Origin of the sequence: Arthrobacter sp. C2, assembly GCA_024207135.1 — a bacterium.
GTDB lineage: Bacteria > Actinomycetota > Actinomycetes > Actinomycetales > Micrococcaceae > Paeniglutamicibacter.
Genome location: CP042428.1, coordinates 57672 through 115342, shown reverse-complemented (window position 1 = coordinate 115342; position 57671 = coordinate 57672). Strand labels below are relative to the sequence as shown.

The window sequence follows — 57671 nt, the reverse complement described above, 5'->3', positions numbered from 1 at the left end:
CAGGATCACCGGCCGGTCGAGGTCCGCCGGGAGCACCAGCTCCCCGCCGTCCCCGGCCCCGAGGTTTACAACCACGAGTGTGCGTGCGGGTATTCCCGGCCTGCCGTTGGCCTCCAGCCAGAGCAGCTTCTCGCCCAGCGTTGCGGTGAGGTCCGGGTCCCCCGGGGAAACGAGCACCAGCGCGTCGGTGTCATCGAGCATTCCGGCGAACGCTGCCCGGAGCAGGCCCGGTCCGCCCGTGCGGATCCGCCAGCCGCTTCCCTCGATCCGGGGCGCCAATGCGGCCGCCAGCGTCGTGGCGCCGGCGTGCTCCTCCAGGGAGAGGAGCGTGATGACCCGGTGGTCCCGGGCGGGCACTGCTGCATCCGGCAGGGGCGCGGGAACCGGGTCCAGGGGCCGGCCGGGATCCGGCGTGCCGCCGTGGCCCGGGCCGCCGTCGTCCTCCGGCAATTCCTCGGTTTCCGCCTCGGCATCGGATTCCGCTGCGTCCGCGGCCGTGTCTCCGGCAGCGGGAGCCCCGGCGTCCTTCCGGCCGCCGGGATCGGCGGGTGCCGGGTGCCCCTCGTCCGGGGGCCCGTCGCCGGTTGGCCCGTCGGGGCTCGATGCGGCGGGGATTGGTGGCTCGGGCGTTGGCGCCGCGGTCGACGCCGCATCCTCGGTTGCCGACCCTTCGGTGGCCTCCTGCCCCGGTGCCGGCGGCAAGGGGTCGGTGGCTCCGCCGGAGGTTGGCGCGGCGGGCCCGGACGTCCTGTCGCCGGCGCTGCCCGGGGAATCGGCCGGGGCGGCTCCCGTTTCCGGGGCAACCCGACCTGCCCGCCGCGCGAGCCATCGTGCAATGAGGCCTGTCCGCTTGCTGGCCATGGGGCCCACTCCTTACCAGCGGCTCCCCTGGCTCGGTTTGCCGCCACATGTTTCCTGCCCCTGGCGCATCCACTGGCAGTTCGCACCATAACACGCGAACGGGGATGGACCGTGCCGCGGCCCCGGTGTCGGGGTGCGGCGGGTCCATCCCCGTGCGCATCAGGTGCCCTGGTGCCGGCCCGCCGTTGCGGGCCGGCGAGGGCGGCTAGGCCGTCTCGATGACCAGCAGCAGATCCCCGCCCTGGACCTGGGAGGTGCCGGAGATCGCCAGGCGGGCCACGGTGCCGGCCACCGTGGAGGTGATTCCGGCTTCCATCTTCATGGCCTCGATGGTGGCGACCGTGCCGCCGACCTCGATCCGGTCGCCCACCGCGACCTGCGGGGTCACCGCACCGGCAAACGGCGCGGCAACGTGGTTCGGGTTCCCCGCGTCGGCCTTCTCGGCGACGACCACGGTGGACTCCACCGAGTTGTCGCGCACCAGAAGCTGGCGCGACTGCCCGTTGAGCAGCACCGTGACGGTGCGCATGCCCTTCTCGTCGGACTCGGAGATCGACTGCAGGATCACCAGCAGGCGCACGCCCTTGCCCAGCGAGACCACGTGTTCGCGGCCCTTGACCAACCCGTAGAGGTAGTCGCGGGTGTGCAGCGTGGAGACGTCGCCGTAGTTTTCGACGGTCGCCTCGTAGTCACGGGTCGGTCCGGCGAAGAGCAGGCGGTTGAGCGTGGCGCGCCGGGTGTCCGAATCCTTGTTCAGCGCGGCGGAGTCCTCGGCCGAAAGCTCCTCGACGTGCGGGCGCACGACGCGGCCCTCGAGGGCCTTGGAACGGAACGGCTCGGGCCAGCCGCCCGGCGGGTTGCCGAGCTCGCCGGAGAGGAACTGGATGACCGAGTCCGGGATGTCGAAGGACTTCGGGTCGCGCGCGAACTCGTCCGGGTCGACGCCCATGCCCACCAGCTGCAGGGCGAGGTCGCCGACCACCTTGGAGGACGGAGTGACCTTCACCAGGCGGCCCAGGATGTGGTTCGCCGCGGTGTACATGTCCTCGATGGCCTCGAAGCGCTCCCCCAGGCCCAGCGCGATGGCCTGCTGGCGCAGGTTCGACAGCTGGCCGCCGGGGATCTCGTGGCGGTAGACCCGTCCGGTCGGCGCGGCAAGCCCGGACTCGAACGGTGCGTACATGGTGCGCACCGATTCCCAGTACGGCTCCAGGGAGGCCGCGGCCTCCAGGGAGATGCCGGTGTCGCGCTCGGTGTTCTCCAGCGCGGCCACCAGTGCCGAGGCGGAGGGCTGGGAGGTGGTCCCTGCCATGGATGCGGCGGCAACGTCCACCGCGTCGACACCCGCGTTGATGGCAGCCATGAGCGTGGCCATCTGGCCGCCGGCGGTGTCGTGGGTGTGCAGGTGCACCGGAAGGTCGAAGCGTTCGCGCAGCGCGGTGACCAGCTTGGCGGCCGCTGCGGGGCGCAACAGCCCGGCCATGTCCTTGATGGCCAGGATGTGCGCGCCGGCATCGACGATTTCCTGGGCCAGGTTCAGGTAGTAGTCGAGGGTGTACAGGTCCTCGGCCGGATCCAGCAGGTTGCCGGTGTAGCACAGGGCCACCTCGGCCACCGCGGTGCCGGTGGCGCGGACCGCCTTGATGGCCGGGGCCATCTGCGAGACGTCGTTGAGCGCATCGAATATGCGGAAGATGTCGATGCCGGTGGCGGCGGCTTCCTTCACGAACGCGTCGGTGACCTCGGTCGGGTACGGGGTGTAGCCCACGGTGTTGCGTCCGCGCAGCAGCATCTGCAGCGGGATGTTGGGCAGCTCGGCACGCAGCAGCGCCAGGCGCTTCCACGGGTCCTCGCCCAGGAAGCGCAGCGACACGTCGTAGGTCGCACCTCCCCAGACCTCCATGGAGAACAGCTGCGGCAAAACGTGCGCGTAGGCCGGGGCCGCGGCCAGCAGGTCGCGGGTGCGCACGCGGGTGGCCAGCAGCGACTGGTGGGCGTCGCGGAAGGTGGTGTCGGTGACGGCCACGGCGGTCTCCGCACGCAGGGCCTTGGCGAAGCCCTCCGGGCCGAGTTCCAGCAGGCGCTGGCGCCAGCCGTCGGCCGGGGCCTGGTCCGAGGGACCGTCGAACGGGCTGCGCTCCGGCTCGGAGGCCTTGTCCCCCGGGAAGGAGGGAAGCTTCTTGCGCGGGTCGATGCCTTCCACGCGTTCCCCGTTGGGCTGGTTGACGGTGACCTCGGCCAGGAAGGACAGGGCCTTGGTGCCGCGGTCCTGGGACTTGCGTCCGGCCAGCAGCTCGGGGTGCTTGTCGATGAAGTCGGTGGCGACCTCCCCGGCCAGGAATGCCGGGTCGTCCAGCACGTTCTGCAGGAACGGGATGTTGGTGGTGACCCCGCGAACACGGAATTCGGCCAGCGCGCGCCGCAGCCGGGCAGCGGCCGTGGCGAAGTCGCGGCCGCGGCAAGTGAGCTTGACCAGCATCGAGTCGAAGTGCGGGGAGACCTCGGCACCGGTGTAGATGGTGCCGCCGTCCAGGCGCACCCCGGAGCCGCCGGCCGAGCGGTACACCGTGATGGTGCCGACGTCCGGGCGGAACCCGTTGGCCGGGTCCTCGGTGGTGATGCGCGACTGCATGGCGACGCCGCGGATCTGCAGCTCGTCCTGGCGGATGCCCAGGTCCTCGAGCGTGGCGCCGGCGGCAATGCGCATCTGCGCCTGCACCAGGTCGACGTCGGTGATTTCCTCGGTGACCGTGTGCTCAACCTGGATGCGCGGGTTCATCTCGATGAACACGTGCTGCCCGGCGCGCTCGCCCTCGGTGTCCACGAGGAACTCCACGGTGCCGGCGTTCTGGTAGTTCAGTGCCTTGGCGAACTTGACCGCGTCCTTGTAGAGCGCCTGGCGGATGGACTCGTCCAGGTTCGGCGCAGGGGCGATCTCGATGACCTTCTGGTGGCGGCGCTGCAGCGAGCAGTCCCGCTCAAAGAGATGCACGACGTTTCCGTGCTCGTCGGCAAGGATCTGCACCTCGATGTGGCGCGGACGCAGCACGGCCTGTTCGACGAACATCGTGTCATCGCCAAAGGCGCTTGCTGCTTCGCGCATCGCTGCGGAGAGCGATTCGGCCAGCTGGTCGCGGGTGTCAACGCGGCGCATGCCGCGGCCGCCTCCGCCGGCCACTGCCTTGACGAAGACCGGGAAGCCGATCTTGTCCGCCTCCGCGGTGAGGTACTCGACATCGGAGCTGGGTTCCGAGGACTGCAGCACCGGGATGCCCGCGGCACGGGCAGCACGCAGGGCCTCCACCTTGTTTCCGGCCAGTTCAAGGATCTCGGCCGCCGGGCCGATGAACTTGATGCCGGCTTCGGCCGCTGCGCGCGAGAGGTCGGGGTTTTCGGCCAGGAATCCGTAGCCCGGGTAAATGGCATCCGCGCCGGCTTCCTTGGCGACACGGATGACTTCTGCAACATCCAGGTACGCACGGACCGGATGGCCCTCCTGGCCGATCTGGTACGCCTCATCTGACTTCTGGCGGTGGATCGAATTGCGATCCTCGTACGGGTAGACGGCGACGGTCTTCGCGCCCAGCTCATAGCCGGCACGGAAGGCGCGAATTGCGATCTCGCCGCGGTTGGCTACCAAGATCTTCTTAAACATGGCGCTCCTGCGAAATGATAATCGGGGGTGAAAACGCACGCGATTCTGGATCTGAACCGGTGCCTCGTGGCGGGTGTCGGCCTAAGTGCGGCGTCCCAAAATCACACCCTACCGTGATCGGCCACACGTCCGGCAAAAGATTGCGCCGGGCACGAAACAGTGGTGTCAATCGGTCATTTTCCCCCGTGGCGGCAAAGGAAGCAGAACCCGATTATGATGTTATGGGAACCAGTCGTTACATCGCGAGCAACTAACAGTAGAAAAGGGCGTGGTCCGTTCCGTGCAGGTAGTGAGCATTAGCAGCCTTAAAGGTGGCGTAGGGAAGACCTCCGTTACATTGGGGCTCGCTTCGGCCGCCCTTGCAGCTGGTATCCCCACACTCGTCATCGATCTGGATCCCCACGCCGATGCCAGCACCGGCCTGGGCGTGCGTGCCGACGGCAAGATGACCATCGGACGGATGCTGAAGGCCTCCCGCAAGGCAAGCTTGTCCGACAACATCGTTTCCAGCTCGTGGCAGGCCAAGGCCGTCTCCAAGCGGTCACTGACCCGTGTCCCGGTGCTCGATGTGGCCGTGGGCGATGCCTACACCGGCATCTACGACCGCCCCGACCTGCGCGCCCGCGACCTGCGCCGATTGACGCAACTGCTGGGCAAGACCTCCGGCTACTCCCTGGTCCTCATCGATTGCCCGCCCTCGCTGAACGGCTTGACCCGCATGGCGTGGAGCGCGAGCGACCGCATCCTGCTCGTTGCGGAGCCTTCGCTGTTCTCGGTCGCGGGCACCGAACGCACACAGCGTGCCCTGGAAATGTTCCGCAAGGAGTATGCCCCTGACCTCGGGCGCATCGACGTGGTGGCCAACCGCGTGCGCAAGGATTCGGACGAGCACCGCTTCCGGTTGACCGAGATGCGCTCCATGTTCGGTGCCTCCGTGTTGAGCCCCGAGCTTCCGGAATTCTCAGACTGGCAGCAGATCCAGGGAGCCGCGTACTCCGTGCACCAGTGGCCGGGCCAGCCGGCCCAGAGGACCGCCGGGCTCTTCGACGAGTTGCTGCGAAACATCACCGACACGGCAGCAAAGCCCGGTCGCGCATAGCCCGGTCGGGTTTCCGCATCCGAAACACGAAAACCGCTCCATGGACCACCGGCATTGCCGGCCGGACCTAGGGGCGGTTTCTTGTTGGCGGCCCATCTTGTGCCGGCACGGCCGTCCTGACGCCAAAAGGATGCAGGCCGGATACCTCCCGTTGGCGCCCTGGGGCGTTCCGGTGGCTTCCGGCCTGCAATCGTGGATCCTTGGGAGCTCGGGCCTAGCTGGCCGAACGCTTGGCAGCCCGGCGCTGGGCCAGTTCGTCTTCCGGGAAATCCGAGGCGCGCTCGCTGGGCAGCTGCGACAGAGATCCCTCAACCTCACGCCACACGCGCCCCACGGCGATCCCGAACACTCCCTGGCCTCCCTGCACCAAATCAATGACTTCATCTGCCGAGGTGCACTCGTACACGGAGGCGCCGTCGCTCATCAAAGTGATCTGGGCCAGGTCCTCGACACCGTGCTCGCGCAGGTGCCCGACAGCGGTCCGGATCTGCTGCAGCGAGACGCCGGTGTCCAAGAGGCGCTTGACGACCTTGAGGACCAGGATGTCACGGAAGCCGTAGAGTCGTTGGGTGCCCGACCCGCTGGCTCCGCGCACCGCCGGTTCCACCAGTCCGGTGCGTGCCCAGTAGTCGAGCTGGCGGTAGGTGATGCCTGCGGCCTTGCAGACGATCGGGCCCCGGTACCCGGCGTCCTCGTCGAGGACCGGCAGGTCCTCGGTGAACAGGAGCCCCTGGGTATTGTGATGGGACGCGGCATGCCGCAGGGGCTTCGCGTTTTGGTCGTCCGTGGGATTCATTGGAATCTCCTTGCTCAAGCATCCCCGTGAGGGAAGGAGGGATGCCGGGGCGTCGAGCGACTTCGTTGCGAGTGAAACCGAAAACCGTCCGTGGCATACCTTGGGAAACTTATGCTTCGACGGTACGACTACATTGGGGCTGCGTCAAAGACCTTCAAGCTTTACTTGAGGCGTGTCGCGGACGGTCGTCTATTTATCGAAATCTTCAGGCTCGACCTCGTTGAGGAATTCACGGAATTCCCGCACCTGGTCCTCCTCGCCCTCGGCGACCTCGGAATCGTCCGAAACCATCACCGAGGCCTCGTCAAGGACACTCTCGTCGCACAGGATCGGGCACTGCGCGCGCAGCGCCAGCGCGATGGCGTCCGAGGACCGCGCATCGACACGGACGTCGTCGGCAAAGACCAGTTCCGCGGTGAATACCGCGTTGAGGACCGAGACGATTTCCACGCGCACCAGGGGCGCGTGCAGCGCCTGCAAGGTGGAGATCATCAGGTCATGGGTCAGCGGCCGCGGCGGGACGATCCCCTGCTGGAACATGGCAATGGCCGAGGCCTCCGGGGCACCGATCCAGATCGGCAGGTGGCGTTGGGTGTTGGCTTCCTTGAGCAGGACAAGCGGCTGGTTGGAGGGAAGTTCAATGCGAACTCCCACAACTTCAAGTTCATGCATGGTTCGCTCCTTACTCGGGCGGCTGCAAGCTGCAGCTGCCGTGGCCGACCTAATGATCCAGTTTGGCAATCGCCCCATTGACGAGCGCACCGTGCAATGCCATGCAGGCATCGCTGATTTCCCGGGCGGTCTCGGCGGCACGCGCACGCGATGCCACGTCGCCCCGGCTCATGTGCGGTGCCACGACCCGTTCGACCAAGCCGACTTCACGGTCTGCGGCCGCTCGGAAGGCGCGCAGGTGGCGTGGTTCGATGCCGTGCGCCGCCAATGCCGCGGAGGCCGCGGCGATCCTTTGTGCGTGCTCATCGAAGCGGTCGTTCTCCGGCACGATCATGCCAAAGGCCAACAAGTCATCGACCAACTCGGCGCTGGCACCGCACAGGCCCTGCAACTCGGCCTTGGTCACCGGACGGGTCCGGGCCACCAGGTCCTGGGTCATCTGTTCGCTGATGCTGCGCGGAGCCAGCGTGTGGCCGCCGGGCAGCTGGTCGGGGCGCTCGCCCCGGTCAACGGCGTCCAGGTAGTCCTTGATGACCTTCAGCGGCAGGTACTGGTCACGTTGTAGACCCAGAATGAAACGCAGTCGACCCACGTCGTCGGGCAGGTACTTGCGGTACCCCGCGGATGTGCGTTGCGGGGTCAGCAGGCCCTTTTCCTCGAGGAAACGAATTTTCGACGCAGTCACCTGCGGGAATTCATCATGAAGCTCCGACAGCACCTCACCGATATTGAGCGCGACGGCGCGTTGGCCGTCGCCGGCCACTACTGCCAGTCGCGGGTTTCGGGCTGCCTGATTCACTAAGTTGTCCTGCTTAGTCGCGGGTGTTGGCCGGGTTGTTGGGCAGCGAGTTGTAGAAGGTCAGACGGAACTTGCCGATCTGCACTTCCGAGCCGTTGGCCAAGCGCACCGAGTCGACCCGGTCGTTGTTGACGTAGGTCCCGTTCAGCGAACCGCTGTCCACGACACTGAATCCGTTGGCGTCGCGAATGAACTTGGCATGCTTGCGCGAGACCGTGACGTCGTCGAGGAACACTGCGGCGTCCGGGTGGCGTCCTGCCTGTGTCACGTCCTGATCCAGGAGGAAGCGTGCGCCCTGGTTCGGTCCGGAGTGTGCGATCAGCAACGCGGAACCGTGCGGCAGTGCGGAAACGGCTGCGCGCTCTTCGGGGCTCAGGCCATAGAAAACTACAGGTTCCCGCGTTACCGGTGGCAAGGCAATTCCCGTAGTTTCGGTTGACGTCTCTTGCTGCTGGTTAGGCACCTGAGCTTCAGCCATTTCCGGTCCTCCCAAAATTCTTTCTCGTAATTCCCTTTGGACGCTGCCCCACCCCAAATTGAGGCAATCGTCCCATCACCAGATTAGCCTACTAGCCGCCAACGGGTTTTCGAGAATAACGTCGCAGTAAATCTCCGCAGTTGCGTGTTCGGCATGGGAGGATGCAATTATGGCTGATTCCGAGAACCAAGCTCCGTCCACGACGACGGCCTCGCCCAAATCCGACCCGAAGCCCCGGTGGGGCCTCCGTCTGGGACTAGGTGCCGCAGCACTGGTGTTGCTGGCAATTGTCTACTTTGTTGTACGCCTATTCCTGCCCGTTTGGTGGGCCACCCGAATTGGAAATCAAACGCAGGGCTCGATCACCAGCGGGATCCTCCTTGGCCTCATCTACGGCTTTGTATTCACCTTTGTTCCGTTGCTCATTGCATGGCAGGCCCGGTACAAGAAAGTCTCATGGCCGTGGAAGTCCGTGATCGTGCTGGTGGCCGTCTTGGTGGCGATACCGAACCTGCTGACCCTGAGCATCTACGCAAATTCCTCCAGCTCTGCCACCAAGGCCAGGACCATGATCGACACCAGCGCCACCTGGTTCCCGTCGTGGAGCATCGGCGGTGCAATCGCCGGTTTGGTGCTGTTCGTAGGCATTGCCGCGTTCTGGCACCTGTGGCACTCGCGCGGCAAGAAGATCAAGGCCATGAAATCCGACATCAAGGCGCGGAGCACCGCTCAGGCGGCATCCTCGAATCCCGAGTTGCCGAACACACCGGGTCGCCCGGCTCCGGCCTCCGAGGCCGGTCTGGGTGAGGCGCAGTCTCCCACCTTGTCGCCGGACCAGCGCGCCGGCGACTCCAAGCCGTCCAGCTAACCGCCACGGCCCCAAGCCACACCCCAAGGCGCCCTGCCAGGCTTCTCCCCGTTGACGACGGTGAGCCGCAAGTGGTGGGGCGCCTTGCTGTTGCCCCTGCGGCGAGGCTGCCACCATCCGCCGGCGTTCGTCGGCTCCGGGGCATCTGGAGGGAACTCTCCGGCCCTCAAACCCAGACACCGGGGAAACGGCCTGCACCACGGCCAGGCGGCAACAATCCAGCGATGGGCCCCAAGGCAAGCGCCTCCGGGGCGTTGCCTGGGTGTTGGCAGCCCAAGTAGCGAATCGGAAACCCGCAGAAGTGCGCAGCGGCGCTCGATCTGTGCGAGTCCCGCATCCAGCCAGATGCGGCTGGTTCCGCCGGTGGCTGCGGACGCGTGCGAGCGTGGGCGCGTCCAGATAATCGCAATGTGCGCCAGCTGGCGCAGCTTCCCCAAGGTTGAAACATAAACTGAACATATATTCCAACAATGTGGCGATGCCAATCTTACGAGCCAGGAAAACTAAGCGTCCGAGCCGTGGGCCAGGCTGACAATTTTAATTGCTCACATCGGCCACTGGTCGGTTCACTGCTTCGTCCAGACCTCGCATTCCTTTTCGACGTTGAACGACTCGCCCTTTCTGACGGTGACGACCGCTCCCGCTGCGGCGTAGATAATGAAGTTGTTGGCGATGATCTTGCCATTGGGCGTGGCACGCTCCCAATAGCAGTCGCTGATCTTCTTGCTGCTGCGGTAGGTTCCCGCTGGGATGTCTTCGCCAACGACATAGTCGCCGTGGGTGAACTTTGCCCCCGTGGCCCATGCCGCGAGTTCCTTGTGGAATGGGGCCTTCGGGCACAGCTCAGCCGCTGCTTCCAGCCACGGCAGGGGTATCGTGCCCCAATCCTCTTCGTAGGCAGGAGGTACGGCGCAGTGTTCCATTGCCGTGGCATAGGCGTTCACGGGTACTTCGTCGCCATCCCAGTGCTCGTTCGCGATCTTGGCGATCCGAGACTCTTCCTTGGTCGGTTCCCACTCGGCCGTAGCGACGTACTCGACAGAGCAGGTGGTGAATTCCTTGAACGATTTGCTCTTCCACACCTCGCTGAGTTCAGCGAAGCTGTCGTGGACGTTGCCGTCACCGTATTCCCCGTTGTTGCAGGAAATCTCCCACGGGGCGTCAACACCTGCGGCCTCCGGGCCCCACAAGGGATCGCCGAATGTCAGCTCTATAATCTGCCCAGGCTCCACAACGCGTCCCGCCGCAGGCACCTGCTCCACCACAATCAGGCGCTTCAGCTCCTCGGCGCCAAGAGCCTGGTCATCCTTGACGACGACATCATCTTCCAGGAAGGATTCGACGACGTAACCGCCCGCGGAGAGAAGCCCCGCGCCTTCGAATGCCGAGAGGCCTACGACTGCCGGCGCCCGCACGATCCCCGCCACCGCTCCGTTCGAGGGGGCAGCGATAACCGGCGACGAGTCCCCGGAGCTCGGCCCGGCACCTTCACCGACTGCTGCACTGCATCCGACGAGCAGCAGTGAGCCGCAAACCAGCAGGCCCAGAGCAGTTTTGACGCTCTTCCTGTAAAACATGACGCTCCCCCAACTAGTGGTCAACTAAAAATCAGGATCTTGATTCTTTTCGCCGCGCTCGCCGTGTACCTCATCGAACTTTTCGTGATGGGTCTTGAAAGACGGGTGTGCGGCGAGCTGCCCTATCGGCGGCGGGATCTCGAAGTCTGAATCATCCGGGTGTGGGATCTTCTGTTCGTGGCCTACCTCACGGCTGGGGCCAACGGCACGAAGAGTGCGCTTGCTGGGTGGATTCGCTTGGAGCCTGTCCTGAATGTCATGGCTACCTGCTTCAAGATTAACGCCGGCCAGCCACGCGATCGCCCTAATCGTGCAATCACTAGGAGTCGACTTGTATGTGCCGTTGCGGATCTGGTTCAGCGTCCCATACACGATCTGATGCCCAGCCGCTGGCGCCTTCATTGCGAGCTGTCGCGCCGACGTGCCGTGGTGTTGAATCGCCACGTCGACTAGCTCGTGAAGCGTTGATGGTTGTTTCACGGCTTTGAGTCTTCCTAGATCGTCGGCACTTGCTCAAGTGGCACAAGCTGGTTTCTGACAAGTAGCCAATACATCCTTGCAGGTCTGGCGCCAACTTTCCCACTTGTGGCATTGACCATGCATGTATGCAGTCGTGCATAGTGAAATTGTCAGACCGAAGAAGAAAGGGATGCTGATCATGCGAAGCAATCGCAAGCACTTGAACCTCGAACGATAGGAGTTCTGGATGCGCGTCAAGAATCCGGACGCTCTCCGGCGCCAGAGGGTGGGGCGCATTTCTGCGTTAAGTTAAGCTGCTGCCCCGCCGGGCCCCCGGACGCGCCAGCCACCGGTGAGCGCGTGATGGACCAGCTCCCAGGTGAGGATGTCCGAGGTTTTGGCACCGAGGGAGACCTGCACCTGCCACACCAGCGAGTCGATCCGGAACGGCTCACCCGTTCGGCACCCGCAGCTCCGTCTCCCACCAGGCGAAGCGCTCGAACCACCGCACCGGCTGCGCCACCACATTCCACACGCGACCCTGCCGGCGCACCCGAAGCGGCTGCCCGGCAGTCGTCCACTGCACCTCGATACTTTCCATGGGAACGAACATACGATATCGGACCGACCAACCAGGTTCGCACAGGTACTCGCCCCGCGGATTCATCTCATCGAAATCGTGGGCGCTTTCGGTTCCGGTAGACCAACAGCAATCCCAGGAAACCAGCGGAAGTGACACCATGCCCCCGGACATGGAAAAACCCCGGCAGTTCAACGCTACTTCGTTGATCTGCCGGGGTTGTAACCGGTCGGGCTAGCGGGATTCGAACCCACGGCCTCCTGACCCCCAGTCAGGCGCGCTACCAAGCTGCGCCATAGCCCGGTTGCTTTCGCAGCCGTTCTCCCTCACTCTCGTGAAGGTGCCGTCTGCGAAAAGCTCCGTGATTACCCTACCCTATTTTTTCGACTACTTCGAACGCTGGCGCTTTTCGCGCACCCGCATCGCCACTTCGATGGGCGTACCCTCGAAGCCGAAGGTCTCACGAAGCCTGCGGGTAATGAATCTGCGGTACCCGGGATCCAAGAAACCTGTGGTGAACAGCACAAAACGGGGTGGTCGCGAGGACACCTGGGTGCCGAAGAGAATACGTGGCTGCTTGCCTCCGCGCAGGGGGTGCGGGTGCGCCGCCACAAGCTCGCCCAGGAAGGTGTTGAGCTTGCCGGTGGAGATGCGCTTGTCCCAGGACTCCAGGGCCGTGTGCAGGGCGGGGACGAGCTTGTCCTTGTGCCATCCGGTCTTCGCCGAGATGTTCACCCGGGGTGCCCACTCCACGTGCGCCAGGTCGGTCTCGATCTCGCGCTCCAGGTAACGGCGGCGGTCGTCGTCCATCAGGTCCCACTTGTTGAAAGCGAGCACCAGGGCACGGCCCGAATCGATAGTCATCTGCAGGATGCGCACATCCTGCTCGGAGAGGACCTCGTCCACCGCAACGAGCACGACGGCGACCTCGGCCTTTTCCAGGGCGGCCTGGGTACGCAGCGAGGCGTAGTAGTCCGAGCCCTGCGCCATGTGCTGGCGGCGGCGGATGCCGGCGGTGTCCACGAAGCGGAAGATCTCGCCGCCAAGCTCGACGAGCTCGTCGACCGGGTCGCGGGTGGTGCCCGCGACGTTGTCGACGACCACGCGCTCGGAACCGGCCATCTTGTTCAGCAGCGAGGACTTGCCCACGTTCGGGCGGCCGATCAGCGCGATGCGGCGCGGGCCGCCGCGCGGGATGATGCCGCCGAAGGCGGAGAACTCGGGAAGCTTGGCCACCACGGCGTCCAGCAGGTCGGCCGCGCCGCGGCCGTGCAGGGCGGAGACCGGCCAGGGCTGGCCGAAGCCCAGGCCCCAGAGGAATGCGGCCTCGGATTCCTGGTTGAAGTCGTCGACCTTGTTGGCCACCAGCAGCACCGGCTTCTTCTTCCGGCGCAGCATCTTCACGACCGCCTCGTCGGTGGCGGTGGCGCCGACGCGCGAGTCCACGACGAAGAGGATGACGTCGGCCAGGTCGGCTGCGACCTCGGCCTGCTCGGCGACGCGGGCGTGGATGCCCTTGGCATCGTGCTCCCAGCCGCCGGTGTCAACGATGGTGAATTTCTTGCCCAGCCACTCGGCCTGGTAGGACACGCGGTCGCGGGTCACGCCCGGGACGTCCTCCACGACGGCCTCGCGGCGGCCCAGGATGCGGTTGACCAGCGTGGACTTGCCCACGTTGGGGCGCCCGATGATGGCCACGACCGGCGGGATGACCTCGTCGGCGTCGTCGTCGAAGTCGTCGCCCAGGTGCGCCAGAAGTTCGGCGTCCTCCGGGTCCAGTTCGTAGTCGTCGAGGCCGGCCAGCAGCGCGGTGGCGCGTGCGTCGGCATCCTCGTCGCTGATCTCGGCCAGGCGGTCGGCGATGTGGTCCTCGTTGAACGGGACGTATTCGGCGCCCTCGTCCGGAAGCAGGCTCTCACTCATGGTGTGGTTCCTTTGCGTTGCGTGCCTCCACCAAACGCGGAAGCCGGTATCAATTCAAGCATGTCTCCCGCCCGCGTGTTTCGGTGCCTGGGCACCGCTGCCGCTGGCGGGGATGGTGTGATCCGTTGGTGCTGGATCGAAGTGGTGGAGCTAGGCGGCCTGGGCCTTGATGGCTTCGAGGACGGTTGCAACCGTTTGCTCGAAGTCCAGTTCCGAGGAATCCACGGTAACGACGCCGTCGGCGGCGACCTGGAAGTTGACCACGGTCGAGTCCTTGGCGTCGCGGGCGAGCACCTGGGCCTCGAGCTGGGCGGCGGACTGGGTGCCGCCCAGCTGCAGCCCGCGGCGGCGCAGGCGCGCTTCCTCGGAGGCGGTGAGCAGGATGCGGGCCTCCGCGTCGGGTGCCACCACGGTGGTGATGTCCCGGCCCTCGGCCACGATGCGCGGGTGCGCCGCGATGATGGCGCGCTGGCGTGCCACCAGCTCCGCGCGTGCCTCCAGGTTCGTCGCGACGGCCGATACGGCAGCGGAGACGAACGGCTCGCGGATCGTCTCGGTCACGTCGGTGCCGTGGATCGTCACCATTTCCACGTCGGGATCGGTGGAGATGAACAGGTCGGCGGCCTTCACCGCCGCGGCGACCGCGGCGGCATCGGCCAGGTCGGTGCCGGCATCCAGCGCATGCCAGGTCACGGCGCGGTACATCGCACCGGTGTCCAGGTACGCTGCGCCCAGGCGGCGGGCGGCCTCCTTGGAGACCGAGGACTTGCCGCTTCCGGAGGGGCCGTCGATGGCCACCGTGATTTTCTGCATTACTGCGCAACCTTCCAGCCAAGTGCACTAAGCACTGTGATCAATTCTTCGCGACGTCCCGGGATGACCGAGACGTCGACCAGGCCGACCTGGTGGCCGGCGGAGTGTTCGACCCGAAGGTCCTCGACGTTGATGCCGGCATCCCCGATGTCGGCCAGCAGCTTGGCGACCTGCCCGGGCCTGTCCTTGACCACGACGGTGACCAGCGCGAAGGCCTGCGGCGGGGCGCCGTGCTTGCCCGGGATCCGCGCCTGCCCGGCGTTGCCCTCCCCCATCAGCTGGGCGAGGTCCAGCAGCGCGCCGGAGGCCGTCGGGTCCGAGAGGGTGGCGACAAGCCGGTCCAGGTCCTCGCGCATGCCGCGCAGGATCGGGACCAGTGCGCCGGCGTTGTGGCTGAGAATCTGGATCCACAGCTTCGGGTCCGAGGCCGCGATCCGGGTGGTGTCGCGCAGCCCGTTGCCGGCCAGCGCCAGCGAGTGGCCCGGGGCGTTGAGCAGCCGCGAGGCGATCAGCGAGGAGGCGACCTGCGGGAAGTGCGAGATCAGCGCGACCGAGGCGTCGTGGTCCTGCGCGTTCATGCGCGCGACCGTGGCGCCCAGGTCGATGGCCAGCGCCTCGGCGGTCTTCACCGAGTCGCCGCGCGACCCCGCGTGCGCGCAGATCACCCACGGCATCGAGGTGAACAGCTCACCGCGGGCCGAGGCCGGGCCGGAGCGTTCGCGCCCGGCCATCGGGTGGGTGCCCACGTAGCGGGCCAGGTGCTCGTCGGTGATGCGTGCATCGGCACGCACCGCCTCCAGGATCGAGCCCTTGACGGAGGCGATGTCCACCACGGTGGACATCGGGTACTCCAGCAACGCCTGGGTGACCACGGAGGCGGTGACATCCGGCGGCGCGGCGACCACCACGAGCTCGGGGGCCAGCGGGCGCCCCGGGACGTGGATGGTGCCGGCGCCGATGTCCTGTGCGACGGTTTGTGCGCTGGGCGAGGGGTCGACGAGCCAGACGTTCAGTCCGCGCTGGCTCAGCCCCAGCCCGACGCTGGTGCCCAGCAGCCCGGTGCCGATGACCAGGATCGGTCCGGCCAGGTGCGTGGTGGGCATGTGGCTACATCCCCACCATTGCCAGCAGGTGCCCGACTTCCTGCTTGCCCAGCGGGCGGATGGTGCCCTGCTTCTGGTCGCCCAGGCGGATCGGGCCGACCTGGACGCGGACCAGGCGGGTCACCGGGAAGCCGACCTCTTCGAAGAGGCGGCGCACGATGCGGTTGCGCCCGGAGTGCAGGATGACCTCCACGAGCACGTGCCCGGGGGTGGAGTCGATCAGGCGGAAGGAGTCGACGGACTGCCAGCCGTCCTCCAGCTTGATGCCCTTCTTCATCTGCGCGCCGATGCCCGAAGGCAGCGGGCCGCGGACCTGCACCAGGTAGGTCTTGGGGACCTCGTGGGAGGGGTGGGCCAGCCGGTTGGCGGCCTCGCCGTCGTTGGTCAGGATCAGCAGGCCCTCGGTCTGGTAGTCCAGCCGGCCCACGTGGAAGAGGCGCGTCTGGCCCTGCTTGCGCAGGTAGTCCGCGATGCACTTGCGGCCCTCGGGGTCCTCCATGGTGGAGACCACGTTGCGCGGCTTGTTGAAGACGAAGTACTGCATGTCCGCGTTCAGCTGCAGGCGCATGCCGTCCACGTGCACGGAGTCGTGCTCGGGGTCGATGCGGATGCCGGGTTCGGTGATGAGCACGCCGTTGACCTCGACGCGGCCGTTGGCGATCATTTCTTCGCAGACGCGGCGCGAGGCCACCCCGGCGTTGGCCATGACCTTCTGCAGGCGCACGCCCTCGAGGTCCGAGTGCGCGGCGGCCGCCTGTGCCCGCTGGGTGGGCCGGGTGCGCTCGGCATTGACCGGGCCCAGGTTCTTGCCGAAGCGTTCCTTGCCGAAGGCCTGGGGGCCGCCGTACTTCTTCTTGCCCGGGGCCCCGGCCTTCTTGGACTGCTTCGGGCCGCCGTGGGCCTTGGACCAGGAACCGGCCGAGGACTCGGTGCCGCGCTCCGAGCCGGATCGCGGGGTGGAGGAGCGTGGGTTTTGGTCGGAACGGCCAGCACCGGTTGCTCCACGGCCGCGGCCGTTGCCGGAGCCTTGTGGGCGCTGGTTGCCGCGGCCTGGGCGGGATCCCTGGGTCATGATCTGTCCTTATGTTGTTTCGTGGTTCGCCGATTGCCAAGGCGAATCAACGTCGTAGTCGTCGATGTCACCCACTCCGGGAAGATGCGGGGAGATCCTGGGCAGCTCGGAGATACTGCCCAGTCCCAATCTTTCCAGAAAGTACGAGGTGGTCTGATACAACGTGGCACCACTTTCACCGTCGTCGGGTGCTTCGTGGATCAGCCCGCGCGTGAGTAAGGTGCGCACCACCGAATCGACGTTGACCCCGCGAATCGCCGCGATCCTGCCGCGGGAGACCGGTTGCCGGTAGGCGATCACTGCCAAAGTTTCCAGCGCTGCCTGGGTAAGTCTTGCCGTTTGGCCGTCGATGACGAAGCGTGAAACGAAGGGAGCAAATTCACGTCGGGAGAAGATGCGCCAGCCGCCGGCCAGTTCACGCAGCTCAAAACCGCGTGGTGTATCCCCACCATCATACTGTGCCCGCAGCTTTTCAAGGGCCGCTGTGACGCGTTCCTCACCGACCTCGAGCACGCGGGCGAGGTGGCCGGCGGAGATGGGTTCGTCGATGACCATCAGCACCGCCTCGATGCCCGCTTCCAGTCCCCCGGGCAGCGAATCAACGGAGCCTTGGCCCTCGGCGGCCTCCCGCGGCGGGACCGGGGCCGGGGCTGCGGGGTGTGCCGAGGCCGGGGCGGTGACGGGTTCGTTCATGGTTCTTCCCTCTGTGCGGGTGGTGCCAACGTGGCGGATGTCTCGGAGTCGATGCCGGGCCCGGGCCCGTATTCCTCGTGCAGTGCGGCCGGATCCCAGTCGGTGTCGGCCGCCAACCAGCGCACGGCCAGCTCCTGGAGCGGGGCGTCCTGCGAAAAGGCGATGACCTGCTCGCGGTACATCTCCAGCAGGGCCAGGAAACGGGCGACGACCACCAGGTGGCTGGCGGCGTCCGCGACCAGCTCGCCGAACACCAGGGTCCCGCGCTCCTTGAGCATCGAGGCCAGGATGGCGGCCTGCTCGCGCACCGAGACATTGCCGCCGTGCAGGTGCGCAATGCCGACCTCGGTGGGCTCGGGGGCCTTGGGCGCCAGCGCCGCGACGGCAAGTTGGGCCAGCTCCCCCGGGGTGGTCTTGAAAAGCAGTTCCGGCAGCAGTGCGGCGAAGTGCGCCTCGAGCCCCGCCTGGCGCGGGAAGCTGGCGGCCTCGTCGAGCAGCTTTTCGGAGATCCAGCCGGCGGCGTGCTTGAACGCCTTGTACTGCAGCAACCGGGCGAAGAGCAGGTCGCGGGCCTCGAGCAGCGCCATGTCCTCGTCGGACTCGGCATCGGTGTTCGGCAGCAGGCGGGCGGCCTTCAGGTCCAGCAGCGTGGATGCGATGACCAGGAACTCGGTGGTCTCATCCAGCGCCTTGGCGCCTCCGCGGGCCTGGAGGGCCTTGAGGTAGGCGATGAACTCGTCGGTGACCTCGGCCATGGCGATCTGGGTGATGTCCAGCTCGCGCTTGGCGATCAGCGAGAGCAACAGGTCGAAGGGACCGGTGAAGTTTTCCAGCGAAACCCGAAAGCCACCGGCCGGTTCCTTCTCGGGGACCGGCGCGGTGGCCAGGGGGTCGGCGGCGGGTGCCGTCATTACGGGGCGCCGCCACGGGCGATCAGTTCCTTGGCCAGCTGGCGGTAGGCCTCGGCGCCGGGGTGGTTGGTCGCGTAGGACGTGATCGGCTCGGCCGCCACGTTGGCGTCGGCGAACTTGATGGTCCGGCGGATCACGGTCTCGAAGACGGTGTCCCCGAACGCCTCGACCAGCCGGCCCACGACCTCGCGGCCGTGCAGCGTGCGCGGGTCGTACATCGTGGCCAGCACCCCGTCGATGGACAGTGCCGGGTTCAACCGGTCCTGAACCTTCTCGATGGTTTCGACCAGCAGCGCCACCGCGCGCAGCGCGAAGAACTCCGCGGTCAGCGGGATGATCACGCCGTGGGCGGCGGTCAGCGCGTTGACGGTGAGCAGTCCCAGGGACGGCTGGCAGTCGATGAGCACGATGTCGTAGTCGTCGGTGACCGAGCGCAGCGCGCGCTCGAGGACCTGCTCGCGGGCGACCTCGTTGACCAGCTGGACCTCGGCGGCCGAAAGGTCGATGTTGGCCGGCAGCAGATCGACGTTTTCCACGTCGGTGGTGATGATGGCGTCACGGATCGTGGTCTTGCGGTCCATCAGCACGTTGTAGACGGTCACGTCCAGCTCGTGCGGGTTGGTCCCGAAGCCGGCGGACAGCGCGCCCTGCGGGTCGAAGTCGACCAGCAGCACCTTGCGCCCGTATTCGGCCAGGGCCGCGGCCAGGTTGATGGTGGAGGTCGTCTTACCGACCCCGCCCTTCTGGTTGACCATGGCGATCACGCGGGCCGGGCCGTGGGATTCCAGGGGCAAGGGCTCGGGGAAAATCGTCATCGGGCGACCCGTGGGTCCCAAGGGGGTCGGCTCCTTGAGCAAACCCGCGCCTCGCGACTTGCTGCCCTGTTCCTCGCTCACGGTATGAACCACGCTTCCGTTCGTTGTGCGATTTGGTTGACTGTTAGTTTCAAGGGTATAGGTTTCGCGCCGGGCTTTGCCCCATCGGGGTCGCGGCGAGCCTTTACCTTGAAGTTGAAGTCCAATGTTATGGGCGGGCCGGGAAACCGTGCCCGCGGCGCCGCCCGCGCCAACGGGGCACGGCATTAACGGCACCGGCCGCCGTGCTCGCGTGGGCGAGCGCGGCGGCCGTGGCTGCGCGTTGCGGCTAGTGCTCGTTGGCGGTCAGCGAGAGCTCGTCGAAGGGACGCTCCCCGGCGAGCACGGCGCGGGCCTGCTCCATGTCGATTTCCTTGGTCCACGTGCCGATCAGCAGCGTCGCCACGGCGTTGCCGGTGAAGTTGGTCAGTGCGCGGGCCTCGGACATGAACTTGTCGATGCCCACGATCACGCCCATGCCGTCAAGCAGTTCCGGGCGGTGCGACTGCAGGCCGGCGGCCAACGTGGCCAGGCCTGCGCCGGTGACCCCGGCGGCGCCCTTGGAGGCGATGATCATGAAGACCAGCAGGGAGATCTGCTCGCTGAGGTTCATCGGCATGCCCATGGCGGTGGAGACGAACAGCGCGCTCATGGTCAGGTAGATGGCGGTGCCGTCGAGGTTGAAGGAATAGCCGGTGGGAACCGTGATGCCCACGACCGGCTTGGAGACGCCCACGTGCTCCATCTTGGCGATCAGGCGCGGCAGTGCCGACTCGGAGGAGGAGGTGGAGAAGATCAGCAGGTACTCGCGGGCCAGGTACTTCAGCAGCGCGAAGATGTTCAGCCCGGTCACGGCGCGCAGCAGAGAGCCGAGGATGACCACGATGAACAGGGCGCAGGTGGCGTAGAAGGCACCCATGAGGATGGCCATGGAGCCGATGGCGGCCCAGCCGGTGGCGCCGACGACCGCGGCGATGGCACCGAAGGCGCCGATCGGGGCGATCCACATGATCATCATCATCAGGCGGAAGACCACGGCCTGGATGTGCTTGATGGCGCCGAGGACGGGCTCTCCGCTCTTGCCCATGGACTGCAGGGCGAAGCCCACGAACAGGGCCAATACCAAGGTGGGCAGCACCGGGATGTCGCCCGGGATCAGTTCGAGCAGGAACTTGACGGTCGCGTTTTCGGTTCCGCCGGCGGCCCCCTCGTAGGGCTGCAGCTTCAGGCCCGCCCCGGGGTGGATCAGGTTGCCGACGAACAGGCCGATGGCCAGCGCGAAGGTGGACATGGTGATGAAGTAGAGCAGTGCCAGGCCGCCGACCTTGCCGACGGTGGCGGCCTTCGCGATCGAACCGATGCCCAACACGATGGTGCAGAAGATGACCGGCGCGATGATCATCTTGATCAGCGCGACGAACCCGGTGCCCAGCGGCTTGAGCGCCTTGCCGAGGTCCGGGGCCAACAGGCCGATCGCGGCACCGGCAACCACGGCGATGATCACCATGATGTACAGCCAGTGGGTGCGGTCCTTCTTGGCGGGTGCTTCCTGGTTCTCGATCGGGTCCCGGTCCAGGATTCCTGTCGATGTTGGCGTCGTTGCCATGGGGTGGCTCCTTCTGAACGAATGTCTGCTGCGGGGAGGCGGCGGGGGCGGTGGCGCTTGCTGTGCCCGGGCTTCTTCATCCATGGTGGGGGCGAACGTGATCGATATCTCTCTTGTGTTCATAATGGTCATGGCATGCTTGCCCGCGTGCCACCCTTGAAGGCAGCGCCCATGCACCCGGCACCGGGCACCTCAGACGGAAGGTGGCATCGATGCCACGGTCCCCGGGCGGCCCGTCCGCCCCCGCATCCAGGGAACGCAGCGCGAGCCCGGCGCGTTCCCCCTACTCGCTGGCGACCCGCATCTTCGTCGCGCAGCTGGCGCTGGTTGCCCTGGTGGTGCTGGTGGTCAGCACGGCCAGCTACCTCAACGCCCGGACCCAGGCCCATGAATTCGCCGCCAAGCGCGTGCTCTCCGTCGCCGAGACCCTGTCCCACGACCCCTTCGTCATCAACGCGGTGCAGCAGCCGGACCCCTCCGGGGCGCTGGTCCCCTTTGCCAAGAACATCGTGTCGCACGCGGCGGTGGACTTCGTGACCATCATGGACACCGACCGCACCCGCTACACCCACCCCACCGCCAGCGAGATCGGCCGCAAGTACGTCGGCAGCGTCGAGCAGGCGCTGGCCGGGCACAGCCAGGTCGAGGACTACCGCGGCACCCTGGGCCCCTCGGTGCGGGCCATCGCCCCGATCCGGGACGCCGGCGGGAACGTCACCGCGATGGTGGCGGTGGGCGTCACCCTGCAGTCCCTGGGCGCCACCCAGGCCGCACTGGTTCCGGCGATCCTGGCCGTGGCGGTGCTGGCGGCGGGGCTTGGCGCGGTGTTCACCTATGCGCTGGCCCGGTACCTGCGCCGCGCCACCCTGGGCTACGGCCCGGAGGAGCTGCGCCGGCTCTACGCCTACTACTTCTCCGCGCTGCATTCGCTGCGCGAGGGCCTGGTGCTGGTCGATGCCAGGGGGCGGCTGGTGCTCTACAACGACCAGGCGGCGCAATTGCTGGGCCTGCCGCCGGCCGGGTCGCTGCGCCCGCTGCCGGTCGACCGCCTGGGGCTGCCCGAGACCGTGGCCGAGCTCTTTGCCTCCGGGCGCCGGGCCGTCGACGAGATCCACCTGACCAGCGACCGGGTGCTGGTGATCTCCCAGCAGAACGCCGAGCAGCCCGACACCGGGCCCGGGGCGAAGGTGCGCTGGCCGCTGCGCCGCCGCCTGGTGGAAAGCAAGCTGGGCACCGTGGCCACGCTGCGCGACCACACCGAGGTCCAGGCGCTGACCGGGCAGCTCGAATCGATGCGCACGCTCACCGAGGCGCTGCGCGCCCAGACCCACGAGCACGCCAACCGGCTGCACACCGTGGCGACGCTGATCGAGCTGGGCCGCGAGCGCGAGGCGCTGGAGTTCGCGGTGGCCGACCGGCAGGAATCCCAGCGGCTGACCGACGAGTTCGTGCTGGCGGTCGACGAGCCGTACCTGACCTCGCTGCTGGTGGGCAAGGCCGCCCAGGCCCACGAGCGCGGCATCGCCCTGACCCTGACCGCTTCCGGTCAGCTGCCCTCCGGCGCCCTGGATGCCCGGGACCTGGTCACCATCACCGGGAACCTGCTGGACAACGCGTTCGACGCGGCGGCCGGCTCCGAGCTGCGCCGGGTGTGGGCGGACTTCGCCGCAGACGCGGAATCCGTGGTGATCTCGATCGCCGATTCGGGCCCCGGCGTGGACCCGGACCTGCTCGACGAGTACTTCCGGCTGGGGGTCTCCTCCAAGCCGGTGGTTCCCGGGTCCGGCTCGCGCGGGCTGGGCCTGGCCCTGGTGCGCCAGGCTGTCGCGCGCCTGGGCGGCTCGCTGGAAGTGGATAATGATGCCGGGGCGATCTTCACCGTGACCCTCCCGATGTCTCCGCGCGGCGGACCCCGGGGCCGCAACGGGCCCTGACCCCGGCCGCCTGCGCCCCGCCACAGTGTCGAAGCCCTACCTAGCCAAAGGAATCACCGGTCCATGGATACGCACAGAAGCCTCCGCGTCCTGGTCGTGGACGACGAGCCCACCACCGCCGCCGCACACGCGAAGTTCGTGGCCCGCGTGCCGGGCTTCAGCGTGCAGTCGATCGCGCACAGCGGCAACGAGGTCTTCGCGGCCCTGGATGCGGCGCAGGAGGCGGGCACCCCGATCGACCTGGTGCTGCTGGACATGAACCTGCCTGACCTGCACGGCCTGGACGTGGCCCGGAGGGTGCGCGGGCGCGGGAACACCGTGGACATCATCGCCATCACCGCGATCCGGGACCTGAACGTGGTGCGCACCGCGATTTCCGCCGGGGTGACCCAGTACCTGATCAAGCCCTTCGGCTTCGCGGCTTTTGCCGAGAAGCTGGAGAACTACCGGCAGTTCCGCTTCAACCTGGGAAACTCGGGGCAAGCCGCATCCCAGTCATCGATCGACAACGCATTTGCGGCGTTGCGCTCGGTGGGCCCCGCTCCCCTGCCCAAGGGGTTGATCACCGAGACCCTCGGCTCGATCTCGGAGGCGCTGCGCTCGGCGAGCGCCGCGCTCTCGGCCACCGAGGTCTCCGAGCTGCTGGATCTGTCCCGGGTCACCGCGAGGCGCTACCTGGAGCACCTGGCGGACACCGGGGACGCGGCCAAGGCCCCGCGCCATGGGACCCGTGGCCGGCCCGAGTACGAGTACCGCTGGCGCCGGGAAGGCTAGGAACGCTTCCGGTTCATCCCGTGGGGCGAAGGAACGGGAGCAGGTCCTCGATGACGCCCGGGTCCTCGATGGTGGAGGGCACCGCGTACGGCTTGCCGTCGGCAATCTGCCGCATGGTCTTGCGCAGGATCTTGCCCGAGCGGGTCTTGGGCAGCGCCGCCACGATGCGCACCTCGCGGAAGTCCGCGACCGGCCCGATGTGCGCGCGCACCATGGACACCAGCTCGCCGCGCAGCTGCTCCTCGGAGATCGCCGCCCCGCTCTTGAGCACCACGTAGCCGCTGGGGCGCTGGCCCTTGAGCTCGTCCGCCACGCCGATCACGGCGCATTCGGCCACCGCCGGGTGGGAGCCGAGCACCTGTTCCATGGCGCCGGTGGACAGCCGGTGGCCCGAGACGTTGATGACGTCGTCGGTCCGTCCCATGACAAAGAGGTAGCCGTCCTCGTCCAGGTACCCGGAGTCCCCGGTGGCGTAGTGGCCGGGGAACTGCTCGAGGTAGGTGGTGATGAAGCGCTCGTCGTTGCCCCAGAGCGTGGCCAGGGTGCCCGGGGGCAGCGGCAGCTTGATGGCGATGTTCCCTTCCTCGCCCGGCCCCAGCTCGACGCCGAGCCCGTCGAGGATCCGCACGTCGTAGCCGGGCACCGGGACCGTGGGCGAACCGGCCTTGGGCTCGAGGGTTTCCAGGCCCACGCAGTTCGAGGCGATGGGCCACCCGGTCTCGGTCTGCCACCAGTTGTCGATCACCGGCACCCCGAGCTTCTCCCGCGCCCAGGCGTAGGTGTCCGGGTCCAGGCGTTCACCGGCGACGAAGAAGTTGCGCAGGGAAGAGATGTCGTGCCCGGCCAGCAGCGCCGCTTCCGGGTCGGCCTTGCGGATGGCCCGCAGCGCGGTGGGGGCGGTGAAGAAAGTGTCGACCTGGTGGTCCTCGATGAGCCGCCAGAAGGCCCCGGCGTCGGGGGTGCCCACGGGCTTGCCCTCGTAGAGCACCGTGGTGGCGCCGGCGATCAGCGGCCCGTAGACGATGTAGGAGTGGCCCACGACCCAGCCCACGTCCGAGGCGGTGAGCATGGTGGAGCCGGGCCCCACCCCGTAGACGGTGCGCATCGAGTAGTCCATGGCCACCGCGTAGCCTCCCGAGTCCCGCACCACGCCCTTGGGTGATCCGGTGGTCCCGGAGGTGTACAGGATGTACAGCGGGTGGGTCGAGGGCACCGGGACCGCCGCCGCGGCGGCGGACTCGGAGACGAGCTCGTCCCAGTCGTGCCAGGCGGTGCCCGTCCCGGCGAACTCGGCCAGCGAGTGCTCGAAGCCGTCGCGGTGGGCGACGATGACGGTGCGGATCTGGTGCGTGGCCATGGCGATGGCTTCGTTGACGGCCGGCAGGTATTCGATGCGGCGCGAAGGCTCGATGCCGCCGGTGGCGGTGATGATGGCAACCGGGGTCGCGTCGTCGATGCGGGCGGCCAGTTCCTTGGGCGCGAAGCCGCCGAAGACCACCGAGTGGATGGCCCCGAGCCGTGCGCAGGCGAGCATCGCGATGTGGGCCTGCGGGATCATCGGCAGGTAGATCAGGACCCGGTCCCCGGCCCCGATCCCCTGGTCGCGCAGTGCGCCGGCGAAGCGCGCGACCCGATCCAGCAAGTCGGCATAGCTGTAGGTTTCCTGGATGCCCAGGACCGCGGAGTCGTAGACCAGGGCGGTGGCGTCCCCGCGGCCGGCGGCGACGTGGCGGTCCAGCGCGTTGTGGCAGACATTGAGCATCCCGTCGGGGAACCAGGCGTTGATCGGGGCGCGGCTGGAATCGAGCCCGGTGGCCGGCTCCCGTTCCCAGTCGATTGAGGTAGCGGCCTTGAGCCAGAAGGCCGCCGGGTCGCTGGTGGATTCGGCAAAGGTCTGCGCGTAGGAAAGTGCCATGCGAACCGTCCATCCGTTCGGGTCTGGGGGGGTGTTCGGGTGGAGTCGAGCTTATGACCAGAGCCACGGAATTTCAAGGGTCATGTATACATAGAACGAAATTTTGACCGCATTCTTCCGATGGGGACGTGACATTTGGCAATTTCTGTATACAGTTGATGTCATGAGAGCAAGCGACAAGGCCTACGAGGAGCTGCGGACGGACATCGTCGAATGGCGGTTGCGTCCCGGTGCCGTGCTGGGCGAGGTCGAGCAGGCCGAACGCCTGGGCGTCTCACGGACCCCGCTGCGCGAGGCCCTGGCGCGGCTCGTGGCCGACGGGCTGGCCGTGCAGCAGCGCGGACGCGGCGCCGTCGTCTCGGACGTCTCGCTCGAACACGTCGATGACCTCTTCGCCCTGCGCCGCGCCTTGGAGATCGAATCCGCCCGCATTGCCGCACGCCGCGCGGACCCGGCGGTTTTCACCGAGCTGCGCACCCGCTTCCTCGAGGCAGGGAAGGGCGCCGATCCGGAATCCCGGGAATCCTTCTACCACCTGGCCGCCGAGCTCGATGGCCGCATCGACGCCGCGGTGGCCAATCCCTACATCCAGCAGTCGTTGCGCTCCCTGCGCGTGCACCTGGCCCGAGTCCGCCGCCTGGCCCAGGACGACCCCGCACGCCTGGCCGTCTCGGCGCTCGAGCACGCAGCGATCGCCGAGGGCATCGCCGCCCGAAACCCCGACATCGCCGCAGCGGCCACCCAGTTGCACCTGCACCACAGCCTTGAACACATCAAAGCCCATTCCGGCACCCGAGAGGACACCTAAATGATCAACCACCCAGTACGCGTGTACCGCAGCGAGGAAAACCTGGCCCACGAGGACCAGCTTGCGCACAAGATCGCCGTGGTCGCCGCCGACCCCGTCGAGGTCCCGGCCGAGGTCACCGAGATGATCATCAACCGCGTCATCGACAACGCCTCGGTGGCCATCGCCTCGCTGAACCGCGGCCCGATCGTTGCGGCTCGCGCCCAGGCCCTGACCCACGCCCCGTCCACCGGCGGCAAGGGTGCCTCGGTCTTCGGGATTTCCGAGAAGGTCTCCCCCGAGTGGGCGGCCTGGGCCAACGGCGTGGCGGTGCGCGAGCTCGACTACCACGACACCTTCCTGGCCGCGGAGTATTCCCACCCGGGCGACAACATCCCGCCGATCCTGGCCGTCGCCCAGCACACCGGTGCATCGGGCAAGGACCTGATCCGCGGGATCGCCACCGGATACGAGATCCAGGTCGACCTGGTCAAGTCCATCTGCCTGCACGAGCACAAGATCGACCACGTCGCGCACCTGGGCCCCTCGGCCTCCGCCGGCATCGGCACCCTGCTGGGACTTGATGTCGAGACCATCTTCCAGGCCGTTGGCCAGGGCCTGCACACCACCACCGCCACCCGCCAGTCGCGCAAGGGCGAGATCTCCACCTGGAAGGCCCACGCCCCGGCCTTCGCCGGCAAGATGGCCGTGGAGGCGGCGGACCGCGCGATGCGCGGCCAGACCTCCCCGGTGCCGATCTACGAGGGCGAGGACGGCGTCATCGCTTGGATGCTCGATGGCAAGGACGCCGCCTACACCGTGCCGCTGCCCGCGTCAGGCGAGGCCAAGCGCGCGATCCTTGACACCTACACCAAGGAGCACTCGGCCGAGTACCAGGCGCAGGCCTGGATCGACCTGGCCCGCAAGCTCAACCGCGAACATCCCGAAGCCACCGACCCGAAGAACGTCGCCTCGATCCTGATCAAGACCTCCCACCACACGCACTACGTGATCGGCTCGGGCGCCAACGACCCACAGAAGTACGACCCGACCGCCTCGCGCGAGACCCTGGACCACTCGATCCCGTACATCTTCGCCGTGGCCCTGCAGGACGGCTCCTGGCACCACGTCGATTCCTACTCCCCGGAACGGGCCGGCCGGCCCGACACGGTCGAGCTGTGGAACAAGGTCACCACCGAGGAAGACGCGGAGTGGACCCGCCGCTACCACTCGCTGGACATCAGCGAAAAGGCCTTCGGCGGCACGGTCGTCATCACCCTGACCGACGGCACCGTGGTCACCGACCAGATCGCCGTGGCCGACGCGCACCCGCTCGGCGCGCGCCCGTTCGCCCGCGAGCAGTACATCAACAAGTTCCGCACCCTGGCCGCCGGCCTGGTGGAGGCGGACGAAATCGACCGCTTCATCGCCGCGGCCGAGAACCTGGAGAAGCTGGGTGCCGGCGAACTGGACCAGCTGAACATCGTTGCGGCACCGGGCGTCATCGACCTCGCCGCCGCCCCGAAGGGACTGTTCTAGATGTTGTACTCGACCACCACCCCCGAGCAGAAGCGCGCGGCCCTGCGTGAGATGCTCGTGCCGGGAACCGCGCGGCAGTTCCCGGGGGCCTTCAACCCGCTTTCGGCCCGGATGATCGCGGAAAAGGGCTTCGACGGCGTCTACATCTCCGGCGCCGTGCTGGCCAACGACCTGGGATTGCCGGACATCGGGCTGACCACGCTCACCGAGGTCGCCACACGTGCCGGGCAGATTGCCCGGATGACGGACCTGCCGGCCCTGGTCGATGCCGACACCGGCTTCGGCGAGCCCATGAACGTGGCCCGCACCATCCAGGAACTCGAGCACGCTGGCCTGGCCGGTTGCCACATCGAGGACCAGTTCAACCCCAAGCGCTGCGGCCACCTGGACGGCAAGAACGTCGTGGACCTGGACACCATGGTCAAGCGCATTGCCGCCGCCGCCGACGCGCGGCGCGATCCGAACTTCCTGATCATGGCCCGCACCGACGTGCGCGGCGTCGAGGGCTTGGGTGCCGTTGTCAACCGGGCCAAGGCCCTGGTGGATGCCGGCGCCGATGCCATCTTCCCCGAGGCCATGAAGGACCTGTCCGAATTCGAGGCGGTGTGCGCGGCCGTGGATGTCCCGGTGCTGGCGAACATGACGGAGTTCGGCAAGTCCGAACTTTTCACTCGCGAACAGCTGGCCGCCACCGGCGTGGCCATGGTGATCTACCCGGTGACCCTGCTGCGCAGCGCCATGGGCGAGGCCGAGCGCGTCCTGGACGCGATTGCTGCCCACGGAACCCAGGAGTCTCGGGTAGATTCAATGTTGACGCGTGCTCGTCTGTACGAGCTGGTTGATTACGAGGCGTACAACCGCTTTGACACCGGGATCTTCAATTTCCAGGTCCCGGACCTGGATATCCACTCAAACAACGCGAATCTGTAGGAAACAGGAGCGAGCGATGACTGAAACAACAGAGATCAAGAAGGGCCTGGCCGGGGTCGTTGTCGACTACACGGCCGTTTCCAAGGTCAACCCGGACACGAATTCGCTGCTGTACCGCGGATACCCCGTCCAGGACCTGGCCGCGTCCAAGAGCTTCGAAGAAGTTGCCCTGCTGCTCTGGACCGGCGAGCTGCCCAGCGAAATCGAGCTCACCGACTTCGTGGCCGCCGAGCGCGCCGGGCGCGCCCTGGCCGCCAACGTCAAGGCCGCCATCGACCTGCTGCCGCTGGATTGCCACCCGATGGACGTGGGCCGCACCGCGGTCTCCGTCATCGGCGCCAACCACGCCCTGGCCGGGGATTCCTCCCCGGAGGCCGAGTTCATCAAGGCCAAGGAGCTCTTTGCCGCGTTCCCGGCGGTTGTCGCCTACGACCAGCGCCGCCGCCGCGGCCTGGGCGTCGTGGAGCCGCGCGAGGACCTGGATTACTCGCAGAACTTCCTGTGGATGACCTTCGGCGAGGAGGCCGCCCCCGAGGTGGTCGACGCGTTCCGCGTGTCCATGGTGCTCTACGCGGAGCACTCCTTCAACGCCTCCACGTTCACCGCACGCGTGGTGACCTCCACGCTCTCGGACCTGCACTCGGCCGTCACGGCCGCCATCGGTGCACTGAAGGGCCCGTTGCACGGCGGGGCCAACGAGGCCGTCATGCACACCTTCCAGGAGATCGGGATCGACAAGAACGAATCCCGCGAGGACGCCGCCGCGCGCGCCAAGGCCTGGATGGAGCAGGCCCTGGCGGCCAAGAAGAAGGTCATGGGCTTCGGGCACCGCGTCTACAAGCACGGCGACTCCCGGGTTCCGACCATGAAGGCCGCGTTGGACAAGATGGTCGCGTACTACGACCGCGGCGAGCTGCTGGGCCTGTACGACGGGCTGGAGGCCGCCATGGACGAGGCCAAGGCCATCAAGCCGAACCTCGACTACCCGGCGGGACCGACGTACCACCTGATGGGCTTCGACACCGACATGTTCACACCCATCTTCATTGCCTCGCGCATTGTCGGATGGACCGCGCACATCGCCGAACAGCGCGCCTCCAACGCGCTGATCCGCCCGCTGTCGGCCTACAACGGGCCGGAGCAACGCGCGCTGTAAGCTCGCAGCCGCACACTGAGGGTGCCGGGACCACGTGGTCCCGGCACCCTCCGTTTTTTGTGTCCCGGCCGTGGGCTACTTCAGCCGCAGCGACGCTGCCACCTCCATGGCCCGTTGGTATTCGGTCGATTCCAGGTAGGTGTTGCGCTCGGCCGCGTCCATGAATCCGAGGTACCCGGTCCAGGCGTCCGCCTGGACCATCTTCCCGCCGTGGTGGAAGGCGGTGGCCAGGTCGCACATCTTGCCCTGCGCGGGGCTGCCGGCCTCAACCAGCGAGACGGTGGAGCGCTCGATGCCAAAGACATCGGTCTCCGTCACCAGCCCCAGGGCCAGCTTCCCCTCGTCGACCACCACCGAGGTGGGAGCCAAGCCGTGCAGCACGTAGGTGGCCGACGGGTCGTTGCAGGTGTCGTCCGCCGCGTCCCCGGCCCGGTCGTCGGGGAACAGGCCCAGGTTGAAGACGGCCTTGCCGTGCGCGTCGAAGAACATCAGCTGGTAGGTGGCGGCGTCCTTCGGATCCGTGGTGGCCGGGTCCAGGACCTTGCCGCCGGCCCCGCGCATGGATTCGCGCCTGGTCCAACCCGGGTGCGAGAGCTCCAGCACCGAGTTGGAGTAGGCCACGGGGGCGGCATCGGATTCGGGCTGCATCCACGAGGGCTCGTTGGGGCCGAAGAGCTTCGCGGCGAGCTGCTCGTCGATGCCCAGGTGCTTGATGGCCCGGTCCATGCGCTCGGCGGGGGTTTCCTCCGGTTCGTAGGTGTAGCCGCGCAGCATTGGCCAGGACAAGTACTCGGGCTGCACTTCCACGCCGTCGTCCCCGATCTCCGACGGAGAGCTGACCCACTGGCCAGACTCCGGGTTCCAGGTGGCCAGCAGCATGCCGCCGGAGGTGTCGTCGATGTTTTGTTCGACGCGGAACTGGTCCGTCGGGGTGAAAGCCGCGTAGCCCTCCAGGCAGCCGATGAGCGAGAAGGCCTTTGCGTCGTATCCGGGGTCCGAGAGCTTTCCCTTGGCGTCCGCAACCATGATCTCGGGCACGGACAGCGCGCGGCAGGCCGCGTCGTCGGCGAAGTGGGTGCCGTCCCAGGCCGGGAACAGCCCGTTGGGCCAGGATTCGGGGTCGGCTGCGCCGGTGGGATCCGGCGTGCCCGTCGGGTCCGCGGTGCCGGACTCCGAGGGTTCGGGAACCGTGGTTGTTTGCGTGGGCGGGTTCGCGGGCAGAGGGTCGGGCACCGGGGCGTTCCAGGGCGCCCACACCACGACCGCCGCAACTGCCGCGGCCGTGGCCATCGCGCCCAGGGCCACCGGCAACCAGTGCCTGGGTTCCTTCGGGGGCTCGGCCACCGGGCGTTGGATGAACACCGGTGCCGGGTCCGAGAGGTCAAGAGGAAGCGGTCCGCCGGAGTCACGTGAAGCGCGGGGGTCGGCGTCGCGAAGAAGCTGTTCAATGTTGTCCATTGTCGGTTCCACCCTTCAATATCTGGTTCGGGGACCTGCGGGAGAAGGCCTTGCGGGCCCTGAAGAGCCGGGATTTCGCCGAGTCGGCGGAACAGCCCAGGATGGCGGAAATTTCGGCCAGGGACAGCAAGTCCCAGTAAGCGAGCATGAGTATCTCGCGTTCCGCCTCGCGCAGCGTGGCCAGCACCTCGCGGACCGCCTGGCTGGTGCCGTCCGGTTCGGCGGGCCTGCGGGAAAGCTCGGCCCGGCCCAGCTTGTCCACCAGGCCGCGCTGGCGCTGTTGGGCGCGCAACTCGTTCGCCACGAGGTTCCGTGCAGTGACCAGCAGCCACGCCAGCGCGTCGTCATCCGGTTCTTTCTGCTGCTGCCAGGCGATCCGGAAGACGTCGTTGGTGATTGATTGGGCCGATGGCACATCGCGCAGCCGCCGGAAAACGTAGCCGTACACGCGTCCGGAGTGCTGGCGGTGCAGCTCTTCCACATGCGAGGCGGTCTTCGCTCCCATGGGTTTCCCCCTCCTGCTCCTTGCGACGACCCCTCCTTCGCTCGGGTACGTCCTCTTGCCTAGGTAATGTCCGGGACGTCGGCGTAGGTGACGCGGACTGCGGAAAATCCTTCACATAGCGAGGTGCAGGCTAGGAAGCGGGGCGCGGGAGATGCCGACATGACCGAGCGTACCGTTGCAGGGCCCATTGGCAAGGCCCGGATGCGGCCGGCGCCGAGGTCGGTGCCGCCCTGCCGAGGCCGGCCGACCGGCCTGCCGGGTGAGTGGAGTGGCGGACCTACCCCAGGTCTTGGATGACCAGGGACTTGGCCACCGCCTTGGCCTGGGTGTATTCACCCGAGCCCAGGTACGCGTTGATTTCACCTTGGTTCTTGAAACCCATGGGGTCGTTCCAATGGGTGAGCATCAAGGTGCGTTCCCCGATGTCAACGCCGAAGCGCACATCGCAGGCCCTCCCCGTGGACGGGAGGTCCGCGGGATAGAGCCCGACCACCGAGTAGCGGCTTCCATCGGCTTCCGTGACCGTGCTCAGGGCCAGCTTCAGCGGCCCCGCATCCGCAACCACGCTGCTGGGTGATTCGCCATCAAGTTTGTAGGTGGGTCCCGGATCGGCACAGTCCGTGGGCTCCTGCTCGGCGCCCTTTCTCATGCTCGTCAGGCTGAATACCTTCTTTCCCCGGAGGTCGTAGAAGACCAGGTCGTACCTGTCCACGTCGTTGGGTCCGGCCATTGGATCGTTGATGGGAGTGCCGATCTCATCCATCTTCCACTCGCGTTCTTCCCACGCGGGCTGGTCCATCCTCAGCAATTCGTTGCCGAAGGCGTGGCTTTCCTCCGTTGGTTTCGCGTCCATCCACGACGGCACGTCGGGTCCCAGAAGCCTGCCCAGGCTGGTGCCGTCAAGTCCCAGGACCTTGAGCTTTCGCAGTTGTTCGGGCTTGAGGATGGGATCGGATGGATTGTCCAGCGCCCGCAGCCGGGGGTTGGTGAAGAAGGGCATGCTGCCAACGACGTTGATGCCCGTGTCGTCGTCTGCGCTGATGCTCCAGGTTCCGTCCTTCCAGCGGGCTAGCCAAATGCCGGAACCGTCACCGGTGGGGTTGCCGGCCTCGGCCAGGTCCGACCGCAGGATCGTCGCCAGGGAATCGACGCAGCCGATCACGGGGTACGCGTTGGCGTTGTCAGGCAGTTTGGTCCGGATTCCATTGGCGTCCACGAGGTCCAGGGTCCGCAGGTCAAGGGCGTTGCAGGCGGCCGAGTCCTGGAAGTAGACGTCCTGGCTGGCCGGAACCAGGAAGTTGGGCAGCCCGTAATCGATGCGCGGCAGCGCCGATCCATCCGCGGATGAGCTGGGCGAGGGACCGGTGGTGGGATCTCCCGTGGTCGGAAGCGTGGGCGAGGCCGGGCCGGTTCCCGTCGGGGCCTGCCAGGGCGCCCAGACGACGAGTCCGGCGGCCGCAGCGGCGATGGCCATTCCTGCCGCGATGATCCGCCATTTTCCCCCGGATTTTCCCGGATCCACCTGTACGGGCCGCTGGCTGAAGACCGGGACGGGATCTTGGAGTTGCAGCGGACCGGGATCGTCGATGTTGTCGCGCTCGGCCGGGTCGATCCCGGAAATGAGCTTCTCAATGTTGTCCATGAGAGCTGCCACCCTTCAACATGCTTGTTGGTGCCTTGCGTTCAAAGGCCTTGCGGGCCCGGAACAGCCGCGATTTCGCCGATTCGTGCGAGCATTCCAGCACCGCGGCGATCTCGGCAATCGGCAGCGCATCCCAGTAGGCGAGGATGAGCACCTCGCGGTCCTTGGCACGCAGCGCGTCCAGGACCTCGTGCACCTGTTCGTCCAGTCCGGAATCGCGGCCGCTGCGCTCGGCGAGCCGGGCGGCTGCGGCCTTCAGCACGAGGTTCTTTTCCCGGCCCATGGAGCGCAACTCGTTGCCGACAAGGTTCCGGGCCGTCACCAACAGCCACGGAAGTGCATCGCCGCCGGGCGTGATGCCGCGTTGCCAGGCCAGCCGGAAGGCGTCGTTGGTGATTTGCCGGGCGACCTCGACGTCCAGGAGCCGGCGGTAGACATACCGGTAGACGTTCTTCGAATGCAGGCGGTGCAATTCCTCCACGGCCGCTGAAGCCTGTGTTTCCACCGACGCCCCTCCCCCTGTGCCCGGCCGTGGGCCCCGCAGCTGCGGGCCCTTGTTGGCTATGTAATGTCCGGAAATCCGGCTTCGGTTGCAGTTGTTGCAGGAATTCTTCTATCCGCCCAGTCCACGGTGGAAAAGCGGGCCACCGATTCGTTGTCTGCGTCCAGCACCACCAGGGCGTCGAAGCGTTCCCCGGCCAGCAGTCGTCCGAGCCACATTGCCGAGTCGTCCCACATCCGCGCCAGCGGCAGGTGTCCCACCGGGTACCAGGCCGGGACCAGTTCCTCCGAGGCGGCGGCCATGCCGGCAAAGGCGGAGGTGAGGAAGACGGTGCAGTCCATGTCGGCGGCCGGCTTGGCGGGAAAGCGGAAGAAGACCCGCGCCGCGGGTTCCAAGGAAGAGCTCTGCGCGACGAGCGCGGTTTCCTCGAAGAGCTCGCGCACCGCGGCATTCTCGGGGCTCTCCCCCGGCTCGATCTTCCCGCCAGGGGCCACGACGCGTCCGGCACCGAAGCCGCGTTGCTTGTGGCCCAGCAGCACCTGGGTGCCGGTCAGCCCGCGCAGGATCGGCAGGCACAGGACGACTTGGGTGGGTGTTGCCGCAAAGCTCTGTGCCATGGTGGGGGTGCTTCCTTAGAGGTTCGCGCGCGGGTGGGCTGCGGCGTAGATTTCGCGCAGGGTGTCGGCCGTGACCAGCGTGTAGACCTGCGTGGTGGTGACGGAGGCGTGCCCCAGCAATTCCTGGACCACGCGCACGTCGGCCCCGCCCTCGAGCAGGTGCGTGGCGAAGGAGTGGCGCAGGGTGTGCGGGGAAACGTCTTGTTCGATGCCGGCGCGCTCGGCGGCCTTGGTGAGCACCGTCCAGGCGGATTGGCGCGAGAGACGACCGCCGCGTTGGTTCAGGAAGAGCGCGGCGGTGCCCTTGCCCTTGGCGACCAGTTCGGGTCGTCCGCGGACCAGGTAGGCGTTCAGGGCATCGATCGCGTACGAGCCCAGCGGCACGATCCGTTCCTTGGAGCCCTTGCCGAAGAGCCGCACCACAGCCGGTCCGCTGGCGGGGCGTTCCAGGTGCAGGTCATCGACGTCCAGGCCGACGGCCTCGGAGATACGGGCTCCGGTGGAGTACAGGAATTCCAGGATGGCCTTGTCGCGCAGGCCGGCGGAGGTCTCGATGGAGACCGAGTCAAGGATCGCGGTGACCTCAGCGACGGAGATGGCCTTGGGCAGGCGGCGCCCGGCCTGCGGCGGGTGCAGGTCCACGGCGGGGTTGGTGGGCGCCAGGCCTTCGAGTTCCCAGAACTTGTGCACGCCGCGCACCGCGACAATGGTGCGTGCGGCCGAGCGGGCGCTCAGCGGTGCGGCACCGTCGGCTCCGTCGCGCACGGCCTGGGCGAACGAGGTCAGGTGTCCCAGGGTCACCTGGTCCGGGGTATGCACGTCCTGGCCATGCAGGTAGGCCGCGTAGCGGTACAGGTCGCGTCGGTAGGCGCTGACGGTGTTCCGCGCCATGCCGCGTTCGACGGCCAGGTGCTGCAGGTAGCTGGCCAGGTGCTTGCCGATGGGCAGTTCCGTCGGATCCGGCCCTGGCTGCGGGACCGGGTCGGGAACCGGGGCCGGGTCGGGAACCGGGGCCGGGTCGGGAACCGGGGCCGGGTCGGGAACCGAAACCGGGTCCGGAACCGTTTCCAGCCGGAGGGTCGAATCGACGGGGCTGATGCGCACCGTCGGTGCCACGCCCGGGCGGGGCAGCGAAACCGTCTCGGGAACCACCGCAAGGCGCATGGTGGCGTCGTCGGCTCCTGTGTGCATGTTCTTTTCCGTGCCCCTTTAGAGCCGTGGCTCGGCGGAGCGCAGGCGCGGGTGGGCCTCGAACGGGACATCGACCGGGCGCAGCGAGGCGTAGCCTCCGGTGCGTGCCGCGGCGGCTGCCAGCAGGCCGGCCACTGCGGATGGGTTGTGGATCCGTCCGGCCAGGACACCGGCGACGGCCTCGTCCAGCGGAACCCAGGCGAGGGCCATGTCGGCTTCCTCGTCGGTGCGTTCGTGGCGTTCGTGCTCCGGGACCGGGCTCGCATTGCGGGCCAGGTAGATGCGGATCGCCTCGGACGAGGAACCCGGGGAAAGGAAGAGGTCGACCAGCACTGCCCAGTCGGCGGCGACCAGGTCCGCTTCCTCGGCCAGTTCGCGGGCTGCGGCCAGGTGCGGGGCCTCGCCGTCGATGTCCATCAGCCCGGCTGGGATTTCCCATAGGTTCATGCGCACCGGGTGGCGGTACTGGTTGATCATCAGCACTTCGTCGGCGTCGTTGAGCACGAGCACCGCGACGGCGCCGGGGTGGTCGATGTAGTCGCGGACCAGGGGCGCCGTGTCGGGCGCAAATTCAAAGGTGTCCTGCACAACGTCCCAGATGCGTCCGTCGTAGACGGTCTCGGACGAAAGCAGGCGGCGAGGGCTGAACGTATCGCCCAGCGCCTCGCCGTCTGTCATGGCCATGATGCTACTTGCCGGCCTTCTGGTGTTCCAGCCCGGCCTTGACCAGCCCGGCGAAGAGCGGGTGCGGGCGGGTCGGGCGGCTGGAGAGCTCCGGGTGGGCCTGCGTGGAGACGTAGTACGGGTGTACGTCCTTGGGCAGTTCCACGAACTCGACCAGCTTGCCGTCCGGCGAGGTGCCGGAGAAGACCAGCCCGGCCGTCGCGAGCTGCTCGCGGTAGGCGTTATTGACTTCGTAGCGGTGGCGGTGGCGCTCGGCCACCGCGGTCTTGCCGTAGGTCGCAGCCACGACCGAGCCCTCGGTGAGGGTCGCGTCGTAGAGGCCCAGGCGCATGGTGCCGCCCAGGTCGCCCTTGCCGTCGACGATGTCCAGCTGCTCCTGCATGGTCGCGATGACCGGGTGCTTGGAGTCCGGCTCGAACTCGGTGCTCGAGGCATCGACCAGGCCCACGACGTTGCGGGCGTACTCGATGACCATCGACTGCAGGCCCAGGCACAGGCCCAGGGTCGGCAGCCCGGTTTCACGGGCATACTTCAGGGCGCCAAGCTTGCCGTCCAAACCGCGGATGCCGAAGCCTCCGGGCACGCAGATCGCGTCCACGCCGGCCAGTGCCTTCTTGGCGCCTGCCTCGGTGGAGCAGTCGTCCGAGGGAACCCAGCGGATCTGGACCTTGGCCTTGTTGGCGAAGCCGCCGGCACGCAGGGCCTCGGTGACCGAGAGGTAGGCGTCGGGCAGGTCGATGTACTTGCCGACCAGCGCGATTTCCAGGTGGTGCTTGGGATTGTGGACCGCGTCAAGCAGCTTGTTCCACTTGGACCAGTTCACGTCCTTGAACTTCATGCCCAGGTGCTGGACGATGTATGCGTCAAGGCCCTGGGAGTGCAGCACGACGGGGATGTCGTAGATGCTCGGGGCGTCGGCGCAGTTGATGACCGCTTCCGGATCGACGTCGCAGGTGCGGCCGATCTTCACGCGCATCTCGTCCGGGATGTCCCGGTCCGAGCGGATGACCAGCGCGTCCGGCTGGATGCCGATGGAGCGCAGCGCGGCCACGGAGTGCTGGGTCGGCTTGGTCTTCAGTTCCTGGCTCGGGCCGATGTACGGCACCAGCGAGACGTGGACGAAGAAGACGTTCTTGCGGCCGATGTCCTGGCGGACCTGGCGGGCCGATTCGAGGAACGGCTGGGACTCGATGTCGCCAACGGTGCCGCCGATTTCGGTGATGATCACGTCGGGGGCCTTCTTGCCCTTGCCCGGCTCGGTGGCCGGCAGGCGCATGCGGCGCTTGATCTCATCGGTGATGTGCGGGATGACCTGCACGGTGTCGCCGAGGTAGTCGCCGCGGCGTTCCTTCTCGATGACCTCGGAGTAGACCTGACCGGTGGTCACGTTGGCCATTCCGGTGAGGTTTTCGTCCAGGAAGCGTTCGTAGTGACCGATGTCGAGATCGGTTTCGGCGCCGTCGTCGGTGACAAAGACTTCGCCATGCTGGAAGGGGTTCATTGTGCCCGGATCCACATTGAGATACGGGTCTAGCTTCTGCATGGTGACGGAGAGCCCACGTGCCCGAAGAAGATGACCGAGGCTGGAAGCCGTCAGTCCCTTTCCGAGGGAAGAGGCCACGCCACCAGTGACGAAGATATGCTTTGTCGTTTCAGACGACCGGGAATCACGAGAAAGATTACGTTGCACCACGGGGTTCTACCCTATCACCTTTTCGTTGTTGGACGGTTGGGAAAGACTCTACAGGCTAGCGGGATGGGCCATGCGAAATCCATGGTTCAGGAAAGCGAACTGACGAGCAGTTGGGCCTCGCCCAGCAGCTCCTCGGCGTGGGCCTGGGCGGTGGAGGAATCTTCCTGGCCCGCCAGCATCCGCGCCAATTCGCGCACCCGCTCGGCCTCGTCCAGCAGCACGACGTCGCTGGCGGTGAAGCCCGCACCGTCCGCGGCCGCCGCATTCGAGGACTTGATCACGCGCACGTGGCGGTCCGCGTAGGCGGCCACCTGCGGCAGGTGGGTGACAACTATCACCTGGACGTGCTTGGCGAGCATCGCCAGGCGCTTGCCGATCTCCACGGCGGCCTTTCCGCCGACACCGGCGTCCACTTCGTCGAAGACGAAGGTCGGCACGGGGTCCACGGCGGCGAGCACCACTTCGATGGCCAGCATCACCCGGGAGAGCTCGCCGCCCGAGGCTCCCTTGCCCAGCGGGCGCGGGGTGGTTCCGGCGTGGGGCTGCAGCAGCATGGTGATCGCATCGATGCCGTAGCGGTTGGGTTCGGTGAGCTTGTCGATCTCCACAACGAACTTCGCATCCGGCATGGCCAACGCGGCAAGCTCCGAGGTGACCCGGGCCGCCAGGTCCTTGGCGGCCTTGGCGCGCAGCTTGGAGAGCTTCGCTGCCGTCTCCGCGACCTCGAGGCGCAGGGCCTCGGTTTCGGCGCGCAGTTCCTCGATGCGCCCGTCGTCGCCCTGGATCTCGGTCAGCCGGGCGCGGGAGGTCTCGGCCCAGGCAATCACCTCGTCGATGTCCGGGGCGTACTTGCGGATCAGCCGGTTCAAGTCGGCCCGGCGTTCCTCGAGCGCAGCGAGCCGCTCGGGGCCCTCGGCGTCCAGGTCCGAGAGGTATGCGGCCAGGTCCGTCGACACCTCTGCGGCGAGAATGCCGATCTCGTTGAGCCGTTCGGCCAGGGACTTGATCTCCGCGTCGTCGGCGGCGACCTGTTCCAGGGCGTGCCGCGCGATTTCCACCAGGGAAATGACGCTCGGTGCCTCGTAGTCCTCGGAGTTCAGCGACTCGTGGGCGAGGTTCGCGTTGGAGCGCAAGGCCTCGATGTTCGAAAGCCTCAGGGACTGGTTCTTCAGTTCGACGTCCTCGGCCGGCTGGGGATCGACCGCGTCGATTTCCTCCAGCGCCGCCTGCAGCGACTCGGCCTCGCGGATGCGTTCGCGGGATGCGGCGACAAGTTCTTCCAGCTCGCTCGAGGCGCTGCCCCATTTGTCGAAGGTCTGCTGGTACGTGCCAAGCAGCTTGGCCAGCGGGGCTCCGGCAAACTTGTCCAGCGAGGCGCGTTGCGCCGTGGCGCCCTTGAGCCGCAGCTGGTCGGTTTGGCCGTGGATGGCGATCAGGTCCTCGCCCAGTTCCGCGAGCACTCCCACGGGGGCCGCGCGTCCGCCGACCGAGGCGCGGCTGCGCCCCTCGGCGGACAAGGTGCGGGTGATGATCAGTTCGGCCTGGTCCTCGAAGCGTTCGACCAGCGCTCCGGCCTCTTCCGCACGGTCCAGGACCTTGCTGGTGGCAGGCAGCAGAAGCGTTGCATCGGCCACCGCCTGCTTGGCACCGTGGCGCACCGCGCCGGCGTCGGCGCGGCGCCCGAGCAGCAGCCCGAGAGCGGTGATGACCATGGTCTTGCCGGCACCGGTTTCGCCGGTGACCACGCTGAAGCCCGGGCCCAGCGGCAGGGTCGCCTGGGAGATGACGCCCAGGTCGCTGATGCGTATTTCCTGTATCACAGTTGCCTCCGATGATCCTTGTCCCCGAGGGTTTCCGGTTCGGGTTTGGGCGCGTGGTGTCGCGGCTCGATGACCTGCATGGCGGGGGTGATGACCGGAAGCGCGGTCGTGGCGGTCACCCGGTCCCCGGGTTCCACCGGTCCGCGCCAGCCTTGGATGGGTAGTTCGAACTTGTTGACCAGCCGCTCGGAGAACGGGGTCTGGTTGACCCGGGCCAGGCGCACCGGCTTGGTGGAGCGGGTGACCTCGATGCGGGCCCCGGGCGGCAGCTCGATGGTGCGCCGGCCGTCGCACCAGAGCACCGCACCGGCGTCGGTGCGGGTGAGGATCTCGATGGCCAGCACCGAGGTGGGTGCCACGACCAGGGGCTTGGCGAAGAGCGCGTGCGCGCTGATGGGGACCATGACCAACGCCTCGACCTCCGGCCAGACAACCGGTCCCCCGGCGGAGAAGGCGTAGGCGGTGGAACCGGTGGGGGTGGCCATGACCACGCCGTCGCAGCCGAAGGTGCTCAGCGGCCTGCCGTCGACCTCCATCACCACCTCGATCATGCGTTCGCGGTTGGCTTTTTCGATGGCGGCCTCGTTCAGCGCCCAGGTGTGGGCAATGCGCCGGTTGTCCAGCCAGACCTGCACGTCGATGGTCATGCGTTCCTCGACGGTGTAGCGGCGTTCTACGATCCACTGCACGGTCTCCTGCAGGGCTGCGCGTTCGCTTTCGGCCAGGAAGCCGACATGCCCCAGGTTCACGCCAAGCAGCGGGACCCCGGCGTTGCGGACCAGTTCCGCGGCGCGCAGCACGCTGCCGTCTCCCCCAAGCACCACGCCCAGGTCGATGGCCTCGAGGCTGGTGTCTTCGTCAAGGACCTCCACGTCGAGGTTCTCGCCTTCCGGGGTGTTTCGGACGGCCTGCATTTCCAGCCGCCGCATCACCGGGATGAGCCCGGCCAGGCGCAGGCGTGAGCACGTGTCCACGGCCGCCATGAGGGCGTCGGTGCGACCGGTGTGGGTGAGGACCAAAATCCTGCGCATGGGTTCCTTCCTCGGCGGACCGAAGGTTAGGACATCTGTTCTGATGCCGCCAGTCTAAGAATAGTCAACACCGGGCCACGCGTCGGTGCCGACGCGGGCTTGTGGAGAAGCATCGGGAATGTGACCGGCACCTTTGCCCAGCCACAGGAAGAACTCGACGTTGCCGTCCTGGCCCGGCAGCGGGCTGCGGGCGAGGCCCAAAACCTGAAGCCCTGACGCGGTGGCCGAGGCCATCACCGCATCCACCGCCTTGCGTCGCTGGGTCGGGCTGGAGACGACCCCGGTGCGGGAAAGCTGTTCGCGGCCGATCTCGAATTGGGGCTTGACCATCAGCACCAAGTCTCCGTCGGGTTCGGTGGCCCCGGCCAGGGCGCGCATGACCATGGTCAGCGAAATGAAGGACAAATCGGCCACGACCAGGGCCACGACGCCCCCGATGTCCGCCGGGTCCAGGTAACGCACGTTCATGCCTTCGTGCACGTGCACGCGGGGGTCCTGGCGCAGTTCGGCAACCAGCTGGCCGTGTCCGACGTCCACGGCCTCGACGTGGTCGGCGCCGCGGCGCAGCAGCACGTCGGTGAAGCCTCCCGTGGAGGCCCCGGCATCGAGGCAGCGCTTTCCGGCGACCTCGATCCGTGAGAATGCTTCCAGGGCCCCGGCAAGCTTGTGCCCGGCCCGGCTGACGAACTCCTCGCCGGCGGGGGCCTTGACGCTGATCTCGGAGGTGTCCGAGACGCTCTTGGCGGCTTTGGCCGCGATGGTGCCGTCCACGCTCACGCGTTGTTCGGCGATGAGTCGGGCCGCGTCGGTGCGCGAGCGGGCCAGGGAACGGGTGACCAATTCCTGGTCGAGTCGGCTCATGGGTGCTCCTGCGAGGTCGAATCGAGGTCCGCGGCAAGCGAGGCCTGCAGGGTCTCGAAGATGGCCAGGTGCTCGGCGACGGGGACCTCGGACAGGGTTTCCAGGACGTCGAGGTCGGTTGTCGCCCCGGCGGTTTCCGGCGGGGAGGCGGGCCGCGGTCCGGGGACCGGGACGCTGTTGGCAGGTGGTGTGTGGTTGTTGCTCGTCATCACCTTAGAGCCTATGGCTTGGCGGCGACGGTTTGGGAAAAACTGAGCTTCGGTTCGACGGCGTGTTCCTGGTGCGGGTGGGCCAGCCACCAGGCCGCGCATGCCGCGCGCCAGGAATCCAGGTCGGCTTCGTCGCCGTTGACCGTGACGGCATCGCCGTTGACCGAGGCCAGTGCAGCGCCGCAGCGGATGCCGAAGCCGGTGACCTCGACGACGGGGTAATCCGCGTAGAGCCCGGAGAGGTCCGCAATGATGTAGTCGGGGCGTTCCGCAGTGCGGGCGGCCAGGGCCGAGCGGGCCGAGTCTACCCCGGTGAGCACCAGGGCCGTGTTGTAGCCGGCGTTGTTGCCGCCCAGGATGTCGGTGTCGAGGCGGTCCCCGACCACCAGCGGCCGGGTGGCCTCGAAGGTTTCGGCCGCGCGTCGGAAGAGCAGGGGTTCGGGTTTGCCGGCCACCAGCGGCTGCACATTGGTGGCTGCGCTGACGGCTTCGACCAGGGAGCCGTTGCCCGGGGCGATGCCCTCGGCGCGCGGGATGGTCCGGTCGGTGTTGGTGGCAACCCAGATCGCCCCGCCCTGGATGGCGAATGCCGCTTCGGCAAGGTCCTTCCACCCAAGGGAAGGGTCGAAGCCCTGGATGACGCCCTGGGGAAGGTCACGGTGGCTGGCCACGATTTCCATGCCGAAGGAGCTGACGCAGTCACGCAGGTAGGCGCTTCCCACGACCAGGACCTTGGAGCCCAGGGGCAGTTCTTGTGCGAGAAGCTCGGCTCCGGCGTCTGCAGAACCAAATACTTGTTCTGCAGACGCCGGGGCACCCAGCTGAATCAGGTGCTCGGCAACGGCACCCGGTGACCTGGAGGCGTTGTTCGTGATGTACGCCAGGACGACCGAGTGTTCCTGCAATCGGTTCAAGGCCTCGATGGCCTTGGGGATTGCACCGTTGCCGGCATAGACGACGCCGTCGAGATCGGCGAGCAGCGCGTCAAAACCTGAGATCAGCATGGGTGAATCGAGTTCCTAGCGTTCGTCGTTTTCGTCCTGGTCGATGGCCGGGGACGCTCCGCGGGGTTCCTCGGCGACAGGTGCTTCATCGTCGAGTTCCGGGTTCGATTCCTCGGCCGGATCGTTGATCGATTCGGCTTCGACAACCTCGACGGCGTCTTCGTCTGCCAGCGATTCGCCGGCTTCGTCCGACGGGGTTTCCGCGTCGTCTTCTGCCTTGGCGGTCTCCGGCTCCACGATGTCGCGGGCACGCGGGCGGCGTGCATCGGTTTCGTCGTCTTCACCGAGGTCGATGATATCCGGCTCGGCGAATTCGCCGGTGCCGAGGGCTTCCTCTGCCACCGAGATCTGCTTGCGCCAGGTTGCGGCTTCCTCGTCGCGGCCCAGGTTCTCCAGTGCGTCGGCGTATGCGGAGAACAAACGCGGGCTGTAGCTGAACGCGCGGTTCAGATCCAGCTGCGGGATCTCGAGTTCCGCCAAGGCAGCCTCGAGGTTGCCCAAGTCGTGCTGGGCACCCGAAGCAACCATGGCCATTTCGACCTTGCCGTTGGTATCCAGTGTCTCTACGACTTCGCTGTGTGCAATTTCCAGCGTCTTTTCCGGACGACCGATGCCGCGTTCGGCGTCGGCAATCAGTGGAAGATGCAAGTTGGAACCGCTGATGCGGCGGTGAGTGCGGAACTCGCGCAGGGCTTCGGCGAACTCGCCGGCAGCATATGCGGCCAGGCCGACTGCTTCGCGGACCACTGCCACGCGGCCGCCACGGCGGCTGGCTGCGATGGTGTGCTCATAGGCAAGCTGCGGATCGATGTCGATCAAGCGACCGGCCATGACGAGGTGCTTCGAAACCCATTCGTTGTTGACATCGTCAAGGTAGCGCAGTTCCGCACGGGTGATGCGGTCCAGCTCCTTGCCGGTTACGTCATCGTCAATTTCCGGGGAACGGCCACGTTCCGGGCTGTTCGAGCTACGCAGGTCGGCCGGGTTGTGGTTACGACGTGCAGCCTCCTGGTCGCGCAACGCCTCGAGATCAGCGGTGCTGGTCTCGGTGCGCGGCTTGAATCCGCCACGGTCTTCGCGGGGCTTAAAGCCACCACGATCTTCACGGGGTTTGAAACCACCGCGGTCTTCGCGGGGCTTGAAACCGCCTTCGCGACGGTCTCCGCCCTGGAAGCCGCCACGGTCGTTGCCGCCACGGAATCCGCCACGGTCTTCACGGGGCTTGAAACCGCCTTCGCGGCGATCGTCGCCGCCACGGAATCCACCGCGGTCTTCGCGGGGCTTGAAGCCACCTTCACGGCGATCGTCGCCGCCACGGAATCCACCGCGGTCTTCACGGGGCTTGAAGCCACCGCGGTCTTCACGGGGCTTGAAGCCACCTTCACGGCGATCGTCGCCGCCACGGAATCCACCGCGGTCTTCGCGGGGCTTGAAACCGCCTTCGCGGCGATCGTCGCCGCCACGGAAACCGCCACGATCTTCACGGGGCTTGAAACCGCCTTCGCGGCGATCGTCGCCGCCACGGAATCCACCACGATCTTCGCGGGGCTTGAAGCCTCCACGGTCCTCGCGAGGCTTGAAACCGCCTTCACGGCGGTCTCCAGCCTGGAATCCACCACGGTCTTCACGGGGCTTGAAGCCACCTTCACGGCGGTCTCCACCCTGGAATCCACCACGGTCTTCACGGGGCTTGAAACCACCTTCACGGCGGTCTCCACCCTGGAATCCACCACGGTCGTTGCCGCCACGGAATCCGCCACGGTCTTCGCGGGGCTTGAAACCGCCTTCGCGACGGTCTCCGCCCTGGAAGCCGCCACGGTCGTTGCCGCCACGGAATCCGCCACGGTCTTCGCGGGGCTTGAAACCGCCTTCGCGACGGTCTCCGCCCTGGAAGCCGCCACGGTCGTTGCCGCCACGGAATCCACCGCGGTCTTCGCGGGGCTTGAAACCGCCTTCGCGGCGATCGTCGCCGCCACGGAATCCACCGCGGTCTTCGCGGGGCTTGAAACCGCCTTCGCGACGGTCTCCGCCCTGGAAGCCGCCACGGTCGTTGCCGCCACGGAATCCGCCGCGGTCTTCGCGAGGCTTGAAGCCACCTTCACGGCGGTCTCCACCCTGGAATCCACCGCGGTCTTCACGGGGCTTGAAGCCACCTTCACGGCGGTCTCCACCCTGGAATCCACCGCGGTCTTCACGGGGCTTGAAACCGCCTTCGCGACGGTCTCCACCCTGGAAGCCGCCACGATCTTCGCGGGGCTTGAAACCGCCTTCGCGACGGTCTCCGCCCTGGAAGCCGCCACGGTCGTTGCCGCCACGGAATCCGCCGCGGTCTTCGCGGGGCTTGAAGCCTCCGGCATTGCGATCGTCGCCGCCACGGAATCCGCCGCGGTCTTCGCGGGGCTTGAAGCCTCCGGCATTGCGATCGTCGCCGCCACGGAATCCGCCGCGGTCTTCGCGGGGCTTGAAGCCTCCGGCATTGCGATCGTCGCCACCGCGACGGAAGCCTCCGCTGTTGTTCGACTTAGAATCATTCCGGTCGCGGTTGTCCTTCGACCCGAAGCCCTTGTTTTCGTTTGACACTAGATGTGTTCCTCTCAAAAGGGTCTTCAGTTTTGGACCCCACGCATGAATCAGTGGACCTCCGCATCTCACGGAAGCCCACGCTAAAATCTTTTTGCCCTCACCCGGGCATTGAACGCCTGCATCTATCTTAGTCGAGGGTACCCAGTCGCCTCCGTGATTTACACCAATAGTGCGCAACGCAACTGATCCATACTACGGCAACAGAATGACATCCATCTCGACGAATACTCGCCCGCATGGCCCGCCTGGAGCCAAATTGCCAATCACGGCAATGCGGGAAACCTCTATGGACCAAAAGCGCAGAGTCCATAGAATCGCAGAACAGTCCGACGAATCGACTCATCACACTCAGAAACGGGTTCCGGCCCGACATACAGATTGCTTTGAGAGTTGCTCTGGGCCGTGTCAGTTATCATCACACATCACTGGGTGACACTTTGCTATTCCTTGATGGCATCCGGCTAAACGGCACAATGTGTTGGGGTTCGCGATGGCGCGGCGCCACCCCGGTGCGCCGGCACGCCCAGGCGTGGGATGGGCCGGGTCCGTGGTCGAAACCTTACCGTACAGGCCTTCGGCCCCCCGACCGGCCCCCCGGCCGGCCGGCCGGGTGCCGGTCCTTAAGCGGGTGCGGCCCCCGGCGGGTGCCGGGGGCCGGGAACGGGCGTTAAGCATCGGAACCCCCAAGCCACAGGCTTGGGGGTTCCGGGACAGGGTGTCCGGCGGTGACCTACTCTCCCACACCCTCCCGAGTGCAGTACCATCGGCGCGGTGGGTCTTAGCTTCCGGGTTCGGTATGGGACCGGGCGTTTCCCCCACGCTATGACCGCCGTAACTCTAGCCACGCACTGCCCGGAGGTTCTCCGGGGGCGTGAAAAATGGGTTACGACCACAATAGTGGTTGTTGTGTTGTTGTGGTTCCGCGACAACAAGGGTTGTTGTTTCGGGACCGCATAGTGGACGCAGCGTATCTTGCCAACCACCCCAGGGGGGTGGTGTGGTGTTTGTGGTTGAAGTTGTCGGCCTATTAGTACGGGTCAGCTTCACGAGTCTTTGGTCCTCGCTTCCACATCCCGCCTATCAACCCAGTGGTCTGGCTGGGGGCCTCTCGCCACACAAGGTGGCGTGGAAATCTCATCTTGAAGTGGGCTTCCCGCTTAGATGCTTTCAGCGGTTATCCCTTCCGAACGTAGCTAATCAGCGGTGCACTTGGCAGTACAACTGACACACCAGAGGTTCGTCCGTCCCGGTCCTCTCGTACTAAGGACAGCCCTTCTCAAATTTCCTGCGCGCGCAGCGGATAGGGACCGAACTGTCTCACGACGTTCTAAACCCAGCTCGCGTACCGCTTTAATGGGCGAACAGCCCAACCCTTGGGACCTACTCCAGCCCCAGGATGCGACGAGCCGACATCGAGGTGCCAAACCATGCCGTCGATATGGACTCTTGGGCAAGATCAGCCTGTTATCCCCGAGGTACCTTTTATCCGTTGAGCGACGGCCGTTCCACAACGTGCCGCCGGATCACTAGTCCCGACTTTCGTCCCTGCTCGAGCTGTCGCTCTCACAGTCAAGCTCCCTTGTGCACTTACACTCGACACCTGATTGCCAACCAGGCTGAGGGAACCTTTGGGCGCCTCCGTTACTCTTTAGGAGGCAACCGCCCCAGTTAAACTACCCATCAGGCACTGTCCCTGACCCAGATCATGGGCCGAAGTTAGGTGACCGGTACAGCCAGAGTGGTATTTCAACGATGACTCCACCCGAACTGGCGTCCGGGCTTCAACGTCTCCCACCTATCCTACACAAGCTGCACCGAACACCAATACCAAACTATAGTAAAGGTCTCGGGGTCTTTCCGTCCTGCTGCGCGTAACGAGCATCTTTACTCGTAGTGCAATTTCGCCGAGTTCATGGTTGAGACAGCGGGGAAGTCGTTACTCCATTCGTGCAGGTCGGAACTTACCCGACAAGGAATTTCGCTACCTTAGGATGGTTATAGTTACCACCGCCGTTTACTGGGGCTTAAATTCTCAGCTTCGCCCCCGAAGGGGCTAACCGGTCCTCTTAACCTTCCAGCACCGGGCAGGAGTCAGTCCGTATACATCGTCTTGCGACTTCGCACGGACCTGTGTTTTTAGTAAACAGTCGCTTCCCCCTGGTCTCTGCGGCCCACACCCGCTCCGGAACGCATGGTTCCATCACGGGGCAGGCCCCCTTCTCCCGAAGTTACGGGGGCATTTTGCCGAGTTCCTTAACCATGATTCTCTCGATCGCCTTAGTATTCTCTACCTGATCACCTGTGTCGGTTTGGGGTACGGGCGGCTAAAACCTCGCGTCGATGCTTTTCTTGGCAGCATAGGATCACCGAATCACCCCCAAGGGGGGCGCCTATCGGATCTCAGGCATCATGAGTCACGGATTTGCCTATGACTCGCCCTACATCCTTGGACCAGGTCAATTCCATTGCCTGGCTCGGCTACCTTCCTGCGTCACACCTGTTAATACGCTTACCTCCCTGGTTCGGGTCCCACGCCGCACACCCGGTACCGCTCCCGAAGGAACGATGGTGGGCACTTGGGGTGGTTAGCATCACCAGGTCAATATGGGCGGTTTTTCGCCGGTACGGGAATATCAACCCGTTGTCCATCGACTACGCCTGTCGGCCTCGCCTTAGGTCCCGACTTACCCAGGGCAGATTAGCTTGACCCTGGAACCCTTGATCATTCGGCGGACGGGTTTCTCACCCGTCATTCGCTACTCATGCCTGCATTCTCACTCGTGTGGGCTCCACCGCTGGTTTACACCGCGACTTCACTGCCCACACGACGCTCCCCTACCCATCCACACGGCTGGACCACGAAGGCCTGCCAAAAATATGAATGACGCAACTTCGGCGGTGTGCTTGAGCCCCGCTACATTGTCGGCGCGGAATCACTTGACCAGTGAGCTATTACGCACTCTTTCAAGGGTGGCTGCTTCTAAGCCAACCTCCTGGTTGTCTTCGCAACTCCACATCCTTTTCCACTTAGCACACGCTTAGGGGCCTTAGTTGGCGTTCTGGGCTGTTTCCCTCTCGACTATGAAGCTTATCCCCCACAGTCTCACTGCTGCGCTCTCACTTGCCGGCATTCGGAGTTTGGCTGACGTCAGTAACCTTGTAGGGCCCATTAGCCATCCAGTAGCTCTACCTCCGGCAAGAAACACGCAACGCTGCACCTAAATGCATTTCGGGGAGAACCAGCTATCACGAAGTTTGATTGGCCTTTCACCCCTACCCACAGCTCATCCCCTCCATTTTCAACTGAAGTGGGTTCGGTCCTCCACGCGCTCTTACACGCGCTTCAACCTGGCCATGGGTAGATCACTTCGCTTCGGGTCTAGATCACGCCACTGACTCGCCCTATTCAGACTCGCTTTCGCTACGGCTTCCCCACACGGGTTAACCTCGCGACGTAACACTAACTCGCAGGCTCATTCTTCAAAAGGCACGCTGTCACCCCAACAAGGAGGCTCCAACGGATTGTAAGCGCACGGTTTCAGGTACTATTTCACTCCCCTCCCGGGGTACTTTTCACCATTCCCTCACGGTACTTGTCCGCTATCGGTCATTGGGTAGTATTTAGGCTTACCAGGTGGTCCTGGCGGATTCAAACGGGATTTCTCGGGCCCCGTCCTACTTGGGATGCTCTCACAAAGCGGCGGAACGCATTCGCACTACGGGACTCTCACCCTCTATGGTCCGGCATTCAAGCCGATTCGCCTATGCGCCCGCACCTCACTTCACCAGTCCGGCAGAACTGGTATGGAAAGTCCCACAACCCCGACCATGCAACGCCCGCCGGCTATCACACATGGCTCGGTTTAGCCCCATCCGCGTTCGCTCGCCACTACTAACGGAATCACTTTTGTTTTCTCTTCCTGCGGGTACTGAGATGTTTCACTTCCCCGCGTTCCCTCCACGCAGCCTATGTGTTCAGCTGCGGGTCGCACCACATGACATGGTGCGGGGTTTCCCCATTCGGAAATCCTGGTCTCAACGTCCGGTTATCGACTCCACCAGGCTTATCGCAGATTCCCACGTCCTTCTTCGGCTCCCAATGCCAAGGCATCCACCGTGCGCCCTTAAAAACTTGACCACAAACAAGGGTCAAAAATTTACATGAGCTTCATACATACAATCGAAAGAACCAAGAAACACACACCGCGAACGATGTGCATACCAGGTTCAATAATTCATAAGAAATTGCTTATGCAAAACAAGGACAAAGTCCCTGCTTCACAAGATGCTCGCGTCCACTATGCAGTTCCCAAACAACAACCCCGTCGCACCCACCACCCACACACCCGCAACAAAGGGGAACGTGTCGGCTTAGGCCATGCGCGGGAACACTGAAAAAACAAAACCCGATCCCGCAAGGGGACCGGGGCCTGTTGTTTCAGGACCCAACAGTGTGCCAAAGACCACCCGCGCTCACCGATGGTCCCCGTTCCAGCCACCGGACAAGTCCGGAAGCGTACTAGAAGACCATCCACCAGCGATGGACGGCCGTGATTTGTTGATATTCCACCCTTGAGCACTCGCCCACCAACACAAGTGGTGGATGCGAGCAGCACTGAACACCCGTGACACACGCGCTTTGGCGTGCACACCTGGTGCTAGTTGCTCCTTAGAAAGGAGGTGATCCAGCCGCACCTTCCGGTACGGCTACCTTGTTACGACTTAGTCCCAATCGCCGGTCCCACCTTCGACGGCTCCCTCCCACAAGGGGTTAGGCCACCGGCTTCGGGTGTTACCAACTTTCGTGACTTGACGGGCGGTGTGTACAAGGCCCGGGAACGTATTCACCGCAGCGTTGCTGATCTGCGATTACTAGCGACTCCGACTTCATGGGGTCGAGTTGCAGACCCCAATCCGAACTGAGACCGGCTTTTTGGGATTAGCTCCACCTCACAGTATCGCAACCCATTGTACCGGCCATTGTAGCATGCGTGAAGCCCAAGACATAAGGGGCATGATGATTTGACGTCGTCCCCACCTTCCTCCGAGTTGACCCCGGCAGTCTCCCATGAGTCCCCGCCTTTACGCGCTGGCAACATGGAACGAGGGTTGCGCTCGTTGCGGGACTTAACCCAACATCTCACGACACGAGCTGACGACAACCATGCACCACCTGTGAACCAGCCCCAAAGGGGAAACCGTGTTTCCACGGCGGTCTGGCACATGTCAAGCCTTGGTAAGGTTCTTCGCGTTGCATCGAATTAATCCGCATGCTCCGCCGCTTGTGCGGGCCCCCGTCAATTCCTTTGAGTTTTAGCCTTGCGGCCGTACTCCCCAGGCGGGGCACTTAATGCGTTAGCTACGGCGCGGAAAACGTGGAATGTCCCCCACACCTAGTGCCCAACGTTTACGGCATGGACTACCAGGGTATCTAATCCTGTTCGCTCCCCATGCTTTCGCTCCTCAGCGTCAGTTAATGCCCAGAGACCTGCCTTCGCCATCGGTGTTCCTCCTGATATCTGCGCATTTCACCGCTACACCAGGAATTCCAGTCTCCCCTACATCACTCTAGTCTGCCCGTACCCACCGCAGATCCGAGGTTGAGCCTCGGACTTTCACGATAGACGCGACAAACCGCCTACGAGCTCTTTACGCCCAATAATTCCGGATAACGCTTGCGCCCTACGTATTACCGCGGCTGCTGGCACGTAGTTAGCCGGCGCTTCTTCTGCAGGTACCGTCACTTTCGCTTCTTCCCTACTGAAAGAGGTTTACAACCCGAAGGCCGTCATCCCTCACGCGGCGTCGCTGCATCAGGCTTTCGCCCATTGTGCAATATTCCCCACTGCTGCCTCCCGTAGGAGTCTGGGCCGTGTCTCAGTCCCAGTGTGGCCGGTCACCCTCTCAGGCCGGCTACCCGTCGTCGCCTTGGTGAGCCATTACCTCACCAACAAGCTGATAGGCCGCGAGTCCATCCCTGACCAACAAGTCTTTCCACCAAGGACCATGCGGTCCACGGTGCATATCCGGTATTAGACCCAGTTTCCCAGGCTTATCCCGAAGTCAGGGGCAGGTTACTCACGTGTTACTCACCCGTTCGCCACTAATCATCTTGTGCAAGCACAAAAGTCATCGTTCGACTTGCATGTGTTAAGCACGCCGCCAGCGTTCATCCTGAGCCAGGATCAAACTCTCCGTAAAAAAATACAGACACAACCAACACGACCCTGGAAAAAGGGTTGCGGGTTGCACCAAGTAAAAAAATCCCGGCAAATTGCCCCAGGCGCCCACACGGGGGTGCGGACCCTGAAACCATTCACCAATAAAATAAATAAATTGGTATCAACAAACTTGGCACACTATTGAGTTCTCAAACAACAGACAGCTCCCGGTTCGGCATCCGTGCGATCAAAGATCAGTCGGTGTTTCTTCCGGGGTGATGTGTAATAATTTAATACATGTTCTTCGCGGTGTCAAATCGGCTTTTCGCTAATTTATATTTGCGATAAACACATATTTTCTTTCAACGAATCAACGTTGTTAGAAAAATGTTTGTCATTCGCGGCTGGAAGCTTTTCGCTTGCCTTGGCCGCGGCGACTTAGAAAACAATACACAGGTTTCCCGGGCACGGCAAATCGTAGGTTCCTGCACCCAACAACCGTTAAATCCCCCGTGATCAAGAGGATTATGAACGATTCCGCAGCCAATTAACGAAAAACCGGGGCGAGGTCGTTGCCGTGATCCACAGCACTCCCCTCGCCCCGGTTTATTGCCTTCGAAAAAACCCGGTAATACGTCGCCTAATTACGCGACTTCAACAACGGCCAAGTTCTTCTTGCCGCGGCGAACCAGGAGGTACCGACCGTGCAGGAGATCCTCGCGGCTCACCACCGAATCAATGTCGGAGTACTTCACGTTGTTGACGTAGGCACCGCCCTCGCTCACAGTTCGGCGAGCAGCCGACTTGGATTCCGAAAGTCCCGACGCCATCAAGACGGAGATGATGTCCAGTTCTTCACCATCAACGGTGGTGCTGTTCAGCTCCTGGGTCGCCGCACGCAACGTGGCTTCGTCCATGTCGCGCAACTCGCCCTGCCCGAAGAGCGCAGCCGAAGCGGCAATGACCTTTTCGGTGGCTTCAACACCGTGGACCAAGGAGGTCACGAGGTATGCAAGTTCCTTCTGTCCCTTGCGGGCAAAGGGACGATCGGCGACTTCCTGTTCCAGTGCTTCGATCTCCGCACGTGTCAGGAACGTGAAGATCTTCAAGCGCGCAGCAACATCGGCGTCGGCGGTGTTGAGCCAGAACTGGTAGAAGGTGTACGGGCTGCACATCTCCGCATCCAACCAGATGGCGTTGCCTTCGGACTTGCCGAACTTGGTGCCGTCGGAATTGGTGATCAACGGCGTGCCGTACGCGTAGGCGCTCTTGCCCTCGACCTTGCGGATCAGGTCCGTGCCGCTGGTGAGGTTGCCCCACTGGTCCGAGCCGCCGGTCTGCAGGGAGCATCCGTACAGCTGGTGCAGCTTCAGGTAGTCATAGCCCTGCAGCACCTGGTAGCTGAACTCGGTGTAGCTGATGCCCTCGTCGGAGTTCAGGCGCGCGGCAACGGTTTCCTTCTTGATCATGGTGCCCACGCGGAAGTACTTGCCGACCTCGCGCAGGAAGTCGATGGCGCTCAGCTGCGCGGTCCAGTCCAGGTTGTTGACCATGCGCGCGGCGTTCTCGCCCTCGAAGGACAGGAAGCGGGCGACCTGCGCCTGCAGCTTGCCGACCCACTCGGCCACGGTTTCCTTGGTGTTCAACACCCGCTCGGCCGTCTGGCGCGGATCGCCGATCAAGCCGGTGGAGCCGCCGACCAGGCCCAGGGGCTTGTGGCCGGCCAGCTGCAGGCGGCGCATGTTCAGCAGCTGGACCAGGTTGCCCAGGTGCAGCGACGGCGCGGTGGGGTCGAAACCGCAGTAATAGGTAATGGACTCCTCGGAGAGCACCTTTTCCAGCTCGGCCTCATCGGTGGACACGTGGACCAGGCCACGCCACTTCAGCTCCTGCCAGATGTTGGCAAACGACGGATCATTACTTTGTCCCACCAGTGCGGGATTCTGCTCAATTTCAGACACCCTACTAAATTAGCAGTCTCCGCGCCGGATTACGCTTCCGTGTCAATGCCCGCCGGGATCGCGCCCTCGGCCAGGAGCCGCAGGCGCTGGGTGGTTCGGGTCATGGCGACGTACAGGTCACCGACGCTTCCCTCCACTTCGTCGACCAATTCCTGCGGTTCGATCACGAGCACCACGTCGAACTCTAGGCCCTTGGCCTCTCGTGCGCCAAGCACCACGATGTCCTGGCTCAGTCCACCGGAGCCGGTCCCCACGCGGCGGCCGAACTGCGCCACAACCGCTGCGCGCACATGTGCCAGGCGCGTTTCGGGCACGATGACCGCCAGCAGGCCGCCGTCGGCGATGGCCACCTCGCCGGGCAGCACCTCGTGCAGCTTGGCCAGCAGCTGGCCGGGAGCCAGCCGGTCGACCAGCGGCGGCCATTGGCCCTCGCGCACGGCCTTGGGCGTGGAGATCTTCAGCCCCGCGGCGTGGGCAACCCGGGTTGCGGCTTCGGCGATCTGCATGGGGGTGCGGTAGTTGACCGTCAGTTCCTCCAGCGTGAACCGCTCGGCCACGAACGGCTTCATGGCCTGGGCCCAGCTGTTGGCGCCCGAGGCCGAGGAGGTCTGGGCGATGTCCCCGACCACGGTGAAGGACTTCAGCGGGCAGCGGCGCATCAGCAGGCGCCACTGCATCGGGGATAGCTCCTGGGCCTCGTCCACCACCACGTGCCCGTAGGCCCAGTTCCTGTCGGCCACCGCACGCTCGGCGGCGGTTTGGCGCGCCTCGGTCTCCTGGTTCATGGCGGCCAGGTCCTCGGCATCGACCAGTCCGTCGATGCCGGCGTTGAAAAGCATCTCGTTGACGTTGCGCAGGGTCGCCTCGGCGTTTTCCACGTCGCGCTTGAGTTGCGCCTCGACCCCCGCGTCCTTGTTGCCCACGGCCTTGAAATCGCCCAGCAGGTCCGCGGCCTCGTCCAGCAGCGGCACGTCGGACTCGGTCCACGGCGACCCGGGCTCCCGGTGCAGCGCCGCCAGTTCCCTGGCGTTCAGCTGCGGGGCGGCGGCCGCGAGCAGGTGCTCCTTGGCGAAGAGTTCCTCGAGCAGCGACCGCGGGGTCAGCGGCATCCAGCAGAGGTTCAGCGCGATGCGGACGTCGCGCGATTCGCGCACTTCCTGGAGAAGGTAGCTGCGGTCCACGGCGTTGCCGGTGCCCGAGGAATCCTCGAGGACCTGCTGCAGCTGGTCGGCAAGCTCGCGCACCAGGGTCTTGGTGAAGATTTCACGGGCCTCGTTGTGCGGCTTGCGGGAGGCCCGGGCCTTCTCGCGCGCATGGCGCACCGCACCGCGGGTGAGCACCAGCCGGGTGCCCTCGACCACGACGCGGCGGTCCTCGGCCAGCAGCCGCTGGCGGTTGGACACCGCCTTGGCCACGACCTTGGCCATGAAGGCCTTGCCCTTGATGCGGGCGGCCTCGCGGCTGTGCTCGGGCACCGCGTGGATCCCTGGATACAGCTCCCCCACCGAGGACATGACCACGCCGGTCTCGCCCAGCGAGGGCAGGACGCGCTCGATGTAGCGCATGAAGGAGTTCGAGGGTCCGACCAGCAGCACGCCGGCGGTCTTGAGCCGTTCGCGGTGTTCGTAGAGCAGGAAGGCCGCGCGGTGCAGCGCCACGGCGGTCTTGCCGGTGCCCGGCCCGCCCTGGACCACCAGCACCCCGGCCAGCGGGGAGCGGATGATCCGGTCCTGTTCGGCCTGGATGGTGCCCACGATGTCGCCCATGCGCCCGGTGCGCTTCTGCGTCAGGGCGGCCATCAGCGCGCCCTCGCCCTGCAGGCTGCCGTTTTCGCTGAAGAGTTCGGTGTCCAGGACCTCGTCGTCGATGCCCAGCACGGTGCGCCCGCGCAGCATCAGGTGGCGGCGGCGGCGCACGCCCTGGCGGTGCAAGGCGGTGGCCTGGTAGAAGGCCGCGGCCTCGGGGGCCCGCCAGTCCACCATCAGCCGGGTGAGGTCCTCGTCGGTCATCCCGATGCGCCCGATGTAGCGCGGGGATCCGGCTTCCTCCCCGGCCCGGTTGGCGTCGTCGTCCAGGTCCAGCCGGCCGAAGACCAGGCGGTCCTCCACGGCGTTGAGCTGTGCCAGGCGGTCCTCGTAGAGTGCGGCGAAGGAGTCGCGTTCGGACACGTTCTGGATGGAGCCCTGCGGGCCGGTGCGGCGGGTGCGGGTCAGCTGCTCGACCTTCTCGGCGCGCAGCTCGTCAAGGCGGCTATAGAGCATCGAAACGTAGTTGCGTTCGGCTTCGAGCTCCGGTTGAACGGTCGTGGACTCTGGCATTCAGCACTCCGATGAGGTAACGAAATCGTGGACAGACCAGTTTACGCTCTGCGGCGCCGGCCAATTGACCGGGCCGGGCAAGCGGCGGGTTAGACGAGCTGGAGGGAATGGACCTTCAGGCCGGCGAGCTTCCCGCGCCCGCCCAGGCCCGCCAGCTCCAGGACCACCCCGACACCGACAACCTTGGCCCCGACCTTTTCCAGCAGCCTGGCCGCGGATCCGACGGTGCCGCCGGTGGCCAGCACGTCGTCGAGGATCAGCACCCGGGTGCCCGGGGCGACGTCGTCGCGGTGCAGTTCCAGGGTTCCGGTGCCGTATTCGAGCGTGTACTCGTCGCGGTGCACCGGCCGCGGCAGCTTGCCGGCCTTGCGGATGGTGATCATTCCGGTGCCGGTGGCGTAGGCGGCGGCCGCTGCCATCACGAATCCGCGGGCCTCGAGCCCGGCAATGACGTCGAATTGGCCGGCGAAGGGCGCAATGACCTCGTCGACGATCCGGCGCAGCCCGGCGGGGTCGGCAAACACCGGGGTCAGGTCCTTGAACGAGATACCCGCCGCGGGATAGTCCGGGACGATGGCGCTCAGGCGGTCAAGGAGGTCGCTAATGCTTTCAGGCTCTGGAATCACCCATCAAGTCTAGACCCTGCGGGCCCGGGTTCCTGGCGCGGCCGCCCGGCGGTAGGGCGAGACGCTGGGTTCGCCCGGCAGCCAGAAGCGCCACGGGTACTCCTCGGTGCCCCCGGCCCCGGCAACCCCGGTGCGCGGGCCGGCCAGGAAGGGGTGCGGGGCACCGGACAGGTTCTCCAGGCCCAGCTCCGGCCCCGGGGGCCCGGCGGTGCCGTCGCGGAAGCCGGCGGTGTTGTTGGCCAGGGTCAGGCCCAGCCCCTGGGCCAGTCGCGCCGGGCCGCTGAGCAGCCTGGTTTCGGGGCCCTTGGGGTGCCCGCGCCGGGCCAGGACCGTTTCGAGGCCCGTGACGACCTCGCCGGCACGCATCAGCACCGCCGAGGCGGTGCCTTCGGCCCCGCAGACCACGTTGGCGCAATGGTGCATCCCGTAGGTGAAGTAGACGTAGGCGGTGCCCGGCGGGCCGAAGAGCCCGGCGTTCCGGGCGGTCCGTCCGCGGTAGGCGTGGGATCCGGGGTCCCCGGACCCGTCGTAGGCCTCGACCTCCGTCAGCCGCACCACCACGAGCTGCCCGCCGATGTAGCTCGAGACGCGTGCGCCGAGCAGGTGCGGGGCCAAGTGCATCGATGGCAGTGCCAGCAGCTGGTCCCTCGTGCCCGTCCCCACGGCGTTCCGCCTCCCTGGATGTTCCCGTTGCCTGCTTACTGGTTCTTGGCCTTCAGCTTCACGAGCCAGGGGCCGAGCTCGGGAAGGTCGGCGCCGTCCGCGTCGGCGGTGGCCTGCACGGGCCCCAGCGGCGTGCGGCCGGCCAGCCATGCGGCCAGGTCAAAGACCGTTCCGCTGAGCACCGTGGCATCGTCCCCGTGGCCCAGGGTGATGCGCTGGGCGCCGTGCGGCTGGAGGATGTAGCGGCGGGATTCGGGCACCCGGGCCTCGAGCGCGTCGAAGAGGTGC

46 protein-coding genes, 1 tRNA gene and 3 rRNA genes (2 of these 50 cut by a window edge) are annotated in these 57671 nt (G+C 65.9%); 9 read left to right on the top strand and 41 right to left on the bottom strand.

Features of this window, described 5'->3' with window-relative positions; genetic code table 11:
- Nucleotides 1-861 carry the 5' portion of a hypothetical protein gene (locus FPY90_RS00540; protein ID WP_498683264.1) on the bottom strand. The gene continues 180 nt to the left of window position 1, outside the view, so only the first 861 of its 1041 coding nucleotides appear in the window; the start codon lies at nt 859-861; its stop codon lies off the left edge, out of view.
- A 205-nt stretch (nt 862-1066) separates the two neighbouring features.
- A complete protein-coding gene (locus tag FPY90_RS00535) occupies nt 1067-4516 on the bottom strand; it encodes a pyruvate carboxylase (RefSeq protein WP_498683263.1) in 3450 nt (1149 codons plus the stop codon).
- Nucleotides 4517-4796: 280 nt separating this feature from the next.
- Here FPY90_RS00535 and FPY90_RS00530 point away from each other — a divergent pair, with 280 nt between their 5' ends.
- Entirely contained in the window at nt 4797-5615 is an 819-nt protein-coding gene (locus tag FPY90_RS00530) for a ParA family protein (RefSeq protein ID WP_071213618.1), read from the top strand.
- Nucleotides 5616-5829: 214 nt separating this feature from the next.
- Here FPY90_RS00530 and FPY90_RS00525 read toward each other — a convergent pair whose 3' ends face one another.
- From FPY90_RS00525 to FPY90_RS00510, 4 genes are all read right to left on the bottom strand, one after another.
- Complete coding sequence (locus FPY90_RS00525) at nt 5830-6411, bottom strand: MerR family transcriptional regulator (protein WP_498683261.1); 582 nt, start codon at nt 6409-6411, stop codon at nt 5830-5832.
- 189 nt (nt 6412-6600) lie between these two features.
- On the bottom strand, nt 6601-7083 hold the full coding sequence (locus FPY90_RS00520) for a bifunctional nuclease family protein (RefSeq protein WP_071213577.1): 483 nt from the start codon (nt 7081-7083) through the stop codon (nt 6601-6603).
- Between the two features lie 49 nt (nt 7084-7132).
- Nucleotides 7133-7855, bottom strand: a complete 723-nt coding sequence (gene ftsR / locus FPY90_RS00515) for a transcriptional regulator FtsR (RefSeq protein WP_498685483.1) — start codon at nt 7853-7855, stop codon at nt 7133-7135.
- A 40-nt stretch (nt 7856-7895) separates the two neighbouring features.
- Nucleotides 7896-8360 carry an FHA domain-containing protein gene (locus FPY90_RS00510; RefSeq protein WP_071213579.1) on the bottom strand — a complete coding sequence of 155 codons (465 nt, stop codon included), beginning with the start codon at nt 8358-8360 and terminating at the stop codon, nt 7896-7898.
- 169 nt (nt 8361-8529) lie between these two features.
- Between FPY90_RS00510 and FPY90_RS00505 the strand changes: the two genes are divergently transcribed.
- Complete coding sequence (locus tag FPY90_RS00505; protein WP_498683257.1) at nt 8530-9228, top strand: hypothetical protein; 699 nt, start codon at nt 8530-8532, stop codon at nt 9226-9228.
- Between the two features lie 566 nt (nt 9229-9794).
- Here FPY90_RS00505 and FPY90_RS00500 read toward each other — a convergent pair.
- The 12 genes from FPY90_RS00500 to FPY90_RS00445 all read right to left on the bottom strand — a co-directional run bounded on the left by FPY90_RS00500 (nt 9795) and on the right by FPY90_RS00445 (nt 20819).
- On the bottom strand, nt 9795-10805 hold the full coding sequence (locus FPY90_RS00500; RefSeq protein WP_498683256.1) for a PASTA domain-containing protein: 1011 nt from the start codon (nt 10803-10805) through the stop codon (nt 9795-9797).
- A 24-nt stretch (nt 10806-10829) separates the two neighbouring features.
- Nucleotides 10830-11285, bottom strand: a complete 456-nt coding sequence (locus FPY90_RS00495; RefSeq protein WP_498683255.1) for a hypothetical protein — start codon at nt 11283-11285, stop codon at nt 10830-10832.
- A 430-nt stretch (nt 11286-11715) separates the two neighbouring features.
- Entirely contained in the window at nt 11716-11865 is a 150-nt protein-coding gene (locus FPY90_RS00490; protein WP_498683254.1) for a hypothetical protein, read from the bottom strand.
- 208 nt (nt 11866-12073) lie between these two features.
- Nucleotides 12074-12147, bottom strand: a tRNA-Pro gene (locus FPY90_RS00485).
- A gap of 84 nt (nt 12148-12231) precedes the next feature.
- A complete protein-coding gene (gene der / locus FPY90_RS00480) occupies nt 12232-13767 on the bottom strand; it encodes a ribosome biogenesis GTPase Der (protein ID WP_498683253.1) in 1536 nt (511 codons plus the stop codon).
- Between the two features lie 150 nt (nt 13768-13917).
- The gene (cmk, locus tag FPY90_RS00475) at nt 13918-14580 is read right to left on the bottom strand and encodes a (d)CMP kinase (protein WP_498683251.1); all 663 of its coding nucleotides are present in this window, start codon (nt 14578-14580) and stop codon (nt 13918-13920) included.
- Nucleotides 14580-15683, bottom strand: a complete 1104-nt coding sequence (locus tag FPY90_RS00470) for a prephenate dehydrogenase (protein WP_498683250.1) — start codon at nt 15681-15683, stop codon at nt 14580-14582. The genes cmk and FPY90_RS00470 overlap by 1 nt, the downstream gene beginning before the upstream one ends.
- 4 nt (nt 15684-15687) lie before the next feature.
- Nucleotides 15688-16755, bottom strand: a complete 1068-nt coding sequence (locus FPY90_RS00465) for a pseudouridine synthase (protein WP_071216899.1) — start codon at nt 16753-16755, stop codon at nt 15688-15690.
- A 9-nt stretch (nt 16756-16764) separates the two neighbouring features.
- Nucleotides 16765-17448, bottom strand: a complete 684-nt coding sequence (scpB, locus tag FPY90_RS00460; protein WP_083411544.1) for an SMC-Scp complex subunit ScpB — start codon at nt 17446-17448, stop codon at nt 16765-16767.
- Nucleotides 17445-18359, bottom strand: coding sequence for a segregation and condensation protein A (locus FPY90_RS00455; RefSeq protein ID WP_498683247.1), 915 nt, complete (start codon nt 18357-18359; stop codon nt 17445-17447). The genes scpB and FPY90_RS00455 overlap by 4 nt, the downstream gene beginning before the upstream one ends.
- Complete coding sequence (locus tag FPY90_RS00450; protein WP_071216901.1) at nt 18359-19255, bottom strand: ParA family protein; 897 nt, start codon at nt 19253-19255, stop codon at nt 18359-18361. Before FPY90_RS00450 ends, FPY90_RS00455 begins: the two co-directional genes overlap by 1 nt.
- A gap of 247 nt (nt 19256-19502) precedes the next feature.
- Complete coding sequence (locus tag FPY90_RS00445) at nt 19503-20819, bottom strand: cation:dicarboxylate symporter family transporter (RefSeq protein ID WP_498683246.1); 1317 nt, start codon at nt 20817-20819, stop codon at nt 19503-19505.
- Between the two features lie 212 nt (nt 20820-21031).
- Here FPY90_RS00445 and FPY90_RS00440 point away from each other — a divergent pair, with 212 nt between their 5' ends.
- Together FPY90_RS00440 and FPY90_RS00435 are read left to right on the top strand one after the other, a co-directional pair.
- Complete coding sequence (locus FPY90_RS00440; protein WP_498683244.1) at nt 21032-22753, top strand: sensor histidine kinase; 1722 nt, start codon at nt 21032-21034, stop codon at nt 22751-22753.
- 63 nt (nt 22754-22816) lie between these two features.
- Nucleotides 22817-23527 carry a response regulator gene (locus FPY90_RS00435; protein WP_498683242.1) on the top strand — a complete coding sequence of 237 codons (711 nt, stop codon included), beginning with the start codon at nt 22817-22819 and terminating at the stop codon, nt 23525-23527.
- A gap of 13 nt (nt 23528-23540) precedes the next feature.
- On the opposite strand, the gene FPY90_RS00430 is transcribed toward FPY90_RS00435, so the two are convergent.
- Nucleotides 23541-25442: an AMP-binding protein gene (locus FPY90_RS00430; protein ID WP_498683241.1), complete on the bottom strand. Its 1902-nt coding sequence runs from the start codon at nt 25440-25442 to the stop codon at nt 23541-23543.
- Nucleotides 25443-25605: 163 nt separating this feature from the next.
- Here FPY90_RS00430 and FPY90_RS00425 point away from each other — a divergent pair, with 163 nt between their 5' ends.
- Genes FPY90_RS00425 through FPY90_RS00410 form a run of 4 tightly spaced genes read left to right on the top strand, consistent with a single transcriptional unit; the run spans nt 25606 to nt 29854 of the window.
- A complete protein-coding gene (locus tag FPY90_RS00425) occupies nt 25606-26250 on the top strand; it encodes a GntR family transcriptional regulator (protein ID WP_071216905.1) in 645 nt (214 codons plus the stop codon).
- The gene (locus tag FPY90_RS00420) at nt 26251-27768 is read left to right on the top strand and encodes an MmgE/PrpD family protein (protein WP_498683238.1); all 1518 of its coding nucleotides are present in this window, start codon (nt 26251-26253) and stop codon (nt 27766-27768) included.
- Complete coding sequence (prpB, locus tag FPY90_RS00415; RefSeq protein ID WP_498683236.1) at nt 27769-28698, top strand: methylisocitrate lyase; 930 nt, start codon at nt 27769-27771, stop codon at nt 28696-28698.
- A gap of 16 nt (nt 28699-28714) precedes the next feature.
- Entirely contained in the window at nt 28715-29854 is a 1140-nt protein-coding gene (locus tag FPY90_RS00410; protein ID WP_498683233.1) for a bifunctional 2-methylcitrate synthase/citrate synthase, read from the top strand.
- A 75-nt stretch (nt 29855-29929) separates the two neighbouring features.
- Here FPY90_RS00410 and FPY90_RS00405 read toward each other — a convergent pair whose 3' ends face one another.
- The 14 genes from FPY90_RS00405 to FPY90_RS00340 form a co-directional block, all read right to left on the bottom strand.
- Nucleotides 29930-31312, bottom strand: coding sequence for a hypothetical protein (locus tag FPY90_RS00405; RefSeq protein ID WP_498683231.1), 1383 nt, complete (start codon nt 31310-31312; stop codon nt 29930-29932).
- Entirely contained in the window at nt 31299-31817 is a 519-nt protein-coding gene (locus FPY90_RS00400; RefSeq protein WP_071216910.1) for an RNA polymerase sigma factor, read from the bottom strand. The genes FPY90_RS00405 and FPY90_RS00400 overlap by 14 nt, the downstream gene beginning before the upstream one ends.
- A gap of 277 nt (nt 31818-32094) precedes the next feature.
- On the bottom strand, nt 32095-33459 hold the full coding sequence (locus tag FPY90_RS00395) for a hypothetical protein (RefSeq protein ID WP_498683228.1): 1365 nt from the start codon (nt 33457-33459) through the stop codon (nt 32095-32097).
- Nucleotides 33446-33964 carry an RNA polymerase sigma factor gene (locus FPY90_RS00390; RefSeq protein WP_498683227.1) on the bottom strand — a complete coding sequence of 173 codons (519 nt, stop codon included), beginning with the start codon at nt 33962-33964 and terminating at the stop codon, nt 33446-33448. Before FPY90_RS00390 ends, FPY90_RS00395 begins: the two co-directional genes overlap by 14 nt.
- Before the next feature lie 56 nt (nt 33965-34020).
- The gene (locus FPY90_RS00385; protein WP_498683225.1) at nt 34021-34578 is read right to left on the bottom strand and encodes an 8-oxo-dGTP diphosphatase; all 558 of its coding nucleotides are present in this window, start codon (nt 34576-34578) and stop codon (nt 34021-34023) included.
- Between the two features lie 15 nt (nt 34579-34593).
- Nucleotides 34594-35769, bottom strand: coding sequence for a site-specific tyrosine recombinase XerD (gene xerD / locus FPY90_RS00380; protein ID WP_498683224.1), 1176 nt, complete (start codon nt 35767-35769; stop codon nt 34594-34596).
- Between the two features lie 18 nt (nt 35770-35787).
- On the bottom strand, nt 35788-36453 hold the full coding sequence (locus tag FPY90_RS00375; protein WP_071216913.1) for an NUDIX domain-containing protein: 666 nt from the start codon (nt 36451-36453) through the stop codon (nt 35788-35790).
- 4 nt (nt 36454-36457) lie between these two features.
- A complete protein-coding gene (pyrG, locus tag FPY90_RS00370) occupies nt 36458-38146 on the bottom strand; it encodes a CTP synthase (RefSeq protein ID WP_071216914.1) in 1689 nt (562 codons plus the stop codon).
- A gap of 86 nt (nt 38147-38232) precedes the next feature.
- Nucleotides 38233-39966, bottom strand: a complete 1734-nt coding sequence (recN, locus tag FPY90_RS00365) for a DNA repair protein RecN (protein WP_071216915.1) — start codon at nt 39964-39966, stop codon at nt 38233-38235.
- Nucleotides 39963-40997, bottom strand: coding sequence for an NAD kinase (locus FPY90_RS00360; RefSeq protein ID WP_071216916.1), 1035 nt, complete (start codon nt 40995-40997; stop codon nt 39963-39965). Before FPY90_RS00360 ends, recN begins: the two co-directional genes overlap by 4 nt.
- A 54-nt stretch (nt 40998-41051) precedes the next feature.
- The gene (locus tag FPY90_RS00355) at nt 41052-41858 is read right to left on the bottom strand and encodes a TlyA family RNA methyltransferase (protein ID WP_498683222.1); all 807 of its coding nucleotides are present in this window, start codon (nt 41856-41858) and stop codon (nt 41052-41054) included.
- Nucleotides 41855-42067: a hypothetical protein gene (locus tag FPY90_RS00350; protein WP_071216918.1), complete on the bottom strand. Its 213-nt coding sequence runs from the start codon at nt 42065-42067 to the stop codon at nt 41855-41857. Before FPY90_RS00350 ends, FPY90_RS00355 begins: the two co-directional genes overlap by 4 nt.
- Before the next feature lie 11 nt (nt 42068-42078).
- A complete protein-coding gene (locus FPY90_RS00345) occupies nt 42079-43071 on the bottom strand; it encodes an HAD-IIA family hydrolase (RefSeq protein WP_083411550.1) in 993 nt (330 codons plus the stop codon).
- Between the two features lie 15 nt (nt 43072-43086).
- Nucleotides 43087-44091, bottom strand: coding sequence for a hypothetical protein (locus tag FPY90_RS00340; RefSeq protein WP_498683220.1), 1005 nt, complete (start codon nt 44089-44091; stop codon nt 43087-43089).
- Here FPY90_RS00340 and FPY90_RS00335 point away from each other — a divergent pair.
- Complete coding sequence (locus tag FPY90_RS00335; protein WP_498683219.1) at nt 44059-45648, top strand: hypothetical protein; 1590 nt, start codon at nt 44059-44061, stop codon at nt 45646-45648. The genes FPY90_RS00340 and FPY90_RS00335 overlap by 33 nt on opposite strands.
- Nucleotides 45649-46371: 723 nt before the next feature.
- Here FPY90_RS00335 and rrf read toward each other — a convergent pair.
- The 8 genes from rrf to FPY90_RS00295 form a co-directional block, all read right to left on the bottom strand.
- Nucleotides 46372-46488 (bottom strand): 5S ribosomal RNA (gene rrf, locus FPY90_RS00330).
- 173 nt (nt 46489-46661) lie between these two features.
- Nucleotides 46662-49792 (bottom strand): 23S ribosomal RNA (locus tag FPY90_RS00325).
- Between the two features lie 535 nt (nt 49793-50327).
- Nucleotides 50328-51855: ribosomal RNA gene (locus FPY90_RS00320) — 16S ribosomal RNA — on the bottom strand.
- The 16S, 23S and 5S rRNA genes sit together here, the layout of an rRNA operon.
- A gap of 604 nt (nt 51856-52459) precedes the next feature.
- The gene (tyrS, locus tag FPY90_RS00315) at nt 52460-53749 is read right to left on the bottom strand and encodes a tyrosine--tRNA ligase (protein ID WP_498685645.1); all 1290 of its coding nucleotides are present in this window, start codon (nt 53747-53749) and stop codon (nt 52460-52462) included.
- A gap of 56 nt (nt 53750-53805) precedes the next feature.
- Nucleotides 53806-56094 (bottom strand): HelD family protein, encoded by a 2289-nt coding sequence (locus tag FPY90_RS00310; protein ID WP_498683217.1) that lies wholly within the window; start codon nt 56092-56094, stop codon nt 53806-53808.
- An 89-nt stretch (nt 56095-56183) separates the two neighbouring features.
- Entirely contained in the window at nt 56184-56720 is a 537-nt protein-coding gene (locus FPY90_RS00305; protein ID WP_498683215.1) for an adenine phosphoribosyltransferase, read from the bottom strand.
- A 9-nt stretch (nt 56721-56729) separates the two neighbouring features.
- Complete coding sequence (locus tag FPY90_RS00300; RefSeq protein WP_286135464.1) at nt 56730-57383, bottom strand: DNA-3-methyladenine glycosylase; 654 nt, start codon at nt 57381-57383, stop codon at nt 56730-56732.
- A 35-nt stretch (nt 57384-57418) separates the two neighbouring features.
- A protein-coding gene (locus FPY90_RS00295) for a maleylpyruvate isomerase family mycothiol-dependent enzyme (protein ID WP_498683214.1) crosses the window boundary here: on the bottom strand, nt 57419-57671 show its final stretch. The gene runs 485 nt beyond the window's last position; 253 of the gene's 738 nt are visible here — the last part of the coding sequence; its start codon lies off the right edge, out of view; it ends in the stop codon at nt 57419-57421.

Bases quoted from the DNA above. Each gene is read 5' to 3' on its own strand.
- FPY90_RS00535 (WP_498683263.1), bottom strand. From the start codon at position 4,516: ATGTTTAAGAAGATCTTGGTAGCCAACCGCGGCGAGATCGCAATTCGC.
- FPY90_RS00525 (WP_498683261.1), bottom strand. From the start codon at position 6,411: ATGAATCCCACGGACGACCAAAACGCGAAGCCCCTGCGGCATGCCGCG.
- FPY90_RS00520 (WP_071213577.1), bottom strand. From the start codon at position 7,083: ATGCATGAACTTGAAGTTGTGGGAGTTCGCATTGAACTTCCCTCCAAC.
- FPY90_RS00510 (WP_071213579.1), bottom strand. From the start codon at position 8,360: ATGGCTGAAGCTCAGGTGCCTAACCAGCAGCAAGAGACGTCAACCGAA.
- FPY90_RS00505 (WP_498683257.1), top strand. From the start codon at position 8,530: ATGGCTGATTCCGAGAACCAAGCTCCGTCCACGACGACGGCCTCGCCC.
- FPY90_RS00500 (WP_498683256.1), bottom strand. From the start codon at position 10,805: ATGTTTTACAGGAAGAGCGTCAAAACTGCTCTGGGCCTGCTGGTTTGC.
- FPY90_RS00490 (WP_498683254.1), bottom strand. From the start codon at position 11,865: ATGGAAAGTATCGAGGTGCAGTGGACGACTGCCGGGCAGCCGCTTCGG.
- der (WP_498683253.1), bottom strand. From the start codon at position 13,767: ATGAGTGAGAGCCTGCTTCCGGACGAGGGCGCCGAATACGTCCCGTTC.
- cmk (WP_498683251.1), bottom strand. From the start codon at position 14,580: ATGCAGAAAATCACGGTGGCCATCGACGGCCCCTCCGGAAGCGGCAAG.
- FPY90_RS00470 (WP_498683250.1), bottom strand. From the start codon at position 15,683: ATGCCCACCACGCACCTGGCCGGACCGATCCTGGTCATCGGCACCGGG.
- FPY90_RS00465 (WP_071216899.1), bottom strand. From the start codon at position 16,755: ATGACCCAGGGATCCCGCCCAGGCCGCGGCAACCAGCGCCCACAAGGC.
- scpB (WP_083411544.1), bottom strand. From the start codon at position 17,448: ATGAACGAACCCGTCACCGCCCCGGCCTCGGCACACCCCGCAGCCCCG.
- FPY90_RS00455 (WP_498683247.1), bottom strand. From the start codon at position 18,359: ATGACGGCACCCGCCGCCGACCCCCTGGCCACCGCGCCGGTCCCCGAG.
- FPY90_RS00445 (WP_498683246.1), bottom strand. From the start codon at position 20,819: ATGGCAACGACGCCAACATCGACAGGAATCCTGGACCGGGACCCGATC.
- FPY90_RS00440 (WP_498683244.1), top strand. From the start codon at position 21,032: ATGCCACGGTCCCCGGGCGGCCCGTCCGCCCCCGCATCCAGGGAACGC.
- FPY90_RS00435 (WP_498683242.1), top strand. From the start codon at position 22,817: ATGGATACGCACAGAAGCCTCCGCGTCCTGGTCGTGGACGACGAGCCC.
- FPY90_RS00430 (WP_498683241.1), bottom strand. From the start codon at position 25,442: ATGGCACTTTCCTACGCGCAGACCTTTGCCGAATCCACCAGCGACCCG.
- FPY90_RS00425 (WP_071216905.1), top strand. From the start codon at position 25,606: ATGAGAGCAAGCGACAAGGCCTACGAGGAGCTGCGGACGGACATCGTC.
- FPY90_RS00420 (WP_498683238.1), top strand. From the start codon at position 26,251: ATGATCAACCACCCAGTACGCGTGTACCGCAGCGAGGAAAACCTGGCC.
- prpB (WP_498683236.1), top strand. From the start codon at position 27,769: ATGTTGTACTCGACCACCACCCCCGAGCAGAAGCGCGCGGCCCTGCGT.
- FPY90_RS00410 (WP_498683233.1), top strand. From the start codon at position 28,715: ATGACTGAAACAACAGAGATCAAGAAGGGCCTGGCCGGGGTCGTTGTC.
- FPY90_RS00405 (WP_498683231.1), bottom strand. From the start codon at position 31,312: ATGGACAACATTGAACAGCTTCTTCGCGACGCCGACCCCCGCGCTTCA.
- FPY90_RS00400 (WP_071216910.1), bottom strand. From the start codon at position 31,817: ATGGGAGCGAAGACCGCCTCGCATGTGGAAGAGCTGCACCGCCAGCAC.
- FPY90_RS00395 (WP_498683228.1), bottom strand. From the start codon at position 33,459: ATGGACAACATTGAGAAGCTCATTTCCGGGATCGACCCGGCCGAGCGC.
- FPY90_RS00385 (WP_498683225.1), bottom strand. From the start codon at position 34,578: ATGGCACAGAGCTTTGCGGCAACACCCACCCAAGTCGTCCTGTGCCTG.
- xerD (WP_498683224.1), bottom strand. From the start codon at position 35,769: ATGCACACAGGAGCCGACGACGCCACCATGCGCCTTGCGGTGGTTCCC.
- FPY90_RS00375 (WP_071216913.1), bottom strand. From the start codon at position 36,453: ATGGCCATGACAGACGGCGAGGCGCTGGGCGATACGTTCAGCCCTCGC.
- FPY90_RS00360 (WP_071216916.1), bottom strand. From the start codon at position 40,997: ATGCGCAGGATTTTGGTCCTCACCCACACCGGTCGCACCGACGCCCTC.
- FPY90_RS00355 (WP_498683222.1), bottom strand. From the start codon at position 41,858: ATGAGCCGACTCGACCAGGAATTGGTCACCCGTTCCCTGGCCCGCTCG.
- FPY90_RS00350 (WP_071216918.1), bottom strand. From the start codon at position 42,067: ATGACGAGCAACAACCACACACCACCTGCCAACAGCGTCCCGGTCCCC.
- FPY90_RS00345 (WP_083411550.1), bottom strand. From the start codon at position 43,071: ATGCTGATCTCAGGTTTTGACGCGCTGCTCGCCGATCTCGACGGCGTC.
- FPY90_RS00310 (WP_498683217.1), bottom strand. From the start codon at position 56,094: ATGCCAGAGTCCACGACCGTTCAACCGGAGCTCGAAGCCGAACGCAAC.